Annotated in this window: 54 protein-coding genes, 3 tRNA genes and 1 pseudogene; 33 read left to right on the top strand and 25 right to left on the bottom strand. The window is 67.0% G+C overall.

Annotated elements, in window-relative coordinates; genetic code table 11:
- Positions 1–293: 293 nt before the first annotated feature.
- A complete protein-coding gene (locus tag NA4_RS11785; protein WP_067468600.1) occupies positions 294–614 on the top strand; it encodes a hypothetical protein in 321 nt (106 codons plus the stop codon).
- A 63-nt stretch (positions 615–677) separates the two neighbouring features.
- On the opposite strand, the gene NA4_RS11780 is transcribed toward NA4_RS11785, so the two are convergent.
- Positions 678–956 carry an excalibur calcium-binding domain-containing protein gene (locus tag NA4_RS11780; protein WP_245671290.1) on the bottom strand — a complete coding sequence of 93 codons (279 nt, stop codon included), beginning with the start codon at positions 954–956 and terminating at the stop codon, positions 678–680.
- Positions 957–1151: 195 nt separating this feature from the next.
- On the opposite strand from NA4_RS11780, the gene NA4_RS11775 reads away from it, so the two are divergent.
- A complete protein-coding gene (locus tag NA4_RS11775; protein ID WP_067468524.1) occupies positions 1152–1829 on the top strand; it encodes a DUF4389 domain-containing protein in 678 nt (225 codons plus the stop codon).
- 37 nt (positions 1830–1866) lie between these two features.
- Here the strand turns inward: NA4_RS11775 and NA4_RS11770 are convergent, their stop codons facing one another.
- The 3 genes from NA4_RS11770 to NA4_RS11760 are packed head-to-tail and all read right to left on the bottom strand — an operon-like array spanning position 1867 to position 4536.
- Entirely contained in the window at positions 1867–2856 is a 990-nt protein-coding gene (locus NA4_RS11770; RefSeq protein ID WP_067468522.1) for an ABC transporter ATP-binding protein, read from the bottom strand.
- 2 nt (positions 2857–2858) lie between these two features.
- Complete coding sequence (locus NA4_RS11765; protein WP_067468519.1) at positions 2859–3686, bottom strand: ABC-2 family transporter protein; 828 nt, start codon at positions 3684–3686, stop codon at positions 2859–2861.
- Positions 3679–4536, bottom strand: coding sequence for an ABC transporter permease (locus tag NA4_RS11760; protein WP_245671289.1), 858 nt, complete (start codon positions 4534–4536; stop codon positions 3679–3681). Before NA4_RS11760 ends, NA4_RS11765 begins: the two co-directional genes overlap by 8 nt.
- Positions 4537–4878: 342 nt before the next feature.
- On the opposite strand from NA4_RS11760, the gene NA4_RS11755 reads away from it, so the two are divergent.
- The gene (locus tag NA4_RS11755; protein WP_067468516.1) at positions 4879–5244 is read left to right on the top strand and encodes a hypothetical protein; all 366 of its coding nucleotides are present in this window, start codon (positions 4879–4881) and stop codon (positions 5242–5244) included.
- Positions 5245–5288: 44 nt separating this feature from the next.
- Here NA4_RS11755 and NA4_RS11750 read toward each other — a convergent pair whose 3' ends face one another.
- The 3 genes from NA4_RS11750 to NA4_RS11740 form a co-directional block, all read right to left on the bottom strand.
- A complete protein-coding gene (locus NA4_RS11750; RefSeq protein WP_281180003.1) occupies positions 5289–6512 on the bottom strand; it encodes an MFS transporter in 1224 nt (407 codons plus the stop codon).
- 112 nt (positions 6513–6624) lie between these two features.
- Complete coding sequence (locus NA4_RS11745; protein ID WP_067468509.1) at positions 6625–7443, bottom strand: class II glutamine amidotransferase; 819 nt, start codon at positions 7441–7443, stop codon at positions 6625–6627.
- 313 nt (positions 7444–7756) lie between these two features.
- Positions 7757–7830, bottom strand: a tRNA-Arg gene (locus NA4_RS11740).
- Between the two features lie 201 nt (positions 7831–8031).
- Here NA4_RS11740 and NA4_RS11735 point away from each other — a divergent pair.
- The 8 genes from NA4_RS11735 to NA4_RS11705 all read left to right on the top strand — a co-directional run bounded on the left by NA4_RS11735 (position 8032) and on the right by NA4_RS11705 (position 20368).
- Positions 8032–10065, top strand: a complete 2034-nt coding sequence (locus tag NA4_RS11735; RefSeq protein ID WP_067468506.1) for a bifunctional copper resistance protein CopD/cytochrome c oxidase assembly protein — start codon at positions 8032–8034, stop codon at positions 10063–10065.
- Positions 10062–11030: a serine/threonine dehydratase gene (locus tag NA4_RS11730; protein WP_084496994.1), complete on the top strand. Its 969-nt coding sequence runs from the start codon at positions 10062–10064 to the stop codon at positions 11028–11030. The genes NA4_RS11735 and NA4_RS11730 overlap by 4 nt, the downstream gene beginning before the upstream one ends.
- A 160-nt stretch (positions 11031–11190) precedes the next feature.
- The gene (locus tag NA4_RS11725) at positions 11191–11688 is read left to right on the top strand and encodes a single-stranded DNA-binding protein (RefSeq protein WP_084496993.1); all 498 of its coding nucleotides are present in this window, start codon (positions 11191–11193) and stop codon (positions 11686–11688) included.
- An 80-nt stretch (positions 11689–11768) separates the two neighbouring features.
- Positions 11769–13445, top strand: coding sequence for an energy-dependent translational throttle protein EttA (gene ettA, locus NA4_RS11720; RefSeq protein WP_067468503.1), 1677 nt, complete (start codon positions 11769–11771; stop codon positions 13443–13445).
- Positions 13446–13939: 494 nt separating this feature from the next.
- Positions 13940–14062 (top strand): hypothetical protein, encoded by a 123-nt coding sequence (locus tag NA4_RS43225; RefSeq protein ID WP_281032437.1) that lies wholly within the window; start codon positions 13940–13942, stop codon positions 14060–14062.
- A gap of 189 nt (positions 14063–14251) precedes the next feature.
- Positions 14252–19192 carry an NAD-glutamate dehydrogenase gene (locus NA4_RS11715; RefSeq protein ID WP_067468500.1) on the top strand — a complete coding sequence of 1647 codons (4941 nt, stop codon included), beginning with the start codon at positions 14252–14254 and terminating at the stop codon, positions 19190–19192.
- A gap of 8 nt (positions 19193–19200) precedes the next feature.
- Entirely contained in the window at positions 19201–19653 is a 453-nt protein-coding gene (locus tag NA4_RS11710) for an acyl-CoA thioesterase (RefSeq protein ID WP_084496992.1), read from the top strand.
- A 49-nt stretch (positions 19654–19702) separates the two neighbouring features.
- Entirely contained in the window at positions 19703–20368 is a 666-nt protein-coding gene (locus NA4_RS11705; protein WP_067468497.1) for a DUF8185 domain-containing protein, read from the top strand.
- Positions 20369–20958: 590 nt separating this feature from the next.
- Here NA4_RS11705 and NA4_RS11700 read toward each other — a convergent pair.
- Positions 20959–21270: an AzlD domain-containing protein gene (locus tag NA4_RS11700; RefSeq protein ID WP_067468494.1), complete on the bottom strand. Its 312-nt coding sequence runs from the start codon at positions 21268–21270 to the stop codon at positions 20959–20961.
- Positions 21267–21962 (bottom strand): AzlC family ABC transporter permease, encoded by a 696-nt coding sequence (locus NA4_RS11695; protein WP_067468491.1) that lies wholly within the window; start codon positions 21960–21962, stop codon positions 21267–21269. Before NA4_RS11695 ends, NA4_RS11700 begins: the two co-directional genes overlap by 4 nt.
- A 53-nt stretch (positions 21963–22015) precedes the next feature.
- Here NA4_RS11695 and NA4_RS11690 point away from each other — a divergent pair, with 53 nt between their 5' ends.
- A complete protein-coding gene (locus tag NA4_RS11690; protein WP_067468489.1) occupies positions 22016–22579 on the top strand; it encodes a helix-turn-helix domain-containing protein in 564 nt (187 codons plus the stop codon).
- 4 nt (positions 22580–22583) lie between these two features.
- Here NA4_RS11690 and NA4_RS11685 read toward each other — a convergent pair whose 3' ends face one another.
- Positions 22584–23288 (bottom strand): HNH endonuclease, encoded by a 705-nt coding sequence (locus NA4_RS11685; protein ID WP_174552929.1) that lies wholly within the window; start codon positions 23286–23288, stop codon positions 22584–22586.
- 236 nt (positions 23289–23524) lie between these two features.
- Between NA4_RS11685 and NA4_RS11680 the strand changes: the two genes are divergently transcribed.
- The 4 genes from NA4_RS11680 to NA4_RS11665 all read left to right on the top strand — a co-directional run bounded on the left by NA4_RS11680 (position 23525) and on the right by NA4_RS11665 (position 26451).
- Entirely contained in the window at positions 23525–23929 is a 405-nt protein-coding gene (locus NA4_RS11680) for a globin (protein WP_067468486.1), read from the top strand.
- A gap of 82 nt (positions 23930–24011) precedes the next feature.
- The gene (locus NA4_RS11675) at positions 24012–25616 is read left to right on the top strand and encodes a glycoside hydrolase family 13 protein (protein ID WP_373862775.1); all 1605 of its coding nucleotides are present in this window, start codon (positions 24012–24014) and stop codon (positions 25614–25616) included.
- Positions 25617–25721: 105 nt separating this feature from the next.
- Positions 25722–26000: an aa3-type cytochrome oxidase subunit CtaJ gene (gene ctaJ, locus NA4_RS11670; protein ID WP_067468480.1), complete on the top strand. Its 279-nt coding sequence runs from the start codon at positions 25722–25724 to the stop codon at positions 25998–26000.
- Entirely contained in the window at positions 25987–26451 is a 465-nt protein-coding gene (locus NA4_RS11665; protein WP_067468477.1) for a DUF5130 domain-containing protein, read from the top strand. Before ctaJ ends, NA4_RS11665 begins: the two co-directional genes overlap by 14 nt.
- A 60-nt stretch (positions 26452–26511) precedes the next feature.
- On the opposite strand, the gene pepN is transcribed toward NA4_RS11665, so the two are convergent.
- Positions 26512–29094: an aminopeptidase N gene (gene pepN, locus NA4_RS11660; RefSeq protein WP_067468474.1), complete on the bottom strand. Its 2583-nt coding sequence runs from the start codon at positions 29092–29094 to the stop codon at positions 26512–26514.
- A 203-nt stretch (positions 29095–29297) separates the two neighbouring features.
- Between pepN and NA4_RS11655 the strand changes: the two genes are divergently transcribed.
- Positions 29298–30134, top strand: a complete 837-nt coding sequence (locus NA4_RS11655) for a phosphoribosylaminoimidazolesuccinocarboxamide synthase (RefSeq protein WP_067468471.1) — start codon at positions 29298–29300, stop codon at positions 30132–30134.
- A 58-nt stretch (positions 30135–30192) separates the two neighbouring features.
- Here NA4_RS11655 and NA4_RS11650 read toward each other — a convergent pair whose 3' ends face one another.
- The 5 genes and pseudogenes from NA4_RS11650 to NA4_RS11635 all read right to left on the bottom strand — a co-directional run bounded on the left by NA4_RS11650 (position 30193) and on the right by NA4_RS11635 (position 32456).
- Positions 30193–30711: a DUF6879 family protein gene (locus NA4_RS11650; protein ID WP_067468468.1), complete on the bottom strand. Its 519-nt coding sequence runs from the start codon at positions 30709–30711 to the stop codon at positions 30193–30195.
- 62 nt (positions 30712–30773) lie between these two features.
- On the bottom strand, positions 30774–31403 hold the full coding sequence (locus NA4_RS11645) for a DUF5753 domain-containing protein (RefSeq protein ID WP_245671293.1): 630 nt from the start codon (positions 31401–31403) through the stop codon (positions 30774–30776).
- Between the two features lie 18 nt (positions 31404–31421).
- Positions 31422–31607, bottom strand: a pseudogene (locus NA4_RS42525) (helix-turn-helix domain-containing protein); the annotation flags it as partial.
- A complete protein-coding gene (locus NA4_RS11640) occupies positions 31604–32116 on the bottom strand; it encodes a DUF6879 family protein (RefSeq protein WP_067468583.1) in 513 nt (170 codons plus the stop codon). The pseudogene NA4_RS42525 and the gene NA4_RS11640, both read right to left, overlap by 4 nt.
- The gene (locus tag NA4_RS11635) at positions 32097–32456 is read right to left on the bottom strand and encodes a hypothetical protein (RefSeq protein ID WP_245671287.1); all 360 of its coding nucleotides are present in this window, start codon (positions 32454–32456) and stop codon (positions 32097–32099) included. The genes NA4_RS11640 and NA4_RS11635 overlap by 20 nt, the downstream gene beginning before the upstream one ends.
- A gap of 192 nt (positions 32457–32648) precedes the next feature.
- Between NA4_RS11635 and NA4_RS11630 the strand changes: the two genes are divergently transcribed.
- Complete coding sequence (locus NA4_RS11630; RefSeq protein ID WP_067468462.1) at positions 32649–32867, top strand: hypothetical protein; 219 nt, start codon at positions 32649–32651, stop codon at positions 32865–32867.
- Positions 32864–33034 (top strand): hypothetical protein, encoded by a 171-nt coding sequence (locus tag NA4_RS40260; protein ID WP_157128952.1) that lies wholly within the window; start codon positions 32864–32866, stop codon positions 33032–33034. Before NA4_RS11630 ends, NA4_RS40260 begins: the two co-directional genes overlap by 4 nt.
- Positions 33035–34009: 975 nt before the next feature.
- On the opposite strand, the gene NA4_RS11625 is transcribed toward NA4_RS40260, so the two are convergent.
- The 4 genes from NA4_RS11625 to NA4_RS11610 form a co-directional block, all read right to left on the bottom strand.
- The gene (locus NA4_RS11625) at positions 34010–34492 is read right to left on the bottom strand and encodes an NUDIX hydrolase (protein ID WP_067468580.1); all 483 of its coding nucleotides are present in this window, start codon (positions 34490–34492) and stop codon (positions 34010–34012) included.
- 427 nt (positions 34493–34919) lie between these two features.
- Positions 34920–36143 (bottom strand): RNA polymerase sigma factor, encoded by a 1224-nt coding sequence (locus NA4_RS11620; RefSeq protein ID WP_245671285.1) that lies wholly within the window; start codon positions 36141–36143, stop codon positions 34920–34922.
- A gap of 14 nt (positions 36144–36157) precedes the next feature.
- Complete coding sequence (locus NA4_RS11615) at positions 36158–36559, bottom strand: YciI family protein (protein ID WP_084497001.1); 402 nt, start codon at positions 36557–36559, stop codon at positions 36158–36160.
- 105 nt (positions 36560–36664) lie between these two features.
- Positions 36665–37900 (bottom strand): NAD(P)/FAD-dependent oxidoreductase, encoded by a 1236-nt coding sequence (locus NA4_RS11610; protein WP_067468456.1) that lies wholly within the window; start codon positions 37898–37900, stop codon positions 36665–36667.
- A gap of 176 nt (positions 37901–38076) precedes the next feature.
- Here NA4_RS11610 and NA4_RS11605 point away from each other — a divergent pair, with 176 nt between their 5' ends.
- On the top strand, positions 38077–38721 hold the full coding sequence (locus NA4_RS11605; protein WP_067468571.1) for a mycothiol-dependent nitroreductase Rv2466c family protein: 645 nt from the start codon (positions 38077–38079) through the stop codon (positions 38719–38721).
- 119 nt (positions 38722–38840) lie between these two features.
- Here the strand turns inward: NA4_RS11605 and NA4_RS11600 are convergent, their stop codons facing one another.
- A complete protein-coding gene (locus NA4_RS11600; RefSeq protein WP_067468453.1) occupies positions 38841–39947 on the bottom strand; it encodes a M48 family metallopeptidase in 1107 nt (368 codons plus the stop codon).
- A gap of 166 nt (positions 39948–40113) precedes the next feature.
- On the opposite strand from NA4_RS11600, the gene NA4_RS11595 reads away from it, so the two are divergent.
- Together NA4_RS11595 and NA4_RS11590 are read left to right on the top strand one after the other, a co-directional pair.
- Positions 40114–40587, top strand: coding sequence for a ribose-5-phosphate isomerase (locus NA4_RS11595; RefSeq protein ID WP_067468450.1), 474 nt, complete (start codon positions 40114–40116; stop codon positions 40585–40587).
- 17 nt (positions 40588–40604) lie between these two features.
- Complete coding sequence (locus tag NA4_RS11590) at positions 40605–41408, top strand: Fpg/Nei family DNA glycosylase (RefSeq protein ID WP_067468447.1); 804 nt, start codon at positions 40605–40607, stop codon at positions 41406–41408.
- Positions 41409–41438: 30 nt separating this feature from the next.
- Here NA4_RS11590 and NA4_RS11585 read toward each other — a convergent pair whose 3' ends face one another.
- Positions 41439–42389, bottom strand: a complete 951-nt coding sequence (locus NA4_RS11585) for a GGDEF domain-containing protein (protein ID WP_067468444.1) — start codon at positions 42387–42389, stop codon at positions 41439–41441.
- Between the two features lie 1109 nt (positions 42390–43498).
- Between NA4_RS11585 and NA4_RS11580 the strand changes: the two genes are divergently transcribed.
- Together NA4_RS11580 and NA4_RS11575 are read left to right on the top strand one after the other, a co-directional pair.
- Positions 43499–43572 (top strand) — tRNA-Gly (locus NA4_RS11580).
- Positions 43573–43618: 46 nt separating this feature from the next.
- Positions 43619–43695: transfer RNA gene (locus NA4_RS11575), tRNA-Pro, on the top strand.
- Between the two features lie 48 nt (positions 43696–43743).
- On the opposite strand, the gene NA4_RS11570 is transcribed toward NA4_RS11575, so the two are convergent.
- Both NA4_RS11570 and NA4_RS11565 read right to left on the bottom strand, forming a co-directional pair.
- Positions 43744–44757 carry an asparagine synthase C-terminal domain-containing protein gene (locus NA4_RS11570; protein ID WP_067468441.1) on the bottom strand — a complete coding sequence of 338 codons (1014 nt, stop codon included), beginning with the start codon at positions 44755–44757 and terminating at the stop codon, positions 43744–43746.
- A 25-nt stretch (positions 44758–44782) separates the two neighbouring features.
- A complete protein-coding gene (locus NA4_RS11565) occupies positions 44783–45514 on the bottom strand; it encodes a MerR family transcriptional regulator (RefSeq protein ID WP_067468438.1) in 732 nt (243 codons plus the stop codon).
- 268 nt (positions 45515–45782) lie between these two features.
- Between NA4_RS11565 and NA4_RS11555 the strand changes: the two genes are divergently transcribed.
- The 9 genes from NA4_RS11555 (at position 45783) to NA4_RS11515 (ending at position 56562) form a co-directional block, all read left to right on the top strand.
- Positions 45783–46235 carry a hypothetical protein gene (locus NA4_RS11555; RefSeq protein WP_157128951.1) on the top strand — a complete coding sequence of 151 codons (453 nt, stop codon included), beginning with the start codon at positions 45783–45785 and terminating at the stop codon, positions 46233–46235.
- Between the two features lie 49 nt (positions 46236–46284).
- Positions 46285–47178, top strand: a complete 894-nt coding sequence (locus NA4_RS11550) for an ROK family protein (protein WP_067468429.1) — start codon at positions 46285–46287, stop codon at positions 47176–47178.
- Between the two features lie 374 nt (positions 47179–47552).
- The gene (locus NA4_RS11545) at positions 47553–48677 is read left to right on the top strand and encodes a GAF domain-containing protein (protein WP_169811018.1); all 1125 of its coding nucleotides are present in this window, start codon (positions 47553–47555) and stop codon (positions 48675–48677) included.
- Between the two features lie 69 nt (positions 48678–48746).
- Entirely contained in the window at positions 48747–49751 is a 1005-nt protein-coding gene (locus tag NA4_RS11540) for a conjugal transfer protein (RefSeq protein WP_245671283.1), read from the top strand.
- A gap of 16 nt (positions 49752–49767) precedes the next feature.
- The gene (locus tag NA4_RS11535; RefSeq protein ID WP_040775570.1) at positions 49768–50028 is read left to right on the top strand and encodes a hypothetical protein; all 261 of its coding nucleotides are present in this window, start codon (positions 49768–49770) and stop codon (positions 50026–50028) included.
- Positions 50025–50558, top strand: coding sequence for a hypothetical protein (locus NA4_RS11530; RefSeq protein WP_067468422.1), 534 nt, complete (start codon positions 50025–50027; stop codon positions 50556–50558). The genes NA4_RS11535 and NA4_RS11530 overlap by 4 nt, the downstream gene beginning before the upstream one ends.
- Entirely contained in the window at positions 50558–53086 is a 2529-nt protein-coding gene (locus NA4_RS11525) for an ATP-binding protein (protein WP_067468419.1), read from the top strand. The genes NA4_RS11530 and NA4_RS11525 overlap by 1 nt, the downstream gene beginning before the upstream one ends.
- 47 nt (positions 53087–53133) lie before the next feature.
- Positions 53134–55593 (top strand): hypothetical protein, encoded by a 2460-nt coding sequence (locus NA4_RS11520; protein ID WP_067468416.1) that lies wholly within the window; start codon positions 53134–53136, stop codon positions 55591–55593.
- Positions 55594–55653: 60 nt separating this feature from the next.
- Positions 55654–56562: an NlpC/P60 family protein gene (locus NA4_RS11515; protein WP_157128950.1), complete on the top strand. Its 909-nt coding sequence runs from the start codon at positions 55654–55656 to the stop codon at positions 56560–56562.
- Here NA4_RS11515 and NA4_RS42120 read toward each other — a convergent pair.
- On the bottom strand, positions 56543–56898 hold a 356-nt coding region (locus NA4_RS42120), incomplete at its 5' end, for a hypothetical protein (protein WP_218022286.1). The two genes, NA4_RS11515 and NA4_RS42120, sit on opposite strands and share 20 nt — an antisense overlap.

The raw sequence follows: 56898 nt of genomic DNA, 5'->3' as shown, positions 1-56898 counted from the left end.
TGGCCATCCCATGTCCACCAGCACGGCAGAGAAACCGGGAAATCCGCGACGATGCGAGAGAAGACGGTCACGAGAAATCGGGACACTTTCAGGAAAGCGCGGCAGCCGAAGCCACGCAATAGGGTGATGGACGAATCCGAAAGCTGCCGGGAAATCGTTATGTTCCGTTACGGATCGGTCACCTGTCGGCTGCGAGCGGTAGCGCCTCCGCGCGAATAGTCGAGCGCATTAGTGGCAACCCGATCCGGCACCGCGGCTGCGCGTCCGGGTTCGATCGGCTAGCCTCGGTGTTCGTGCCCGCCTACGTGTCATCGCCCGAGTTGACATTCGGGTTCATGTTCGCGCTGGAAGACCCCGAGCGAATCGCGGAGGTCGTGCGCACGCTGATCGTCCGCAAAACCGTCTCGGTCTTCCGTCTCGCCCGGCTGTCCGACGACGACGGCCCGCCGGAGCGCTACGTGGTCAACTGGGCGGTCATCCCGCAGATTTCCATCACGACCGCCGCTCCGGATCAGGATGAGCTCCGCGCCACCCGCACCATGCTGGTCAACGCATTTCTCAGCGAGGACGGCGAGGTCAGCCTGTACTCCGCGCAATCGAACGGACCGGTCTGACGGAGCGCCCCTGAGGTCGCGCCCCGCGGCCGACCCGATCGGATCGGCCACCCCGCGCGATGGTCAGCGGGGTACGGCGGTGGGCCGCACCGCGCATGCCGCGCCGTCCAGCTGGTCCAGCCGGGTCGAGTAGCCGGGGTCGTTGCGCCGCACCGGCGCCTTTCCCGCGATCCATGCCTCGGCGCAATCTCGGAACGGCTGCTGCGGCGCGGTCGAGGTGGCCGCAGGCTGTGACGAGCTCGAATGCCGCCGCTTCTTGCTCTTGCATCCGCTCACGCTCAACACCAGCACGGCGATCATCAGCACACCGACGATCACCACGACGGGACGAGATGTGCGCATAGTCGAATTGCCCCCAGGGTCAATGAGATCGGCCAAACGTCCGCCAGGGCCGACCCGGCGCCACGCCGTGCTGCACCGATTCGTTGGCATGTCGGTATCGGATGGTGCCGTTTCTGAATGACCGGATGCGCCACAATCAGGACATACCGCACTGTTTGTGGCGTGAATCACAAACAACCGGAAGGAGTGTCGATCATGGAACCTGAGAAATCCGTCGCGGCGGCCGGTCCGATTCGCGTTCGAGGAGATCTGGACCCGGGGTTGTCGCGGTGGATGTGGCTGGTCAAGTGGCTATTGGCCATCCCGCACTACATCGTCCTGTTCTTCCTGCACGTCGCGTACCTGGTGCTCACGATCGTCGCCTTCTTCGCGATCCTGATCACCGGCAAGTACCCGCGGGCGCTGTTCGACTTCAATGTCGGCGTCATGCGCTGGGGCTGGCGGGTCACCTTCTACGCGTTGTCCGTGCTGGGCACCGACAAGTACCCGCCGTTCAGTTTGCAGCCGAGCGCGGAGTATCCGGCCGATCTGGAAATCGACTATCCGGACACCCTGCACCGTGGCTTGGTGCTGGTGAAGTGGTGGCTGCTGGCCATTCCGCACTACCTGATCGTCGGCGCGATGGTGAGTGGCGGTGTCTCGATCGGGATGAGCGACGGCGACGATTGGAGCGGTCCCTCGCTCCCCCTGATGAGCATTCTGCTGCTCGTCGCGCTGATCGTGCTGCTGTTCACGGCGCGCTACCCGCACGGCGTCTACGACTTCGTGATGGGCATCAACCGCTGGATCATCCGAGTTCAGGCCTACGCGGGTCTGATGCGCGACGAGTATCCGCCGTTCCGGCTCGATCAGGGGGCACGCGAAGCCGACTGAACCCGGATGTCGGTCATCCATAGTGAATCCGCCCGCCTCAGCGGGCGGATTCGTATATCCGGCGGACCACGTCCTCGATCTCGGGCTCTTCGATCGATAGATCCCGCACTTCGGCCCGGTCGGACACGGCGGCAAGCAACTGTGCGGCGGTGATCCGCTCCGGATCGAAGGCCAACCGCTGCCGCATGCCGTTGCCCTCACTGCTGAGCAGTTGGGCCGAGGGCAGGTCGTCGAAGTCCGGCGCCGGTTCGGCCAAGTCGACCACCAGGACGCGGCGGGCGCCGACCGTGGCCGCCAAACCGGTCAGTGAACCGTCGTAAACCAGCCGCCCGTGGTCGACGACGAGCACACGGCCACAAAGCCGTTCGATGTCGCCCATGTCGTGTGTGGTGAGCAGCAGGGTCGTGCCGCGCTCGGCACGCTCGGCGCGGAGGAACTCGCGCAGCCGCTGTTTGGACAGCACGTCGAGACCGATCGTCGGCTCGTCGAGGATCACCAGTTCCGGCGAATGCAACAGTGCTGCCGCCACTTCCGCGCGCATACGCTGGCCGAGCGACAGTTGCCGCACCGGTGTGTCGAGGGTCTCCGCCATCTCCAGCTGCTCGATCAGCTCGTGTGCGCGCTTGCGCGCGGCATCCTGTTCCAGCCGGTGGATCGCGGCGAGAATCGAAAACGATTCGCGCAGTGGCAGATCCCACCACAGCTGGGAGCGTTGCCCGAACACCACGCCGATCCGCCCGGCCAGTTCGCGCCGCTGCCGCACCGGGTCCAGCCCGCAGGTGCGCACATTGCCCGAGGTGGGCACCAGGATGCCGGTGAGCATCTTGATGGTGGTGGACTTGCCCGCGCCATTGGCGCCGATGTAGCCGACGGCCGCGCCGCGCTCGATCCGGACGGTCATCCCGTCGACCGCGGTGAGTGTTTCGCGGCGCCTGCGCCAGCGTCGGCCGTCCTTGCGGTACAGGGTGAATTCTCTGGTCAGATCGTTCATGTCGATGATCGCTTCCGCGTGCCCCGACTGCGCCATGGTTATCCGCCGCCTCCCTGGTAGTGCCGTGTGCCCGAGCGCCACAAACCCAGCGCCAGCAGCCACACCCACAGCGCCGCGACCGGAGTCAGCCAAGCTAACCAGGATGGCAGCAGGGGCGGACCGGGCAGCCGCAGGAGCGCGAGGGTTGGTAGATAGGCCGTGAAGGCGACCGGTATGGCGAATCCGAACAACAGCTTCATCGGCGTGGGGAACACCGACGCCGGTTGCGTCGCGGCGAACGAGCCGCCGTAGGTGAAACTGTTGGTGAGCTCGGAACCATCGATCAGATAGAACTGCAGCCCGGCGGCGCAGACGAACATCCCGCCGAACATGGCGATACCGCCGAGCAGCGTGAGAGTCAGCAGTGTGGCGGTGCCTGCTCCCCACTCGATGTCATTGCGCGCCAACCCGACTCCGAGCGCGACGATCGACACCGAGGCGCGGGCGAATCTGCGCAGCGAGATGTCGCTGGTGATCAATTGCAGCAGCAGCGGTTGCGGGCGGAGGTGGTATGCGTCGAGCTGTCCCAGCCTGATCAGGACGGGCAGCGTGTCGAGATGGCCGAACAACACTTGGGACAACGTGAAACTCGTGTGGCTCAGTCCGAACAGCAGTAGCGCGGCGTCCAGGTCGAGCCCGCCGAGTACCCGCGCGCTACGGAAGATCAGCCACACTTCGGCGAGCTCGATCAGCCCGAACAGGAATGCGCTGAAAAGATCACTGGCGAACGACAATCGGTAGCTTCGCTGGGCGCGGATCCTGGAGCGCAGCACCGCCACATAGGGCGTCGACCACGTGCCGGAGCGGGGCGGGGCGACCTCAACCACCCTGTACCTCCAGCCTGCGGCGTCCGGCGACCAGCAGCACTCGGCCGGCGATCCCGATCGCCAGCACCCAGAACACTTGGACGGCGACGACCGAGCAGGCCGCCGCTCCGGTGATCCGCCCCGAGAGCACGTCGACCGGCACCTGCAGGATCGACGGAAAGGGAGTGGCCGCCGCGATCGTGGCCAGCCACGACGGGAACATGTGCACCGGGACGAAGAGTCCGGCGAGGAACGTCCCGGAGGCGTAGTACAGCGCGCGGATGCCGCGGGTGTCCACGACCCAGAATCCGATCAGCACGACGACGAACCGGCACAGGAACGAAACGACCACGGCCAGCAGCACACTCACCGTGCCGAGCAGGTAGGGGTCGGGCGTGGTCGGCATCGCCAGGCCGAAGGTGAGCGTGCCGACCAGGACGCTCGGCAGCCCGCGCGGCAGGAAGGTGCAGGCCGCCCGTCCGAGATCATCAGCGAGATAACCGCATTGGATGTCGACCGGGCGAAGGAAGTCGATCGCGATGTCGCCGGTCTTCACCCGATTTTCCAGCTCGCCCAGCGGGACTGCCATGAACTGCACCGCACCGAGCAATCCCTGGGAAATCCAGACGTACGCGCCGATGCTGCCCTGGTCGTAGCCGGCGAAATCACCCGCGGCGTCCACCGCCGCGACCAGCACGGCCGCACGCACGAAGCCGAATACGCAGTTGGTGAACAACCCGGCGAACATGGCCAGTTTGTACTGCCACTGCCTGCGGAATCCGGCGCCCACCAGAGCTGCGTAGAGGGCGACGGCGCTGCGAATTCGTTCTCCGACGGCACGCTGTCCGTCCCCCTCCGGTATGCCGCGCACAAAGAGTTGACCTTACCGCCCGGTGCGCAGGCGGGGAAGGCTCGGCCACTGTTTCGGAGAACACGATCCCTGCGTCCAGATCATCACGAGACCGTGCATGACGCGGGGCAGCAGTCTTCCATACCATCCTGGACGGTGTGTAGGTCCTCAGCGTAAAGCGTTGTGCGCCAAGGCAAATCGCGAGCTATCCGCCATCGTTGGGAAGGGGTCCCGCGTTGACTGCCGGACGCGAAAGTTCAAGACTGGCAACGGTTCGAACCGATCAGAATGCATTCAGTACGCAAGTCCGAGAACCGCGCCGTGTCGGATCGACTTCGGCGCGCCATCGAATCGAGGAACCTTATGACTGCGATGATCAATCTGTCGGATGTGGACGTCGAACTGACTCCGCCCGCGGACTTCGACACCACCCATATCAAGGGAAACCTGCGTGCGGGACATTGGTTCTGGCCCGGTTCGACAGCGCTGACCGAAGAGCAGATCGACGAACGGGTCGTCCGCTACCAGGCCTCGCTGCGCCGGTGGCGGGCCAGCGGTATGCACGAGGACTACCTGCCCGATGACCTCGAGGTCGACTCGGCCTGGCATGCGCACCAGTGTGACCCGGTCGGGTACGCCGAGTTCTGCCAGAGCTACTTCGGCTTCCTGCTCGCGCACAACAATCCGGTGTGCGTGGCCAAATTGCTGAAGCTGGAGTCCACGGAGTAGAGCCACGAGTCGCGAGGGTCGGCGGAGCGCCGGCCCTCGCGCCGTCAGATCAGTTCCTCCGAACGCAGGGGAGCCAGCAGAGCGATCGAGCCGACGATCAGGACGACTCCCGCGGTCACGAACACGGTGCCGACCGACGCCGCCTCGGCCAGCACACCGCCGAACACCGCGCCGATCGGCATCATGCCCCACGAGCAGAGGCGGGAAACACTCATCACGCGGCCTTGCAATTCGGGCGGAGCCAGGCGCTGTCGCAGCGACAGCATAGGAATGTTCCAGCTCATGACGAAGATGCCATTGCAGAAAAGGGCGATGCCCGCGACCGCGACACTGCTGGAGACACCCAAGACGACGTAGGCGAGCCCGGACAGCACCAAGGTCGCACCTGCCACCGTGAGCAGAGGCAGACGTGCGGTGAGCCGTGGCGCGATCCAGGTCCCGGCGATCGAGCCGATCGAGCCGATGGTGAGCAGCAGGCCGTATCCGGTCTCGACCAGCCCGAGCGTCTGGTAGCTCAGCAGCACCAGCATGGACCCGGTGGCGGCGAAGACGATGGCGTAGAGGGCGCTGACCGCCAGGGTGCGGGCCAGCGCCGGGTGCGCGAGCACGAACGCGGTTCCCGTCCGGATGTCCCGCCACATCGAGCGGCCTGCGATGTTCTCGGCACGGCGAGCAGCCGGCGCCGCGGCCAGTCCGAGCACCAGCACGGCGGCCGCGGCGTAGAGCGATCCGCCCGCGCCGAGCGCGGGCAGCGCACCTGCGCCGACCAGGAGTGCCGCCAGTGGCGGCGCCGCCATACCGGTGATGACCTGCTGGGCGTAGATCCTGCTGTTGGCGCGCTCGAGGTGCTCGCTCGGAACAATCTGGGGCAGGATCGCGGGGGCCGCCGTGTCGGCCAGGGTTTCGGCCATACCGAGCGTGAACCCCAAGGCGTACAGAATCGGCAGCGCATCGGTCAGCGTGCACACGGCCATCCCGGCCACCAGCGCCAGCGCTCGAACACCGTTGCTGCACAGCAGTATCAGCCGTCTGTCGTATCGGTCGACCAGCACCCCCGCCGGCAGTGCGAACAATAGCCACGGAGCCATGGTTGCCACGGTGAGCCCGGCGAGCGCCATCGGTTGCGGATGCTCGGCGACCACCAACAGCGGCAAGAGGATGCGGGTGATCCCGTCGGCCAGGCCCGACAATCCCGCGGAGGACCACAGCCACCGGAACCGGGTCCGTGCGGCGCCGCGGTCGGCCCGGTCGCGATCCGCGTCCTCGATATCGGTTGTTACCGAACCATTTTCGATGCTACCCAGGCATGGGAACGCCCAGCGGCGGCGAACTCAGCGAGTCGGATGGATCGAGGGCGAGCGGAATGCGGGCCGCCGCGCGTCACGGAGCGATCGGCTGGAAGGGGACGATTTCGTCGTGTCCTGGGTAGATCACACCGGCCGACGATTCCGGGACTTCGTTCCACGCCCCGGGTAGGTCGCGCAGCGGCTCGGAGACCACGAACCGAGCTTCCTCACCCAGCTGATACAGAATCTCGACCTCGGGATGCAGCGCGCGGAGGGTGGCGACATCGGTGGAGTAGAACAGCGTTCGCGTCTGCCGTTCGCTGGAGTAACGGAAGAACCACATCGACTTGCCGTCGGTGGTCGCGACAGTCATCTGGACCGGCGCGGCGATGCCGTGAGCGCGGCCGACATCCTCGACCATACCGACCGCACGGGCGACCGCGCCGAGCGGGTCGTCGGGCAGTCCGAACGTCAGCGCGAGGAAGAACAGCAGCTCCGAGTCGGTAGAACCCTGGATGTCGGGGAAGAGTGATGACCCCACCGCGTTGATCAGGTCCCGTTTGGTCTCGTGGAAACCGTTCAGCGCCCCGTTGTGCATCCACAACCAGTGTCCGTGCCGGAACGGGTGGCAGTTGCTGCGTTGTACCGACGTACCGGTCGACGCGCGGACGTGTGCGAAGAGCATCGGTGTCTGGACCTGTGCCGCGACTTCCCGCAGGTTCTCGTCGTTCCATGCCGGTTCGATGCTCTTGAACACCGCCGGTCGCCCGCCCAGGCCGTACCAGCCGATCCCGAAGCCGTCGCCGTTGGTGGTGGTCGCGCCGAGCCGGGAGTGCAAGCTCTGGTCGATCAGCGAATGCTTCGGCCGGAACAGCAGCGCCTCGGCCAGGATCGGCTCCCCTGAATAAGCCATCCACCTGCACATATATCGATTCAAGCAGACTGAACGCTGGAGCGGGGCCGGTTGCTCGATGGGGTTCGAAATTCACTGCGGCGTGTACTCCGCCGTCCACGGCGATCGGCTGTACGCACCGGACAGCACGGTCGCGTGTGCGGCGTGCCGTCCCGCAACCGGCTCGCGAAGATGTCGGCAGGGCGGGGCTGGATCCGCGCACCACTCACACGGGGAGCGGGTCACCCGGCAAAGATTTCTTGGTGTTTGAGTTTCGCGGCTAGCGGGTAATAGCACTGGGGACCGGCATCGTCGCTGGTCACCAGTGCTGCTGCGCCCCCGGCAGGAATCGAACCTGCGACCTAGGGATTAGAAGGCCCTTGCTCTATCCAACTGAGCTACGGAGGCAGTGGGTTCCACCATGGCCGACATTGGCCGTGCTGTCCAGCGGGGCAATTATAGCGACCGTCCAGGTCGCTCGTTTCTTAGCAGCAGCAACGTTTCAGCCACCCCGAGACCGTAGTCGACGCACTGTGGTGATCCGCGGCCCAGAATATCCGCCCAAACCCGACCGGGCCACGGAATACTCGCCGAACTACGCTCAATCGCATGTCGTCCGCGTCTGCCCCGTCCACCGCTGCTGATGCCGAGGCTTCCCGGCCCAGGGCGGCGTTCGCGGCGGTCACGGCGTTGTCCGGCGCCATCGCGGCCGTGGTCGCGGCGCTGGTGGTGGGGCTGTCCGCGGCGCAGGCACTGAGCTTGCTCGGCATTCCGGACCCGGGCGCGTCGACCACCTACGGGCTGCCCGCGGTGCGTGCGCTGGCCGATCTGTCCGCGGCGCTGACGGTCGGCTCATTGCTGTTCGCGGCGTTCCTGGTGCCGCCACAGCCGAACGGCCTGCTGGACGTCGGCGGGTACCGCGCGGTGCGAAGGGCATCCAACTTCGCGCTGGTCTGGGCGTGTTGCGCGGCGCTGCTCGTGCCGCTCACCGTCTCCGACACCACGGGCCAGCCGGTGACCGCCATCCTCCGGCCGGAGAGTCTGTGGCGGGCGATCGCGCAGATCGAATTGGCCGGTGCCTGGCGCACCACTGTGATCTTCGCGCTGATCGTCGCGGTCGGGTGCAGGTTGGCGTTGCGCTGGGGCTGGACGCCCGCGTTGTTCGGCGCCTCGATCCTCACGATGATGCCATTGGCGTTGACCGGACATTCGTCCTCGGGTGGATCGCACGATGTCGCCACCAACAGCCTGATCCTGCACCTGGTTTCGTCCGCGGTCTGGGTCGGCGGACTGTTCGCGGTGCTGGCGCACGCCCTGCGCGGCGGTGCGTACACCGATGTGGCGGCGCGGCGTTTCTCGCTGACCGCGACCGTCGCCTTCGCCGTGATCGCGGTCAGCGGCGTGCTCAACTCGTGGGTGCGGGTACCACTGGACGAACTGTTCACCAGTACCTACGGCAGGCTGGTGCTGGCCAAAGCCGCCGCGCTGGTGCTGCTGGGGGTGTTCGGCTATCTCCAGCGCCGCGCCGCGCTGCCCGCGTTGGCGGCGGATGCCGCTGATCGCGCCGCGCTGGTGCGGTACGCGGGTGTCGAGGTGTTGATCTTCGCCGCGACCGTCGGCCTCGCCGTAGGGCTCGGGCGCACGCCGCCGCCACCGCCCGACTCGGTTCCCACACCGGCCGAAGTGGAACTCGGCTACAACTTGGCCGGGCCCCCGACCCTTGCCCGGCTGCTGTTCGACTGGCGGTTCGACCTGATCTTCGGAACGCTGTCGATCGTGCTTGCGGTGCTGTATCTGCTCGGTGTGCGGCGGCTGCGTGCGCGCGGGGACGCGTGGCCGGCCGGGCGCACGCTCGCGTGGCTGTCCGGCTGTGTGGTGCTGCTGATCGCGACATCCTCCGGAGTCGGCCGGTATTCGCCCGCGATGTTCAGTGTGCACATGGGTGCGCACATGGCGCTGTCGATGCTGGCACCGATCCTGTTCGCACTGGGTGGAGTGGTGACGCTGGCACTGCGGGCGCTGAAGCCGGCGGGCCGCGGCGGCGTGCCGGGTCCGCGGGAATGGCTCTTGGCAGCGGTGCACAACCCGGTGTCGCGTTTCCTGACCCATCCGGTCGTGGCCTCGGCGATCTTCGTCGCCGGTTTCTACGCGCTGTACCTGGGCGGCATCTTCGACGCCTACGCCGACTCGCATGCGGCGCACCTGCTGATGAATGTGCACTTCTTGTTCAGCGGTTACCTGTTCTACTGGGTGGTGATCGGCATCGATCCCAAACCTCGGCAGGTACAGCCGCTGACCAAGCTCGCCATGGTGTTCGGCTCGCTGCCGTTCCACGCGTTCTTCGGGGTCGCGCTGATGAGCATGGCCACGGTGCTGGGTGGCTGGTTCTACCGCAGCCTCGGCCTCGGCTGGAACGCCGATCTGCTCGGCGACCAGCGCACCGGCGGCAGCCTGGCCTGGGCAAGCGGCGAGGTTCCCCTGGTGGTGGTGATGCTGGCGTTGCTGATCCAATGGTCTCGCAGCGACCAACGGCTCGCGCAGCGCACCGATCGAGCCGCCGAACGCGACAACGGCGCCGCCCTCGCCGCACACAACGCCATGTTCGCCGAACTGGCCAAGCGAGATGGAGAAGTGCGCAAGTGAGTGAACGCGCCACCGCGGTCTCCGCACACAGACCGATCGGGCGGGTGCAACGGTCGGACGTGCGAAGCGCGCGCAGGCGGATGGCCGGGCAGATCCGCAAGACCCCGGTCTTCCACACGTCCGTCGCGAGCCCGTCGGGTCCGGTGCCGGTGACGCTGAAGCTCGAGCACCTCCAGCACGCCGGGACGTTCAAGGTACGCGGCAGCCTGAACGCGCTGCTGGAGTCGGGGCAGGGCATCGATCAGGTCGTCATCGCCTCCGGCGGCAACGCGGGCATCGCGGCCGCGCTGGCCGCCGCCCGACTGGGCAAGTCCTGCACCGTGGTGGTGCCGGAGACCGCGCCGCACACCAAGGTCGCGGCGATGTGGTCGCACGGCGCCGAAGTGCTCTGGTATGGAACCAGCTATGCCGAGGCCCGGCGGCACGCGACCGAACTCGCCGCCGATCGTGGCGCGCTGTTGCTGCACGCCTACGACCTGCCCGCCGTGGTCGCCGGGATCGGCGTGATCGGGCTCGAGCTCGAGGATCAGGTGCGTGGACGACCACCGGTGCTGGCCGCGGTGGGCGGCGGCGGATTGGTCGCCGGGATCGCGGCCGCGCTCGGGCGCCGTCAGCAGGTGATCGGGATCGAGCCCGAGGGGGCAGCCATCCTCGGTGCGGCGCTCGAGGCGGACCATCCCGTGGATGTGGCCGGATCCCGGGTCACCGTGGATTCGCTCGGCCCGACCCGGATCGGTGACATCGCTCTCGATGTCGCCCGCCGCAACGGTGTGCGGTCGCTGCTGGTCAGCGAGGACGCGATCGGCGCGGCGCGGGAATACCTGTGGCGTGAGTTCCGCATCCTGGTCGAGTTGACCGGAGCCGCGGCGCTGGCCGCCATTCACAGCGGCGCGTACGTCCCTGCGCCGGATGAGCGGCCGATCGTCGTCCTGTGCGGTGCGAACACCGACGTTGCTGTGTTCTGACCTAGCGCCTATGAAAGATCCGATTTTCACAAGTCGGACAGTTGTGCACATTCGCGGATCGGGTCTCCCGCCGCGCGTGGATTCCGAGCACGCTGGAGGTGCCCTCCTGGAGGGGGAGGAAATCCGGACCAGCCCGGATCCGAATGCGAAGGGGCCAACTATGTACGAGGCGAACGCGACCGTCATCGGAACGATCGCTACTCATCCGATCAAGCGGGACCTGACCAATGGCGAACAGGTGGTCACGTTCCGGCTGGCGAGTAACTCCCGCAGGCTCGATCACACCTCGGGGCAGTGGGTGGACAACGGCACGCTGTATCTCACCGTCAGCTGCTGGCGCAGGTTGGTGGCGGGGGTCGAGGCGTCGCTGCGCCGCGGCGACCCGATCATCGCCTACGGTCAGCTGCGCTCGCACGAATACCGCAGCAAGGACGGCGTCGAGCGCCGGGATCTGGAGATGCGCGCCACCGCGGTCGGGCCGGACCTGTCCCGCTGTGCCGCGCAGGTGACGCGATGGTCCGATCCGGCGCCGCGGAATACTTCGGCGGGTTCGAGCGCTGACAATCGGGAGCCGGTCGGCGACGCGCCGGGGGAGGACGTCGCGGCCGTAGGCTCCACACCTCCCCGCGGCAGCGTGCCCGAGCCCGTCGGTACTTGACCGCATGACCGGTTTTCGTCCGGCGGCAGTGGTGGCTCTGCTTCGTCCTCTCGTATCCCGCACCGATAGGCTGCACACTTATGGCTGAGTTCATTTACCAGATGAAGAAGGTTCGCAAGGCGCACGGCGACAAAGTCGTGCTCGACGATGTCACCTTGAACTTCCTTCCCGGCGCCAAGATCGGCGTCGTCGGCCCGAACGGCGCGGGTAAATCCAGCGTGCTGAAGATCATGGCCGGACTGGACCAGCCGAACAACGGTGACGCCTTCCTCGCTTCCGGTGCCACGGTCGGCATCCTCCAGCAGGAGCCCCCGCTGAACGAGGAGAAGACCGTCCGCGGCAACGTCGAGGAGGGTCTCGGCGAGATCAAGGTCAAGCTGGACCGCTTCAACGAGATCGCCGAGCTGATGGCCACCGACTACTCCGACGAGCTCATGGACGAGATGGGCAAGCTCCAGGAGGAGCTGGACCACGCCGACGCGTGGGACATCGACTCGCAGCTCGAGCAGGCGATGGACGCGCTGCGCTGCCCGCCGCCGGACGAGCCGGTCACCACTCTCTCCGGTGGCGAGCGCCGCCGGGTCGCGCTGTGCAAGCTGCTGCTGAGCAAGCCCGACCTGCTGCTGCTCGACGAGCCGACCAACCACTTGGACGCGGAGAGCGTGAACTGGCTCGAGCAGCACCTCGCGCAGTACCAGGGCGCCGTGCTTGCGGTCACCCACGACCGGTACTTCCTGGACAACGTCGCGCAGTGGATTCTCGAGCTCGACCGCGGCCGTGCCTACCCCTATGAGGGCAATTACTCCACCTACTTGGAGAAGAAGGCCGAGCGCCTCGAGGTGCAGGGCAAGAAGGACCAGAAGCTGCAGAAGCGGCTCAAGGAAGAACTCGCCTGGGTGCGTTCCGGCGCCAAGGCCAGGCAGGCGAAGAACAAGGCCCGCCTCGGTCGGTACGAGGAGATGGCGGCCGAGGCCGAGAAGATGCGGAAGCTGGACTTCGAAGAGATCCAGATTCCGCACGGCCCGCGTCTGGGCAATGTGGTGGTGGAGGTCGAGCACCTGGACAAGGGCTTCGGCGACCGCCAGCTGATCAAGGATCTGTCGTTCACGCTGCCCCGCAACGGCATCGTCGGTGTCATCGGGCCGAACGGTGTCGGTAAGACCACGCTGTTCAAGACCATCGTCGGGCTCGAGCAGCCCGACAGCGGCGAAGTGAAGGTCGGCGAGACGGTCGAGCTGAGCTACGTCGACCAGAACCGTGCGGGCATCGACCCGAAGAAGACGGTGTGGCAGGTGGTCTCCGACGGCCTGGACTACATCGAGGTCGGCCAGCAGGAGATGCCGTCGCGCGCCTACGTGAGCGCCTTCGGTTTCAAGGGACCGGACCAGCAGAAGCCCGCGGGGGTGCTCTCCGGTGGTGAGCGCAACCGCCTCAACCTGGCGCTGACCCTCAAGCAGGGCGGCAACCTGATTCTGCTCGACGAGCCGACCAACGATCTCGACGTGGAGACCCTCGGCTCGCTGGAGCACGCCCTGGATCAGTTCCCCGGCTGCGCCGTGGTCATCTCGCACGACCGCTGGTTCCTCGACCGCACCTGCACCCACATCCTCGCGTGGGAGGGCGACGCGGACAACGACGCCAAGTGGTTCTGGTTCGAAGGCAACTTCGAGGCGTACGAGGCGAACAAGGTGGAGCGTCTCGGCCCGGAAGCGGCCCGCCCGCACCGGGTTACGCACCGGAAGCTGACCCGCGGCTGAGTCGGCTACGGCGGGGTGGGTGCCGCCGACTCGCACCCACCCCGGTCGGGCCGCGCGTCTCTGCTGACGGCTCACGCGTTGCGCGGGTAGTGGTGCAACTCGGTCGCGCGGGTCGCTCGGCCGCGCGCTTTGCACCCTGATTTCGCGCATCGGCTCGAGGTGAACGCGCCCGAGCTAGCGGACGGCTGCACCTACGCCGCCACGAGGCGGACGGTTCGGTGAAGTCGCATGGCGGTCACACCAAGGCTGCGGCCGGTATCGGCGGACGAAGCTGTGCGGCACAGGAGTTCTGCATCAGACATTGGCGCGGCGCAATGATTTCGGCGGAGGTGCGTGGAGTCGGCGGATCTCCACTGTGGCAGGCGTGTGCCGAGTCCCGAGTCCACGGCGGAGCCGGTGGACGGGTGCCCCCGTGAAGCGGCGCCCTGAACCTTGGGCGACAACCCGGACCAGGAGTGACACCTACCCGCGCGTAGCTCGCTAGGGTGGGAGTTGTGAATGCGCAGGCGCAGTTCGAGCAATCGGTGGCCGGGACCACCGACGCGGTGGCCGAGCTGACCCGAGGTACCGGTACGGCGCCACTGCCGCCGCGGATACGACCTGTAGCGCTCACCTGACGTTCGCGGGTCCGATCTTGTACTGCGCCGAGGTCGACTGTTGGGCCTCGGCACCTGAGCGGCGAACTCCGCGGTCGTGGTGAATACCCGGATATCGGAAGGGAACTCACCCACGTGTCTTCGGCGCACAGTTACTCTCGGACCGGCGTCACTTTGTTACGGAACCGATATCCGAGGAGTTGGCGAAAAATGACCGTCTCGTCCGAATTGTCCAGCGCGGCGTGGGCCGCGGGTTTGCCGCAGTCGCTGCGCGGCGACCTCGCGACGCTCGAGGAAGCGTATTTCCGCCACGTCGACGCGGGCGATGTGGACTGTGCGATCACCGGCATCACGCAGATCTTCCGTCGGCACATGGAGCTGGCGGTGACTCGCCTCCCCGGTCGCGCGTTGGTACGTGTGTACCACCCTGATGACGGGTCCGGGGTCGGCGCCGCGGTGCAGATCGTCACCGACGACATGCCGCTGCTGGTCGAGTCGATCAGCTCGTCGTTGAGCCGGATGGGTGTCAGCGTCAGCGAGATCATCCACCCGATCTTCGAGGTCGAGCGGGACCCCGACGGGCGGCTGACGCACGCCGCACCGCATGAGGTCGACGGCACCGGCGCGGCCGGTCTCCGCGAATCCTGGATGCATGTGCAACTGCATCCGTCGACCAGCCCGGCGCTGTTGGCCAGGGTCGAGGCCGCCGTCCCGGACGTGGTCGACGACGTGCGCCAGGTGATCGGCGACACCGAAGCCATCCGGGACGTGCAGGGCAAGCTGGCCGACGACCTGGAACTGGCCGCGCAGTCCGGGTCGGCGCCGTTCACCGCGACCGATTTGGTCGACACGGCCAATCTGCTGCGCTGGCTGGGGCAGGGAAACTTCACTGTCCTCGGCTATGCCCGCTACCGCCTGAGTGCCGGCCAGGGGCAGGAGACGTCCACCATGCTGCCCGGCACCTGCCTCGGCGTGCTGCGGCCGGATGTCGGCACCGACTTCCACGTTCCGGTCAACGGCGGCGACCGTCCGCTGCTCACGCTGACCCAGGGGTTGGTGCCCGCCACCGTGCACCGCTCGGTGTATCCGTATTTCGTCGGTGTCGCCGACTTCGACGCGACCGGGACGATCATCGGCGAGCATCTGTTCATCGGCGTCTTCACCGTCACCGCGGTGCACGAGAACGTCTTGGATATCCCGGTGATCGAACGCCGGGTGCGGTCGGCGATCGAGGCGAGCGGATTCGATCTGGATTCGTTCTCCGGTCAGGCGATGCTCGAGGTCATCCAGTCCTTCCCGCGCACCGAGCTGTTCTCCTCCGATGCCGAGACGCTGCGGCGCACCTCGACCGCTGTGCTGAGCGTGGGCCTGCGCCGCCAGGTGCGCCTGTTCCTGCGCGCGGACGCCTACGGCCGCTATGTCGCCTGCCTGGTCTACCTGCCGCGCGACCGCTACACCACCCGGGTCCGGCTGGAGATGCAGGACATCCTGGTCCGCGAATTGGGCGGCGTGTCCATCGACTACTCCGCGCGAGTGGGCGAAAGCGATTTGGCGCGTGTGTATTTCACGGTGCGAATGGCAGAGGCCGAGTCCGGCGCTCCGCCTCAGGCGCCACCGGCCGCCGACACCTCCGAAGTCAACCGGTTGCGTCTGCAGAGCCTGCTCGCCGAGGCGAGCCGCACCTGGGACGACCATCTGAACGACGAGGTGAGCGCGTCGGCGGTGCTCGATCCCGCCGTGGTGCAGCGGTACGCGCAAGCCTTCCCCGAGGGCTACAAGCAGGATTTCTCTGCCACTCGCGCACTCGCCGACATCGTGCGCCTGGAGCGGCTGCGGGACGGCGGCATCGACCAATACCTCTACCGCAAGCCGGATTCTGAGCCGGGTTCGTGGCGCTTCACCCTCTACATCGGTGGGCGGGGCATTTCCCTGAGCCAGGTGCTCCCCGTGTTGCAGAGTCTCGGCGTCGAGGTGGTGGACGAGCGGCCGTACCAGGTCGAGCTGGAGACCGCGGCCGATGGCGGCGCGGGCGGTGAGCGGTGGATCTACGACTTCGGTCTGCTGGCCCGCCCCGAATTGCTGCGCAGTTCGCTGGACCGGGATCTGGATGCGGAGCTGCTCGAGTCCTCCAAGCGCGCCGATGTGCTGGAGGAGGAGGTGCGGGGTCTGCGCGAACGGTTCGTGGAAGCGTTCGAGGCGATGTGGTACGGGCGCGCGGAGGCGGACGGCCTCAACGAGCTGGTACTGCGCGCCCGGCTGCCGTGGCGGGCCGTCTCGATCCTGCGGACCTACGCGAAGTACTTGCAGCAGGCCGACTTTCCGTACAGCCAGGCGAACATCTGCCGGGTGCTGCTCACCTATCCGGATATCGCGCGGTTGTTCGTCGACCTGTTCGCGGCGCGGTTCGATCCCGATACCGTCTCCGCCGAGCTTGCCGCCGAGCTGGAGGTCCAGGTGCGCGGCCGGATCGATGATGTCGTCAGCCTGGACGCGGACCGCATCCTGCGTGCGATGCTGGGCTTGGTCAAAGCGACGCTGCGGACCAACTACTACGTGACCGACCGGGAAAGCAGGTCGCGCGATTACGTCTCGGTGAAGGTCGAACCGCACGCGATCGCCGAATTGCCCAGGCCGCGTCCGCAGTTCGAGATCTTCGTGTATTCACCCCGCGTCGAGGGCGTGCACCTGCGCTTCGGCTCGGTGGCGCGTGGTGGTTTGCGATGGTCGGATCGGTTGGAGGACTTCCGCACCGAGATCCTGGGTTTGGTGAAGGCGCAGGCGGTGAAGAATGCCGTGATCGTGCCGGTTGGCGCCAAGGGTGGGTTCGTGGTCAAGCAGCCACCCGCGGCGACTGGTGATCCGGTGGCGGATCGGCAGGCGTTGGGCGCGGAAGGTGTTGCCTGCTACCGCACGTTCATCTCCGGCCTGCTCGATATCACCGACAATGTGGACCGTGTCAGCGGTGAGGTGTTGCCGCCCGCGCGGGTGGTGCGCCGGGACGGTGACGACACCTACCTCGTTGTTGCGGCCGATAAGGGCACCGCGACGTTCTCCGATATCGCCAATGATGTGGCCCAGAGTTATGGCTTCTGGCTGGGTGATGCGTTCGCTTCGGGTGGCTCGGCGGGTTATGACCACAAGGCGATGGGTATCACGGCCAAGGGTGCGTGGGAGAGTGTCAAGCGGCACTTCCGTGAGATGGAGATCGACACCCAGTCGCAGGATTTCACGGTCGTGGGTGTCGGTGATATGAGTGGTGATGTGTTCGGCAACGGGATGCTGTTGTCGGAGCACATCCGTTTGGTGGCCGCGTTCGACCACCGGCACATCTTCCTCGACCCGAATCCGGATGCGGCCATCTCCTACGCCGAACGACAGCGGTTGTTCACGCTGCCGCGCTCGTCGTGGGCCGATTACGACGCCGCACTGATCAGTACCGGCGGCGGCGTGTGGGACCGGACGGTGAAGGCGGTGCCGATCAGCCCGGAGGCCAGGGCGGCGCTCGGACTGGCCGACGACGTCGAATCGCTGTCGCCGCCGGAACTGGTTCGCGCGATCCTGCTCGCGCCGGTCGACCTGCTGTGGAACGGTGGCATCGGCACCTACATCAAGGCGAGCACGGAGACCAACGCCGAGGTGGGTGACAAGTCCAACGACGCGGTCCGGGTCAATGGAAATCAATTGCGTGTCAAAGTGATCGGCGAAGGCGGCAATCTCGGTGCGACCGCGCTGGGCCGTATCGAGTTCTGCCGCAACGGCGGCAAGATGAACACCGACGCGCTGGACAACTCGGCGGGTGTGGATTGCTCCGACCACGAGGTGAACATCAAGATCCTGCTGGACGCCGTCGTCTCCAGCGGACAGCTGCCGGACACCGAGCGCAACCCGCTGCTGGCCTCGATGACCGACGAAGTCGCGCAGCTGGTTCTGCGGGACAACGTGGCGCAGAACTTCCTGATGGGCATTTCGCGCACCGAGGCCGCGCAGATGCTCAGTGTCCAGATGCGGCTCATCGAGGATCTCGAGCAACGCCGCGGCTTGGATCGCGAACTCGAGGCGCTGCCCTCGGATCAGGAGATGAAGCGCAGGTTGGAGGACGGCGGGGGTCTGGCGTCGCCGGAGATGGCGAACCTGATGGCGCATGTGAAGCTGTCACTCAAGGCCGATCTGCTCGATTCCGACCTGCCCGACAGCCAGTACTTCGCCGCGCGGCTGGCCGAGTACTTCCCGACGCCGCTGCGCAGCCGTTTCGGCGCGGCGATCAAGCGGCACCGGCTGCGCAGGGAGATCGTCACCACCATGATCGCCAACGAGATGGTTGACTTCGGCGGTGTCACCTACGCGCACCGGTTGAACGAGGAGATCGGCGCGACCACCACCGACGCGGTACGCGCCTTCGCCGCGGCCAGCGGGATCTTCGACCTGCACGAGATGTGGGTGCGGATCCGGGCATGCGACGCGCCCGCCTCGGTGCGCGACCTGCTCGAGCTGGAAACCAAGCGGACCCTGGATCGAGCGTCCCGGTGGCTGCTGAGCAACCGGCCGCAGCCGGTCGCGGTCGGCTCGGAAATCAGCCGGTACCGCAACGAGGTGCGCGAACTCGCACCGAAGGTGCCGGGCTGGCTGCGCGGGCATCACGTATCCACGCTCACCGACCAGTCCGCCGAGCTGATCGCGCGCGGCGCGCCGATCGATCTGGCCACCGAGGTGTTCGGCCTGCTCAACCTGTTCCCGCTGCTGGACATCGTGGACATCGCCGACATCACCGACCGGGACGGCGACGAGGTCGGCTCGCTGTACTACGCGCTGAACGATCACCTCAAGATCGATTGGCTGCTGCAGGCGGTCAGCCATCTCGAACGCGGCGACCGCTGGCACGCGCTGGCCCGGCTGGCGTTGCGCGACGACATGTACGGGTCGCTGCGTTCACTCACCCTCGACGTGCTCTCCGGCGGCGACCCGGAGGAGACGGCGGACGAGAAGATTGCATACTGGGAGTCGAAGAACCAGTCCCGCCTCGGCCGAGCCAGGGCGGCACTGTCGGAGTTGTTCGAGTCCGGGACCCACGATCTCGCCACGCTGTCGGTTGCAGCGCGGCAAGTGCGGAGCATGGTGAGCGGGGTGGGCGCTCAATCGGAGGTACCACGGTGACGAGGTCGATGCACAGAGACGGGACCGCGGCGGGCAGTCTTGTGCTGCCCAAGCGCTTTCACGCCAAAGTGGAAGTCAGATGGTCGGACATGGACGCGTTCCAGCACGTCAACCATGCCCGCATGGTGACGCTGCTGGAGGAGGCGCGGATCCCGTGGCTGTTCGAGGACGGCCGCCCGACCGCCCCGCTGCGCGAGGGCTGCGTCCTCGCCGACCTGCGGGTCCGCTACCGCGGCCAGCTGCGGCACGAGGACACGCCGCTGGATATCGCGATGTGGATCGAGCAGCTCCGCGCGGTCGATTTCACCATCGGCTACGAGGTGCGTGCCTCCGGCGCCGAGCCCGGCTCACCGGCGGCGGTGGTCGCGTCCACCCAGATCGCGGCGTTCGACATGCGGGCGCAGCGGTTGCGCAGGCTCACCGACGCCGAACGCGACTATCTGTCCGAGTGGATGGAGTGAAGCCCTCGCGGGTCGGTGATCGTCCAGTGGTGACCGCGGAGCAGTCGTGATGGCGGAACAACGAGTGCTGCACGTGTCCGATCCGGCGGAGCGGGAGAATCTCGCGACATTCCTGGCCAGAGCCGCGCGGCTGGACCCGGCGGCGGTGGTGCGTCTGCGCCGTCGCGGGGAAGGCTACGTGGCCGCGTGGGTGGCCACCGGTTTCGAGGCGCTGGCGGTGCGCACCGTGGTCGCCGAGCTCGGCGTCGACGATGTGACCGTCGGCGCCGAGCTCTTGCTGGCCGGGCTGGCCGGCGGCAGCCCGATCGACCTCGGATATTCGATGGACTCCGCCTGGCGTGGCGCACTGCCGCCCGCGGACGGCTTCACGCATGTCGACGACGTGCCCGCGCGCACTCTGGTCGAACTCGCCGAACAGGGTGCGCGGCTGGCGAAGGAACACGGCAGCAGCCACGGCCCGCCCGCCTCGCTACTCGATCAGGCCGTGCTGACCGTGTCCGGTGCGGGCATTCAGGTGCAGGTACCGATGCGGGTCGTCTTCGCGCTCACCGCAATGGATTTCATCCCACATTCGGGAGAGAAGGCCGATCCGGGCCGCATTCCGCCCGCCGAGATCGTTCGGGTCCGCGCCACCAGAACCTGGTTGCGGCTGGACGCCCGCTATGGCTCGGTCGCCCGCCGCCTCGGCGGTGGGATTCCGCTGCTGCCGCACTGAGCTCTGTCCAATTTGCAGCGCCTGCGGCGCTGCGTGTTCGCGGCCCCCTTGTGGCTCGCGTCCGAGCGACCGCCGCTGGCGACTTCGTCGCTTGCGCGTCGGCCGCTCGGACGCGAGCCGGGCCGCGAACTGGCAATGCTCGATCTCGCTGCGCTCGAAAACGGGAGTGGAGCCGGTGTGGTTGCGCGAGATGGAAGCGCGGCATCGAGGTCCGCCGTCCGCGGAGGCGTGCTGGTGGGGTGCCTGTGGCGAGTTCGTCGCGGACGTGGCGGCCAACTGGCCACGAATGGGGTTGGCTTCTCCCATCGCTCGAAAGTCGAGGTTGGGCATATGCGGGGCACTTCGCCGATGCCATCGGTGCCGCGTTGAAGCTGTCGCTGTGCATTGCTGCCGGGCGGCCGCGTTGTCGCCGCAGTGCGCGCGAGGGCCTTGTGTGCGGCCGAGTGTGTGCCGGGTGCTGAGGCGAATTCCGTAGTAGCACATGGCCGCCCGGAGACGATTGATTGAATGGGCGGCGCCGTCAGCAGGAGGGGACGGCGCCGCCCCGTATGAGTGGAGAAGAGGCTGGCGGAGAACGCTTTTCGGGATGGTCAGGAGACACCGAACAGGCGTACCAACGCTGTGGTCGAGGCGGCGGCCAGAATCACCACCAGGATGGGTTGCCGTTTCCAGGCGAGTGCTCCGCCGACGAGAACGCCTGCGGGCATGGCGAATCCGAGATCACCCGTGCCGAACGGCAGGGTGGTGACGGCGACCAGTGCGGTGAGCAGGACGACCGCGCCGATCTCCAGCAGGCGCACCGTTCGTGCGGGAATGCGGACCCGTTCGCGCAGTGCCGGACCGGCCCAGCGGAAGGCGTAGGTGCCGACGGCGAGGGCGAATATTCCGGCGGCCAGCATCATCGCGCTTCCGGTGTGACGGCTGCAGCCGGTCGTTCGCGCGCAGCGACGAGCACTCCCGAAAGAGCAAGCAGCACAGGCAGTCCGGTCGGCAGGAAGGGTGCGGTGGCCAGCGCGACCGCAGTGCCGACGCCCACCGCGCCGAGCGTGGCTCGATCGCGCAGGGCTGGCAGCACCAGCGCGAGCAGCACCGCGGGAAACACCGCGTCCAATCCGAGGGCCGAGGTATCGGGGACCACCGACCCGATCAACGCTCCGATCGCCGCACCGCCGGGCCACGCGAGCAGCACCCCGGCGCCGGTGACCCAGTAGGCCGCCCGCTTGCGCCGCGCGTCGGGCTGCGCGATCGCCAGCGCCACGGACTCGTCGTTCATCAGATGCACGCCGAGCGGCCGCCGCCAGCCGGTGCCGACCACGTCGGGAACCGACAGCCCGTAGGTCAGGTGCCTGGCATTCACCAGCAGCCCAGCGAGCACGGCCGCGATCGGGCTACCGCCGGTGGCTACGATGCCGAGGAAAAGGAACTCCGAGCTTCCGGCGAGCACCACGCAGCCGAGGAGGATGGGCAGCCAGATCGGGAAGCCCGCATCGACCGCCGTTGCCCCGTAGGAAACCCCGATCACACCGACGGCGGCGCAGACGGCCGCGATGCCCAACAGCCCATCTCGGCTCAGTGTTCGCCATATCGAACGCATGTTTTCTATAGTGAACATGGCAGGCCGGTTCGTCAATATGGTTTTCTGTTGGCATGACGCAGCAGGACGCGACGACACCCCAGGCGGTGATCGCCTCCGCGCTGCGCCGCGAGCGCACCAGGGTCGGGTTGTCGCTGAGCGAGGTCGCCCATCGGGCAGGTATCGCGAAATCCACGTTGTCGCAACTGGAATCGGGAACCGGGAACCCGAGCCTGGAGACATTGTGGGCGCTGTGCGTCGCGCTGGACATGCCGTTCTCCCGGTTGCTCGACCCGCCGCGCCCGAACGTGCACCTGATCCGGGCGGGCGAGGGCCCGGTGGTGGCCGCCGAGCAATCGGAGTATCGAGCCACGTTGCTGGCCGCCGGTCCGGCCAACTCGCGCCGTGATCTGTTCCGCATCACCGCGGAGCCCGGGCATGCGCGCAGATCGGACCCGCACATCCCGGGCGTCGTCGAGCACGTGCTGCTCGCCGAGGGACGCGCGCTGGTCGGCCCCGTCGACGCGCCGGTCGAGCTACATCCCGGCGACTACATCGCCTACCCAGGCGATCAGCCGCATGTGTTCGAGGCCCTGGCGTCGCCGACCTGGGCGACGCTGGTGATCGAATACACCTGAGGGCTCAGGCCGCGCCTTCGCCGAGATACTGCAACCACACCGGGTCGAGTTCGGCGGTGGTCGACAGCAGGCGCCAGTGCGGGCCCTTCGGGGAGACCAGCGGGGAGCGCAGGGTCCAGCCCAGTTCGCTGAGCAGCCTGTCTGCCTTGCGATGGTTGCACGGCGCGCAGCTGGCGACGCAGTTCTCCCAGGAGTGTTCCCCGCCGCGGCTGCGCGGGATGACGTGATCGATGGTCTCGGCCTTGCCGCCGCAGTAGCCGCACCGATAGCGGTCCCGGTGCATGAGGGCGGCGCGAGTCATCGGCACCCGGGCGCGGTAGGGCACATGGACGTAGCTGCGCAGGCGGATCACCGACGGAATGGCGACCGACGTCTCGGCGGAGTGCACCACCGGTCCCTCGTCGTTGTGGTGAACGGCGTCGGCCTTGTCGCAGATGAGCAGGACGATCGCGCGGCGCGCGGACAAAGCGGTGAGCGGCTCGTAGGTGGCGTTCAGAAGCAGCACCCTGGTCTTGAGCCAGTTCGTGCCCTCGGTGGGCGGTGCGGTGGGGCGGGGGCCGTGGTCGTGATGGCCACGATGTCCGCCCGGGTGATAGTCGGACAAGATGTGCAGCGGAGTAGCCCCCGACCCACGATTGTGGACGTCGGCGGGCTGGAGTTGTCGGTGCGCTCGCACCTCATGTGACCGCGCACTGTGCCGCTGCTTCATCTCGACCTCGATTTCATGATTGGCAGGATCATGTGGTATCTGCGGAGCAGAGACTGTCACCCAGTTGACCATGGAACGTCGGGCAATGCACGGTGATTTCCAACAATGTCCGGTTAACTGTGGCTGAAGAGCAGCTCACCCGCGACGTTTCCCGGCGCTGAGCGGCAGCGGGAGGGCAGCCGCGCGCCGACGCGGGCACAATGGACAGCGGCGCATCCGGTGAATCGAGAGGGTCTATGACTTCGGGCGAGCAGACAGCGACGTCGTTCTACGAGACGGTCGGCGGGGCGGAGACGTTCCGGCGGATCGTCGCGACGTTCTATCGCGAGGTCGCGGCCGATGAGGTGCTGCGTCCGCTCTATCCGGAGGAGGACCTCGGTCCGGCCGAGCGCCGGTTGCGGATGTTCCTCGAGCAGTACTGGGGCGGCCCGCGCACCTACTCCGACGAGCGCGGCCATCCGCGCCTGCGCATGCGGCACATGCCGTTCACCATCGGACCGATCGAGCGCGACGCCTGGTTGCGCTGCATGCGTATCGCGGTCGCGGAGATCGAGCCCGAAATCCTCGACGACGAGCACCGCAAGGCGCTGCTGGACTACCTGGAGATGGCCGCCAACTCGTTGGTGAACGCCCCGTTCTGACAACGCGTTCGCGCGCGCCGGGAGAGGTGTGTGTCGACCGCGTTGCGGTGGGGGCGAATTCGGCTTTGGCACTATGGCGGATGTGAGTGATGCACCAGCCGTGACTGCCCCGGTGGATCGCGCCACCCAGCCGTGGTGGCGGTCGGCCGTGTTCTACCAGGTATATCCGAGATCCTTCGCGGATTCGAGCGGCGACGGGATCGGTGATCTCGGCGGAGTCCGGGACAAACTCGGTTACCTCGAACTGCTCGGCGTCGACGCGCTGTGGGTCTGTCCGGTGATGCGTTCCCCGATGGCCGACGGCGGCTACGACGTCGCCGATCCGCGCGACATCGACCAGCTCTTCGGCGGTCTCGCCGCGATGGACGCGCTGATCGCCGAGGCGCATGCCCGCCGGATCAAGGTGACCATGGACCTGGTGCCCAACCACACCAGTGATCAGCACCCGTGGTTCCACGCGGCGCTGGCGGCGGGCCCCGGTAGCCGGGAACGCGAACGGTACATCTTCCGCGACGGCCGCGGACCCGGCGGCGCCGAGCCGCCGAACAACTGGCCGAGCATCTTCGGCGGACCCGCGTGGACCAGGGTCACCGAGCCCGACGGCACGCCGGGCCAGTGGTACCTGCACATCTTCGCCCGCGAGCAACCGGACCTGAACTGGGCCGATCCCGAGGTCGCCGCCGATTTCGAGCAGACTCTGCGGTTCTGGCTCGACCGTGGCGTGGACGGGTTCCGGCTCGACGTCGCGCACGGCATGGCCAAACCCGACGGCCTGCCCGACATGCCCGAGCTCGCCGTCTCGGCCCTGCTCGCACACGACGACAGCGACCCGCGCTTCAACAACCCCGCGGTCCACGAGATCCACCGCCGGATCCGCAAGGTGGTCGACGAGTATCCGGACGCGGTGACCATCGGCGAAGTGTGGGTGAACGACAACACCCGCTTCGGCGAGTACGTGCGCTCCGACGAACTGCACTTGGCGTTCAACTTCCGTCTCGCCGAGGCCGCGTTCGACGCCGGGGCGGTGCGCGACGCGATCGGCAATTCGCTCGCCGCCGTCGGGCCGGTCTTCGCCGTGCCCACCTGGGCGCTGTCCAACCACGACATCGAGCGCGAGGTCACCCGGTACGGCGGTGGCGCGGTCGGCGTCGCCAGGGCGCGCGCGATGATCCTGCTGGAGCTCGCGCTGCCCGGCTCGGTGTTCATCTACAACGGCGCCGAGCTGGGACTGCCCAACGTGGATGACCTGCCCGACGAGGTGCTGCAGGATCCGGTATGGGAGCGCTCCGGGCACACGCAGCGCGGCCGCGACGGCTGCCGGGTGCCGCTGCCGTGGGAGGGCGCCGCGCCGCCGTTCGGGTTCACCGCCGGCACGCCCTGGCTGCCGATTCCCTCCGAGTGGGCGGGGCTGACGGTGGAAGCGCAGCTGGAGGAGCTCGGCTCCACCCTGTCGCTGTACCGCATGGCGATCGAACTGCGGCGGCTGCGGCCGGAGTTCGCCGGGGACCGGATCGAGTGGTACGGCAGCCCGCCGGGCTGTCTGGCGTTCCGGCGGCCCGGCGGACTGGTCTGCGTGCTCAACGCCTCGAACGCGCCGATCCAGCTGCCGCCCGGGGAGGTGCTGCTGGCCAGCGCACCGTCCGACGGCGGACAGCTGCCCCCGAACGCGACGGCCTGGCTGGTGTGAGAACGGACCGAAAAGCCCAGGTCGCGGCGGGGTGGCAGGGCCGAGGACCGGCGAACGGCTCGACCGGACGAAGAACTACTACACACGATCGTCTACCTTTGACCCGTGAGCATTCTCGAGACAGTGCTGATCTTCGCCGGCATTCCGCTGGTGATCTACGGCGTCATAGCCGGGTTGTCGTTTCTCGGTAAGCCACTGCCTGGCGAGAAGCCGGTCCACTTCGCCCTCGGCCAGAAGTGGACCTCGGCGCCGGTGCTGTGGAGTGCTACCGACGAGGTGACCGTCCCGGGTCACCACATCGCAGAGACCTCGCATGGACACCATGCGGCCATCGAGGCCACCGAGGTGGAGCTGATCGGAGGACGGGCAAGTGGCAGGTTCTAAGTGGCCCGCGGTGGTCGAAGCCGATCTGCCGCACGGATACGCGCTCACCAGTAGCGGGCGCGTCTCCGGCGTGCACGAGGCGGGCGATGTGTTCAAGGAAGCGCCGTTCAACGATCACGAGCGGCTCACGATGGACAACGTGCTCACCGAGGCGACCCGCGCGACCAAGGTGCGTTTCAGCGTCTACATCGGCGATCTGGGCCACGACCCGGCCGCGGGCGCGGACGCGATCTTCCCCGGCACACCGGAGGCGGCGCGCTCGGTGCTCATCGCCGTCTCGCCCAACGACAAGGCGATCGAGGTGCGTGCGGGCCGCGACGTCGCCGACCGCGCGAATGATCGCGTCTGCCAGCTCGGCGTCACCGCGGCGCTGAGCTCGATCCGGCAGGGCCAGCTGATCGACGGCCTCGTTTCGGCGGTTCGCGTGATGGCCGCTGCCATCGGTAGGTAGCCAGATAGGTCGTAGCCCGGCGCGTCCACCCCTTCAACGGGGTGGACGCGCCGGTTTCGTTTACGGCTGGGCGTCAAACGTGCGGGCGCGCAGGGAGCGTTCGATGCCTGCCTTGCCCTCGCTGACCAGTCGGTGCAGGGCGGGTGGGTGGTCGCCCGCGAGGAACTTGTCGGCGACGGACACCGCGTCCTCGCTGATCGCCCAGTGCGGGTAGAGGCCGACCACCACGGTTTGGGCGACCTCGCTGGAGCGGCGCTCCCAGACGCTGGGGATCTCCGCGAAGTACTGCTCGACGTAGGGGGCGAGCAGCTCACCCTGTCCGGGTGGCGCGAAGCCGCCGACGATCGAGCGGGCGGTGACGTTGGGCACCGAGTCGTCGCGCATCACGGTGGCCCACGCCTGTTCCTTCACCTCGGCGATCGGCCGGGCCGTCGCCGCCGCGGCCGCTTGGCGCTTGCCCGCCGCGGTGGGGTCGCCCGCCAGCTCCTGGTCGATGACGGGGGTTTCCAGTCCGTCGGCATCGATCTCACCCGCGGCAGCGAGCGCGGACACGAGCCGCCAGCGCAGGTCGGTGTCGACCACGAGTCCGGCCAGTCCGACCTTCGCCGGGTCGCCGTCGAGCAGCTCGCGCAGCACCTCGGTGTGCCAATCCGACAGCTTCGCGCCGGTCAGCGCATTGACGAAGGCCAGCTGGTGATCCGAGCCCGATTCGGCTTCGCGAGCCAGTTCCAGGAGCCGGTTCGCGTAGTCCGGCCAGCCGGTGGCATCGGCCCAGGCCGGGTCGGCGTAGCTGCCGATCGCGAGGTTGGCCTGCATCAGAAGTCGTTGCACCACACCGATTTCGGTCTCGGCGCCGACTCCGCGCTGAATCAGCGCGACGAAATCGCGGGCGCGGAACTCGGCTTGGCGAGTCATCTCCCAGGCCGCCGACCAGGCCAATGTGCGCGGCAGCGGCTCGGCGATGTCGGCGATGCGGTTGACCAGCACGTCGAGCGAGCCGGCGTCCAGCCGGATCGAGCAGTACGTGAGATCGTCGTCGTTGACCAGCACAAACTGGCCGCGCGGCACGCCGACCAGCTCCGGGACCTCGGTGCGCTCGGTGGCGTCGAGGTCGAGCTCGACGCGCTTGGTGCGCACCAGCTTTCCGTCCTGATCGTCGTAGACGCCGATGGCCAGACGGTGCACGCGCCGCTCACCCGCGCCCGGCTGGGCGCCCTCCTGGACCACGGCGAACGAGCTGAACCTGCCCTCGGCGTCCACCTCGAAGTCGGGGCGCAGGATGTTCAGGCCGGTGGTCTTCAGCCACTGCGCGCCCCAGGTGGACAGATCCCGCCCGGACGACTTCTCCAGCGCCGCCAGCAGATCGTCGAACGTGGCGTTGCCGTAGGCGTGCTCGGCGAAGTACGCGCGCAACCCCGCCAGGAACGGGTCCAAACCCACATAAGCGACCAGCTGCTTCAGGACGCTGGCGCCTTTGGCGTAGGTGATGCCGTCGAAGTTCACCTCGACGGCCGCGAGATCCGGGATGTCCGCGGCGATGGGGTGCGTGGAGGGCAGCTGGTCCTGCCGGTATGCCCAGGACTTCTCCACGTTCGCGAAGGTGGTCCACGCGTTGGCGTATTCGGTGGCCTCGGACTGGCACAGTACCGAGGCGAAGGTGGCGAAGGACTCGTTCAGCCACAGGTCGTCCCACCACTTCATGGTGACCAGGTCGCCGAACCACATGTGCGCCATTTCGTGCAGCACGGTCTCCGCGCGACGCTCATAGGACGCGCGGGTCACCTTGGAGCGGAAGACGTAGTCCTCCAGGAATGTCACGGCGCCCGCGTTCTCCATGGCACCGGCGTTGAACTCCGGCACGAACAGCTGGTCGTACTTGCCGAACGCGTAGGGGACGCCGAAATTGCCGTGATAGAAGCCGAAGCCCTGTTTGGTCTCGGTGAACAGCCGCTCGGCGTCCATGTACTCGGCCAGCGAGGAGCGGCAGTACAGACCCAGCGGGATGCTGCCGTGCTCGTCGGTGTAGACGTCGGTCCACCGCGCGTACGGGCCCGCGATGAGCGCGACCAGGTAGGTGCTCATTCTCGGGGTGGTGTGGAAGACGTGCTTGCCCGGGTCGGCCGCGAGCGTTTCCACGACGGCGCTGTTGGACACGACCTGCCAGTCCGCGGGCGCGGTGACGGTGAGGTCGAAGGTCGCCTTCAGATCGGGCTGGTCGAAGCAGGCGAACATCCGCTTGGCGTCGGCGGTTTCGAACTGCGAGTACAGGTACACCGCGTCGTCGGTCGGATCGACGAACCGGTGCAGGCCCTCGCCGGTGTTCGAGTACTCGCAGTCGGCCTCCACCACCAGCTCGTTGCGCTCGGCCAGATCGTTCAGCGTGATACCGGTCGATTCGTCGTAGCCGGAGATGTCCAGCGCGGCGCCGTTGAGCACCGCCGAGCGGACACCGCGCGCCACGATGTCGACGAACGTGCCCGCGCCCGGCGTCGCGGTGAAGGTGACGGTGCTGCGCGATAAGAAGGTCTGCTCGCCCGGTTTGCCCGCCCCGTCGGTCAGGTCCAGCTCGATGCGATAGTTCTCGACCGACACCGTCGAGGCTCGTTCGATTGCCTGTTCGCGAGTGAGGTTGGGTGCGGACATAGGGCTCCTTCGTGGTCGAAGAACTGGCACGTGCGCCACCAACAATGCCACCTCGCAGCGGTCAGCCGCGCGGGACTTTCCCGACCGGCCCCGGTGAGCCGGATCGTCAGCGGTAGCGGACGGCGTGCCGGGCGCCTCCGGCGGGCGGCGGTATTGTGCCTGGTGCAGGGCAGGTTCACCAGCACGGATTCGGAGGCTCGAGGTTGAAGCATGTGCACGCCGGGAAGGTGCGTGACCTCTACGAGGACGGCGACACGCTGTTGCTGGTCGCCTCCGATCGGGTGTCGGTGTACGACGTGGTGCTGCCGACGCCGATCCCGGACAAGGGCGCGCTGCTGACGCAACTGTCGAATTGGTGGTTCGAGTACTTCACCGACGTGCCGAATCACGTGGTCTCAGCGACCGACGTGCCCGCCGAGTTCGCCGGACGCGGCATCCGGGTCAAGCCGCTGAAGATGGTGCAGGTCGAATGCATCGCGCGCGGCTACCTGACCGGGTCGGGTCTGGTGGAATACCGGCGGACCGGCACGGTGTCCGGGGTGGCGCTGCCGCCAGGGCTGCGCGAGGGCGACAAGCTGCCCGAGCCGATCTTCACGCCGACCACCAAGGCGTCCGAGGGACACGACGAGTCGATCACCTTCGCCGACGTGGTGAACCAGGAGGGTCGCGAAGTCGCCGAGCGGCTGCGCGAGCTGACCCTGCACATCTACACCCGCGGCGCGGCGCATGCCGCCGAACGCGGCGTCATCGTCGCCGACACCAAGGTCGAATTCGGCTGGGACGGTGACGTCCTCACCCTCGGTGACGAGGTGCTCACCTCGGATTCCTCCCGTTTCTGGCCCGCCGCCGAATGGGAGCCCGGCCGCGCGCAGCGCTCGTTCGACAAGCAGTTCGTCCGCGACTGGGCCACCTCGACCGGCTGGGACAAGGAGCCGCCCGGCCCGGAGATCCCCGCCGACATCGTCGCGGCGACGCGGCAGAAGTACGTGGAGGCCTACGAGCTGATCACCGGCCGGACCTGGGCGGGCGTGCCGCGATGAGCCTTTACCGCCAACGGATGAATAGCCTACGGCCGTCGGCGGTCGAGTGCAGCACGGATTATCGCTCGGCGTACTCCGCGTACGGGATTGCCAGCTGCCAGAGCCGTTCGCGTACCTCTTGGCAGTACGCGACGATTCCGCGGTCTGTGGTTACCGCCAGCCCGGCCGGTGCCCCGATCGGATCGGTGAGGTTGTAGACAACTCGCTCTCCGTCCAGAAGCCACCAGTCGTCCGGCGGTACCTCTCCGGCAAGATTCCTTGCTACGTACCGAATGTCCTCACCTGCTTCGACGTTGTAGCGGGTGACCGACAACAACCACCGCTGATAGTCCGAGAGTGGTTCGGTAACCACCCGGACACGGCTCACGGACACACCCCTGCCGGTTGTCTCCCGCATGAGGTCTTGCCACGGCGTCCGCGTGTACGGCGCTGGTTCGCCAGCGAGGAACGCACGTATCCGGGACTCCTCATTGGATACGTGGTAGACATCGCGGACTTCCAGATGGAACGCATCTCGCTTCAGCTCATGGAACAGTTTCGGCCACAGGTCCGGCTCATCTTTAGTCCGCAGCAGCATTGCCGTAAACGTCCTTTCTTGCTTCGGCACTTCCGGGAGGGGATTCAGTAGACCGGGAGCGCCTACCGCCGCCGGTCGAGTGCGGCACGGATTATCTCTCGTGCCGCTTCCCCGGTTACCGATTGCCTCGCGAGTGTATCGAATGCCTGATGGTAGATTCTGATTTCTCTCGGTTGCGTAATCGTCAGCTCTGCGGTTATCGCTTCGACCAAAACGATTTTGTTGTCGAACATAGAGAAGTTCGTCGGAGCGAACAATATTTCCGCCGTGGCAGGCACAATTCCGAGTGTGACACGTGGTAATCCCGTGACAGCAAGCAATCGGTCCAACTGACCAACCATGACTGCATCGCTGTCCACAGTGGTGTATAGCGCTTGCTCACCTACGAGGAAGTGAAACCGGCGGTTCCCTCGGTAGAGAAGCTGTTGCCGCTCCAGACGCTTCGCTACGCCTGCTTCCACGTCGTCGGGTGTCTGGTAAAACTGGGAGACGTTCCGGAGCACCCCGGCTGCGTATTCAGCCGTCTGCAAGAACCCAGGAACGAAAAACGGGTTGTAGATCCGAACTATCTGCGATGACTCGGTCAGGTTGACCAGCGCGTGTTGGCGTCGCTTGGTGCCGGCGCCGAGTACCTTCCGCCATTCGAGGTACGCAACCTTGATGTTCTCCAGGCTGGCTATGAGGTCTGGCACCTGGTCTACGCACCCACAGTGCTCACACCACGCACGTATATCGTCACGCGACGGCTTGATGCGTCCGTACTCGATTTTTGAGACCTTGGTTTGGTGCCACCCGTTCCGGCGTGCCAGCTCCGCACCGGATAACCCCGAATTGAGACGAAGCTCCCGGAGCCGACCCCCGAGAGCTTCGCGCTGTTGGTGAATTGAGCTGGTCACTGAGTGACATACTCCGCGTACGGTGTTGCCAGCTTCCACAGCCGGTCTCGGACACCCCGGCAGTATTCGGATATACCCGGATCGGTGGTTACCGCTGCACCTGCCGGTTTACCGTCCGCATCCGAGAGGTTGTACGCCACCCATTCGTCATCGAACAGCCACCAATCGTCCGATGGCAGGGTTCCGGCTAGATGCCGGGGTAAATACCTGATGTCTTCCCCTGATTCGATGTTCCTACCGGTCACGGACAACAACCACCGGGTGTAGTCCGAGTGTGGCACCGTGACGACACGGACTCGACTCACCGATACACCCCGGTCGGTGGTCTCCATCATGAGCGCGTGCCACGGTACGGGTGGTTCGTCCGGCGGAGGTTCGCCGGCGAGGAACGCGCGTAGACGCTTGTTCTCGGCAGGCTCGGCGTAGGAGTCCCGGACCTCTAGGTGGAACGCAGAGTGGCGCAACTTCCGGAACCAGTCCGGCCACGGGTCACCGTCGACTAGCAGCATTGCCGTAAAACATCCTTTCTAGCTTCGGAACCTCGATAGCCGTTTCGTCGTCGGCCAGGTCGAGCTGGCTCAGCGTCTCGTCGTCCGTGACCGGTTGGCCCGTCAAGAGGAACGTCCCGCGTCCCGTATCCGTGAGCACAGCACCTATGAACGTATCCGGTTCCAAAAAGCCGAGCAGCAGATGAGGTAGCTCGACGGTATCGGCCCGGTCGGTCGCCCACGCTTGGACGACGTACCCGCCCTGGTCGTTTGCCAGCAAGGTAGGACACCCGTTCGACTCGGACCCACCTTTGCCCAGGAACTTTAACCACATGTCGAGCCCTCCAATCAGGTCATGCACGTGCATGGTTGTTGACTGAGCCAGTCTGACCCAAAAAAGCCGCTTACGACATGCTGAATTCGAACTTTTGCATACCTGTGCATGATCCTGGACCCGGGGTTACCTGGCTCCTTAGCGTTCTGAGCTGGCCCCCGTGACATGTGACGCCCAACCGGTCACGGGGTGCCTACCAAGTGCTTACGAGGGGTCGCGATGGACAGACACACGGCGGTATTCGTGTTCGACGGCGGGCTGTTGGAGGTCGCCGACTGCGAAGACACCTACAACGACGGCATTGTGTATCTGGAGTTGCGTACTCTGCCGCAACGAGTTCCGGCTGCTGGCGAGATAGGTCCGCCGGGTAGCCCGCTCGAGCCTGCTGACGCCGAACTGTGCGGGCGTGTGCTGCGACTGCTGCGAGACCTGCCGTGATCACGCTCGGATGGTTCATTGCGATCGGGGTTCCGCTGGCGGTGTTCGCCGCGGCGGTGTTCTGGCCCGAACGGACACCGAAGGACCGGACCGTCAGAGGAATCCGCGAACGGATCGAGCACGAGTACATGGGCCGGATGAAGCCCGATGGGTCACGAGAGTACTGATCGGCTCCCGGCTGGTCAGGCTATTTGAGATGGAGAAAACGTTGCAGTCCAATATTTCTCGGCTCGGTGCCCTCGTCGCAGCGCTGGGAGCGATGCTGGTTTCCGGCGCAGGCAGCACCATCGCGAACGCCAGTCCGAGCGGGCCGCTGGTGACCGATGCGCGAAGACAGCTGTGTGACAACGGATTCGTCTTCTCAAAGCCGACGATCCTACCGCCGGAGGTTCATGCAGACGCATGGGCTAACTGCGACCTGCCCCGCGACGGCGAACCTGGTCTCACGCATGACTACTACCTGAGCTTGCAGCGGCTCGGTAACTCGGGCCAGTGGGAATCCGTTGGTCAGCACGTACGAACGAGGCTGGTGCCGTGGTCGCGTCAGACCCACACCGCCACTGCTCAATGTATGCCAGGGAAGTGGCGTATGTACGCCCAGGTAGTGGGTACGATCCAGGGCAGGCCGTATGGCCCTGTCGAGACCCCTTCCGATACGCGAGATGTTTCGGCCGACGACTGCAGAGTAGGCGGATGACATGAGACTGCCGAACGGACGGCGGTACGCCGACTACGACGGGCCGGTTACAGTACGCGATCACCTGACCGGCCTATGGCGGGCAGCGACCCGACCGCGACCCCGGCGTTGGTTGAACCCACGGCACACAGGTGCGGGCCACATGCTGCTTCGCGAGATGGGTTGGTGGACAGTGCGGCCCATGATCGGGTGGCGGTCACGGCGGTGGGTCAGCAAGCCGACGTACGCAACCCGCGCGATTCCCGGCAACGATCTCGAGGCAGCACGGAAATGGATGGTCGTGTCACTCGGAATCTGACGGAACCAAGCTCGTACGGTTGACCAGGCCGTGTTGCGACGACCCCTTGAAACGCCCAGTGGCGGGGCGAGTTTGCGTTCACCAGCATGGATTCGGAGGCTCGACGTTGACGAATGAGCACGCCGGGAAGGCTGGCGTAGCGGCCGGTCAGCCCGCCAAGTGTTCGGTCAGCCGGTCCAGATAGGGCCGCTGGCCCGCGACCAGCTTGTCCCGCGCGGTGGCCGGGTCGAACCACTCGGCGCGATCGATCTCCGGGAAGTCCACGAACCGGCCCGAGCGGGGCGGCCACTCCAGCTGGAAGGTTCCCGGCACGACGTCGGCGGGGTCCATGTCGCCCTCGACAGCCCAGGCGGTGAGGATCTTCTTTCCCTTGCCGCTGCCGTAGCGGACTTCGCCCAGCGGTACCCACGCGCCATCGGGAACCGGGAGACCGAGCTCTTCGGTGAACTCGCGACCCGCCGCGACGCGCGCGTCCTCCGTCTCCGGCTCGTACTCGCCCTTGGGAATCGACCACGCGCCCAGGTCTTTTCGCGCCCAGAACGGCCCGCCCATGTGCCCGAGCAAAACCTCGACCGTCCCGGCCGCACTTCGGCGGAACAACAGAACACCCGCACTGTGTTTTTCTGCCACACCGGTAGTCTGCCTTCGCGGCGGTGGGCTGTGTGCCCCGGCTCGCTCGTGTCCGCGGTCCAGGCAGCACACCGAGGAGAAACACAGCGGCGGAAGATCGACCTCCGAATCCATGGTCGCCAGCTCGACCATGCAGGCACAGACCTGCCTTCGAGCGATACCGCGCATGGCCACGTACACGCCGTGCAGGCGTTGCACTGCGAACAGCGCCGCGAAACGTCCATCGCGGCTAGGAGTGCTGCGGTTGTCGCCCACGTAACCGGATCGGCGCAACCTCGCTTTCGAGTGCAGCGAGGCCGAGCATTGTCTGTTCGCGGCCGGGCTCGCGTCCGAGCGGCGTCGCGCAAGTGACGAAGTCGCAAGCGGCGGTCGCTCGGATGAGAGCCGCAGAGGGGCCGCGAACACGCAGCGCCGCAGGTGCCGCAAATCAGACAGAGCGCAGCCGTGCGGCGCGGATGGTCAAGTAGTCGCGTTCGGGGATGCTGGTTGTGCGGGCGGCAGCCCTGGTGTAACAGGTGCGGGCGGCCTCGGCATTACCTGCCATCTCGTGGAGATGGCCGCGCACCGCGTCGAGGCGGTGTGTGCCGGTGAGTTGGTCGTCGAGTGTCGCGGCGAGCGCGAGACCGGCTTCAGGCCCCGACGCCATTGCCAGCGCCACCGCCCGGTTGAGGGTCACCATCGGGTTGTCGGTGAACTGCTCGAGCCGGTTGTACAGCGCCGAGATCGTGGGCCAGTCGGTGTCCTCGGCGCGTGCAGCCTGGGCGTGCAGAACGGCGATCGCGGCTTGGATTTGGTATGGCCCGCGCAGGCCGTCGGCGAGCGTGCCGGTGATCAGCGTGGTTCCCTCGGTGATCAGCGCCCGGTTCCACCGAGCGCGGTTCTGCTCGGCCAGCGGGATGAGTTCGCCGTGCGCGCCGATCCGGGCGGCGCGGCGGGCATCGGTGAGCAGCATCAGCGCGAGCAGCCCGGTGACCTCCGCGTCCTCGGGCAGCAGCCGGTGCACCGCCCTGGTGAGCCGGATCGCCTCGTCGGCCAGATCCGTGCGTTGCAGAGCCGGCCCCGAGCTGCTGGTGTGTCCCTCGTTGAAGATCAGGTACAGCACGTGCAGGACCGCGCCGAGGCGCTCGCGCCACTGCTCGTCATCGAGCCGCGCGAAAGGCCGCTCCACGGTGGCCAGGTTCTTCTTCGCCCGCGTGATCCGCTGAGCCATAGTCGCTTCCGGCAGCAGGAAGGCGCGCGCGATCTGTTCGGTGCCCAGCCCGCCGACCGCGCGCAACGTGAGCGCGATCGCGGCGGCCGGGGACAGGGCCGGGTGGCAGCACAGGAAGAGCATGGTGAGCGTGTCGTCGTGGTCGACCGGGACAGCGTCGGTCAGCTCACGGTCGAACGCGGTGGTTTCCCTGCGCCGCCGGGCCACCTCCGCGCGCACCGCGTCGGCCATCCGCCGCTGCGCCACCTGGGTCAGCCAGGCCCGCGGATTGTCCGGCAGCGCCCGCGGCCATTGTGTCGCGGCGGCGAGCAGGGCTTCTTGCAGCGCGTCCTCGGCGGTGTCGAAATCGCCGAACCGGCGGACGAGCGTTCCGAGGACCTGCGGCGCCAGTGTGCGCAGCAGGTCCTCGGTGCTCGCCGGGAGCGGTGTGTCGTCGGGCACCGCACTCCGGTCGCTCACTGCTCGGTGGCGGGGGCGCCCATCACCGCGCGAACTTCGATGTACTCGCCAATCGGTTTCCCGCCGGGGCCGGGTGCGGCGGAGGCCTGCGCGGCGATCTCGTAGGCCCGTTCAGGGCTGTCCACATCGACGAGCCAGTACCCGGCCAGGAACTCCTTGGTCTCCGGGAACGGTCCGTCGGTGATCACCGGCGCCGAGCGCCCGTCCGAACTGACCACCCGCGCCTCGCTCGGTCCCGCCAACCCCTGTGCGTCCACCAGCTCGCCCGACTCGGCGAGCTGCTCACCCAACGCGCGCTGGAAGTCTATGTGCGCCTGGATCTCTTCCGGTGACCATTCGTTGATCGGTGTGTCGCAGAAGCTTGTGGGTCCGTAGGTCTTCAACAGCATGTACTTCACGGTTCGTTTCCTCTTCTGGCGCTCGGTCGCGTGGAACGCCTGGTGCGTCCGCGATGAGGTCGGCGCCGGCCGCACGGATTCGACCCATCCGAGGAGTGATTCACGTCACAGTTCCGTCGCGGTGTCGGACAGCCGATCCGGATCGACCGGCTCACCCGCCAGGATCAGTTCTTTGATCCGGTCGGTCACATCCCAGACGTTCACGTTCATCCCGGCTAGCACGCGGTTGTCCGAATCCAGCCAGAACGCCACGAACTCGCGGGCCGCCAGATCGCCGCGAACGACGACCCTGGCGTACTCGCCCGGTACCGCGTACCCGGTGTACTCCATGCCGAGGTCGTACTGATCGGTGAAGAAGTAGGGCAGCCGGTCGTATGTGACCTCTTTGCCGAGCATGATCGCGGCGGCGACCGCGGGCTGGTTGAGCGCGTTCGCCCAGTGCTCCACTCGGATCCGCCGGTCCAGGACAGGATGCCGGTGTGCGGCGATGTCGCCGACCGCGACGATATCCGGATCGCTGGTGACCAAGCGCTCGTCGACGAGCACGCCGTCGTCCACCGCGAGCCCCGCGTCGGCGGCCAGCTCCACGTTCGGGCGCGCGCCGACCGCGACCAGCACCGCGTCGGCCTCGATCGTGCTGCCGTCGGCGAGCCGGACACCGTTGGCGATCGCGGTGGCGATGGCGTCCTCGGTGGTGATCGCCTCGACCTGCGCGCCGAAACGGAAATCGACGCCGTTGGCCCGGTGCAGATCGGCGAATACCTGGCCCATCTCGGGCCCGAGCGCGCCCAGCAACGGGAGGTCTGCGAGCTCGACAATGGTCACCTCGACGCCCGCGGCGCGGGCCGCCGCCGCGACCTCGAGACCGATCCAGCCCGCCCCGATGATGACGATCCGGCGGGTGGCCCCGCTGAACAGTTCGATGAGTGTGTCGGAGTCCTCGATGGTGCGCAGTGTGTACACGTTGGGCGCGTCGGCGCCCGGAATCGGCAGGGTGCGCGGCGTCGAGCCGGTGGCGAGCGCGAGCTTGTCGTAGGGCAGCGTGGAGCCGTCGGGCAGCGTGACCGTCTTCGCCGCGGCGTCGAGCCCGGTGACCGTGGTACCCAGACGCACATCGATGTGGTGGTCGCGGTACCACTGGGCGGGCTGCACGATGAACTCGGTGAATGCCTTCTTGCCCGCGAGATGCTCCTTCGACAGCGGCGGCCGGTCGTAGGGCAGGTGTTCCTCGGCGCCGATCAGCGTCACGGTTCCGTCGAAGTCCTTGTCCCGCAACGCTTCCGCGACTTTGGCCGCGGCCAGGCCGCCGCCGACGATGACGAAATGCCGGTCAGAACTCATCGCGGACTCCTTCTGGCGAAGTGAACCAGGCTCCTGCCGACCAACCCTACTGGCAGCCGCGTGGGCGGCTCGGGAAAACGGCGCGCCGGACGGGAACGAATCGCCCGCCGGTGTGGTTGCTCGGTAAGGCGGCCCGCTGCGCCGCCCGTGAGCATGCGATCGAGAGGGAGCCGCCCGTGACCGACAAAGCCACCAAGGACGTCGCCGATTTCTGGTTCGACCCGCTGTGCCCCTGGTGCTGGATCACCTCCCGCTGGATCCTCGAGGTCGAGCAGGTCAGGGACATCGAAGTGCGGTTCCACGTGATGAGCCTCTCGGTGCTGAACGAGGGCCGCGACGACCTGCCCCCGCAGTACGAGGAGTTGATCGCCACGGGCTGGGGACCGGTCCGCGTCGCGATCGCGGCGGCGCAGGAGCACGGTGACAAGGTGTTGTCGCCGCTGTACACCGCGATGGGCACCCGTATCCACAACCGCCGCGCCGAGTACGAACAGGAGAGCCGCAAGGAGAAGCTCGCCGCGGTGATCGCCGACTCGCTCGCCGAGGTCGGCCTGCCCGCCGAGCTGGCCGCGGCCGCCGAGAGCACCGAGTACGACGAGGCGTTGCGTAAGAGCCACCACGCGGGCATGGACAAGGTGGGGCCGGACGTCGGGACCCCGACCATCCACATCAACGGGACCGCGTTCTTCGGCCCGGTCCTTTCCCGCATTCCGCGCGGTGAGGAAGCGGGCAAGGTGTGGGACGGCGCCGTGGCGCTGGCCTCCTACCCGCACTTCTTCGAGTTGAAGCGGACTCGGACCGAAGATCCGTCGTTCGACTGAGCCTGAGCACCGGTCGGCGAGTGCCGCCTTCGGCACTCGCCCCGGTCACAGCACGGAGTTCGGCGGTCCCGGCGGTCCCGCACGCGGTGCGAAGCCGGACTCGGCACCGGCGTCCGCGCTCACAGCGCGGATTTCGGCGGATTCGCCGGTACCTCACCATACGAACTCGGGTAGCCGCCCGCCGGCACGGCGGCGCCCGCGGGCGGGTTCGGGCGCAGGAAGAGCTTGCCGTGCCTGCTGCGGTCGCGCAGCGCCCACATTCGCCAGGTGAGCACGGGGTGACTGGACAGGGCGTTCACCATCCAGACGAAGAACCCCTTCTCGAACGCCGCCCGGTCGGCCATCTCGTCGAAGCCGACCAGCCGGTTCATGTACTTGCCCGCGGCCAGCGTGCCCATCGCGGCGGACGCGCCGGTGTGCCGGTTGCAGTAACCGTGGTTGTCGGCGGTGTACTCCTGCGAACGGATCAGGCTGCTGCCGATGATCGGCAGGAACGGAACGAGGAACATGCCCAGCTGCCGCCAGTAGGACGTGTGCCCGGCCGCGATGTGGCCCACCTCGTGGCCGATGATGAACGCCAGCGCGTCGGGTTCGCGTGCGGCGCCGCCGATCTCGAACAGGTCGCTGTAGACCACCACGAAGCGCCGGAAGCCGTGCCCGCTGGCGAACGCGTTGATCCGGCCGTTACCCAGCACCACGTACGCGTCCGGCACCTTCGCCATGCCGAAGCGGGCGGCCGCATCCACCACCATCTGGTAGCCCTCGGGGAACTGCGTCGACGACATCTTCACGCCGTTCACCCGCTGCGTCGCGTAGGTGATGCCGCGACCGAACCACAGCAGCAGCGGCGCGGCCACCAACGCCAGGACGTATTGGTCGACGTTGCCGGTCACCAGGAGCAGCACGGCGACCAAATAGGCGAAGACGGTCAGCACGATCACGAGCACGAGCATCGGAATCTCCCAGCTGTGCCGCGCGGGCATGCCGAACGGCGACAGACCACGCGGCTGCCGCTGCGGTGGCACCGCGGGCGGCAGCGGCGCACCGGGGTAGGGGCCGTAGGCCGGGTACGAGCCGGTGGGCGCCGGCGGGTACGCCCCCGATGGGTACGGCTGTCCATAGGGTGCGGCGGGTGGGTTCGGAACCTGCGCCCATCCGGCCTGCGGGGCATACGGGTCGGCCTGCGGGCCCGCCTGGTCGTGCGGCTGGCGTTCGTGCGGCTGCATGGAATGAACTCTATTCAGTGACCGGGAACAGGTAGGGTCTGGTGCCACGCGACCGTGGCCGCGAACACAGCAGGCGTATCAGTCGATTCGCCGGGGCGGACGGCGATGTCAATTGGGGTGTGCCCTGTTGCCTGCCGCGCCGCGAGGGCCTGACACAATGCCTGCCATGCGCGTATACCTGGGTGCCGACCATGCCGGTTTCGAACTGAAGAATCACGTCAAGGCCCATCTCGAGCTGGCTGGCCACGAGGTCGTCGACTGCGGCGCGCTCGTCTACGACGCTCTCGACGACTACCCCGCATTCTGCATCGAGGCGGCCCGCCGCACCGTCGCCGACCCGGGCAGCCTCGGACTGGTGTTCGGCGGCAGCGGCAACGGCGAGCAGATCGCGGCGAACAAGGTGCCCGGCGCCCGCTGCGCGCTGGCCTGGAGCGTCGAGACCGCGAAGCTGGCCCGTCAGCACAACAACGCACAGCTGATCGGCATCGGCGGCCGGATGCACTCCACCGAGGAGGCGCTGGCCATCGTGGACGCGTTCCTCAGCACCCCGTGGTCGGACGAGGAGCGCCACCAGCGGCGCATCGACATCCTGGCCGAGTACGAGAAGTCCGGCGTGGCACCGGCCGTTCCCGAGTACTGATCTGGATGTAACCGGCTGTGCCGGAAGGACATACGCTGCACCGCCTCGCGCGGCTGCATCATCGCCGTCTCGCGGGCGGTGTGGTGCGCGTATCCAGCCCGCAGGGCAAGTTCGCGGCGGGCGCGGCCCGGGTGGACGGCCAGGTGCTGGTCAAGGCCGAGGCGTGGGGCAAACACTTGCTACACCACTACGACTCCGGCCTGGTCGTGCACGTGCATCTCGGCCTCTACGGCGCCTTCACCGAATCCGAGCTGCCGATGGGGGAACCGGTCGGGCAAGTCCGGATGCGCATGATCGGGGGACCGTCCGGCTTCGGCACCGATCTGCGCGGGCCCACCGCGTGCGAGATTCTGCTCGCGCCCGAGGTCGCCGCGCTCACCAATCACCTCGGCCCGGATCCGCTGCGCCGCGGCGCCGACCCGGACCGCGCCTGGAGCCGTATCCATCGCTCGCGCAGGCCGATCGGTGCACTGCTGATGGATCAGCAGGTGGTGGCCGGGGTCGGCAACGTCTATCGTGCGGAACTGCTGTTCCGCCACCAGATTTCGCCGCATCGCCCGGGAGCGGCGCTATCGGTCGACGAATGGACGGCCATGTGGGCCGATCTCGTCGCACTGATGCGGGTCGGTGTGCGCGTCGGGAAGATGGTCGTGGTCCGGCCTGAACACGACCACGGCGCGCCGTCGTATGCGCCCGATCGGCCCCGTACCTACGTCTACCGCCGCCAGGGCGCGCCGTGTCGCCTGTGCGGCACGGTGGTCGCGCATCAGGTCATGCAGGGCCGCAACCTCTTCTGGTGCCCCACCTGCCAACCGGACTGACCCGAACCGATCGCAGGCCGCCGGTACCGGTCATCCCGCGACGGCGGTGTCGATACCCGGCTCGTCGGCGAAGGCGAACCGCCGCCCGCCCGCACTCTTGGCGGAATACATCGCGCGGTCGGCACGGCGAAGCAGATCGGTGAAATCGATCGGGCTGCCCGGCGGGTTGTAGGCGGTTCCGACGCTGGCCGACACCGGAACCGGACCCGCGGAGGACCAGACCGGGTCACGGAGCGCGGACACGATCCGGTGTGCGAGGTCGCCGAGGGTGCTGCGGTGCGCGTTGATCGCGAGGACGAACTCGTCGCCGCCGTACCGGCAGATCACGGTGTCCGGCGGACAGGCTTCGCGGAGCCTACCGGCCAGTTCGACCAGCACCTCGTCGCCGATCGCGTGCCCGTATCCGTCGTTGATCTGCTTGAACCGGTCCAGGTCGATCAGCAGCAGCCCGACGCCGTTGGTCGGGTCGGTGGCCATCAGCCGCACCTTGTCCTGCAGCAATGTGCGGTTGGCCAGATCGGTGAGCGCGTCGTGAGTGGCCTCGTGGCGCAGCCGGTGCTGCAGCGCGGCGATCTCCTGCACCCGCAGCGACACCTTGGCCGACAGGTTCTGCTCCTGCTGCGCGAGCGCCCGCTCCTGCAGCGCCTGCGCGTAACTGTCGATGGCCTGGCTGGCGATGAACGGCCAGCGCGTGGCCACCAAGGAACCGGGCGTGCCGGAGGGGAAGCCGAGCAGCCATCGCGTGGCTTGCGCCAACATCCGGATCCGCTCGAACGGCGCCTCGGCGAGCCTGGCTCCGAGCATCCGCGCTTCGAGCCAGGGGAACGGCTCGGTCCGCGCGAGCGTGAGCAGCCGCTCGATGATCTCGATCAGCACCGGCTCCAGCTGCTGGGGTGTGGCGCCCGACCCGGGTTCGGCGCAGACCGCACGAGCCCATGCTCGGGCCATGGTGGCTACCGGGGGTTCGATGTCGGGGGACATCGGACTCACCCGGTATGGGTGACGTCGGTGCCCAGCTGCCCTGTACTGACACAGGCGCCGGCGTCACGCTGATCGTGCCCACTGCTACGCGGTTGTGTCCACCTGGTTCGGCGCACGCTCACCGCCCCCTTTCCAGATACCCCCGTCCGGCAAAAAGGATCCTAGCAAGCCACTCGGCATCGAAAAGCACCGTTTTACAACGTGTTCTCGACACCTCGCGAATAGCGATCGGGAGTGTGATCGTACCCTTCGCGTTGGTGTTACACCCGAATTCGGTTCGCTGCGAAATCGCGCCGTGACGCGCCGGTGACACGCTGTGGGACGTGGGCTGCACGTGTCGAGCGGGCCATGAGTGCGGCCCGAACCCACCCCGCGCCACCGGTTCTCCGAGAATTCGTTCTCGCACGCGACGTCCTTGTCTTCCCTGTCGAGCTTCGAATGACTGTTGCGGACGTGCTCGGGTCGGCCCTCGCGTCCTCGCCGCCTGCTCTGCACGTTCCGCGTCGCAGACTGCTCCGCGCCCGCCGAGGCAGTGATCCGGATGCCGGACAGCGGCACGCGCGGTCACGAGGAACGGCGGTGCCGGCGGCGCGGCGGCCGGTCCGGACGTCCCGCTCACGTCCGGCCGGAAGCCGCAGGCGGTTGCCACGCGGTTAGCCGACCGTGCGCGGAAGCGGGTCGTTCTCGCGGCACACTGCCCCGCCGACCTGCCGGCGCCGCGCTCGACGCCCGGCAACACGCCGAACGAGTCGACTGTGACGGCGAGTCGTGCGGTCCTCATCGGAAATCCCCTGAGCGATGTTCCTGGCCTGATCGGCGGCGGGTCGGCGATGGTCCCGGGCGGAGTCATCGCGCGTCAGTCGAGTTTCGCCCACCGGCATCCGACACGCCAGAGTTTCAATGAAAAATCACCTCTAAAACTTCGCTCCCGCACGCCGCTCCGGTCCGGCGGACGAGTCGTGCGATACTCGGTGCGGCAACCCTGGAGCGCTCCGGTCCACACCGTCGAGATCAGGCGGACCAGGGGGCTGATTGGCGTTTCGGAAGCCGGATTCGGTACAGTCGGATCGCACACGACATCGTGGCGATCCCATCGGTGTCGTATGCCTGCGGGTGTAGTTCAATGGTAGAACCTCAGCCTTCCAAGCTGATGGTGCGGGTTCGATTCCCGTCACCCGCTCCACGGAGCATCATCCTCGCCGGCGGCGGCCCCGCCGCCGCGAGGACCACGGGGTGTAGCGCAGCTTGGTAGCGCATCCGCTTTGGGAGCGGAGGGTCGCAGGTTCAAATCCTGTCACCCCGACCATCGTTCGAGGCGATCATCGCTCGCGGCCAGGGGTTGGCGAAGCCGCGTTCATTTCTGATTCAGCAGCGTCAGGTAGAGCCGGATGGCGACTGCTTCGGCGTCTTCGGTCATGGGATCGGTATACGTACGTGCCCCAGGGAGATTCGCCGCGTGCGAACGTGCGGCCGTGGCGAGCGCGGTGAACAGACCGGAGGAGCGTTGGATCGGGGCTTTCGCCCGCCAGGCGAGGTCTGCTGCGCCGCTGGGCAACTCTTCGGCACAGGCCATGCGTAAGGCGAGTTTGTCGATTCGCCGGCCATTGTGTTCGCCGAACAATGCGGGCGGCGCGAGCGTTTCGGCCAGCCGCCACCAGCGCACGGTTTGAAAGACGTGAACGAGTTTGTCTGCGTAAGTATTCAACAGTGCCGGATGGAAATGCGGGACCAGCCGCCGGTTGCGAAAGTTCGCCGCCGACTCGGCACGGATCAGGCGGTCGAGTTCCGCGCGGGCCGCCGGGGAGTGCAGCGGGTGGCGCAGCGCGCGGCCACCGCCGAAGATCGCGTCGGCGCCGGAGCCGGTGAGGATGGCGCCGACGCGCTCGAGCCGGTCGAGGCTGCGTCGCGCGGCGAGCAGCGGGATGCCCGCCGCCACCTCCCACAGCTCTGAGGTGCCGAGCCTGCGCATGGCGTCGCGGGCGAGGTCGACCACTTCGGCCCCGGTCAGCCGGATGACGTCATGGGGGAGGCCGAGCGCCGCCGCGGCTGCCACCGCTCCCGTCGCGTCGGTGTCACCCGTAGTGACGATCGTGATCGCATGTGGCCGGACGCCGAGGCGCACCGCGACCGCGGCGAGATAGATCGAGTCGACCCCGCCGCTGAGCAGGACCGTTGGGACGCCGTCGAAGCGTTCGATCACCGCGCGCACGCGTGATCGGGTCTCCTCCGCGATGAGTGCGGCCGCGACTCGGGGATCGGTGATGGTCCGTGCCGCGGGATCGGGTGTCGCGACGGCGTCTCCGAGCAGATCGGTGACGAACTGGATCGGCTCGGAAGTCTGTGCCCCCGAGGTTGTTTCGTCGTTCACCGGGCAGGCATGAACGGCTGCGCCGTCACCGATCGGACGGTGCCTGCGTGCCCGAGGCCACCGAGGGCGGTGGCAGTTCGGAGTGCTTGGCGAACGCCTGGTCGATCAGTTCGGAGGTCGCGCGGGTGACGATCAGCCGCGCGATCGCCAGGTCGGTCTCGAGCTTGGTGCGATCCCGCGGCGTCCGCGCGGATTCCTCGTACGTCTGCCCCGCCAGGCGGTAGAACAGCTCGGTGGCGAAGCGGTCGGCGATGCGATCGCAGTCGGCGCGCAGACGTTCGACCAACTGGAACGTGTCCCGCATCGGCAGTCCGGTGTCGGTGAGCCGGGTGGCCAGATCGCAGCACCGCGGGTTCGTGACCCGGTACGCCTCGAGCGGATCGTCGCTGGCGGCCAGCGCCTGCTTCGCATACTCCGGCAATTCGGCGTAGTCGTCGTTGGGTTCGGTGGTTGCTTCCGGTTCCGCCGCGGCGGCGGCTGCGGCGGCCGCGTCCTTCACGCCGAGCACGTCCGCGAGTCCGTCGCCCCGGTCCCAGGCCTCGAGCAGCTCTCTGATCCCGTTCAGCTTCATGCCCCGCCCGAGCAGGCGGCTGATGGTCTGCAACCGGTTGAGATGGTCCGACCCGTAGTACCCGATCCGCCCGCGCACCTCCGGCGAGGGCAGGAGACCTCGCTCGTGGTACACGCGGACGCTGCGCACGGTGGTGTCGGCTGCCCGTGCCAGTTCGTCGATCGTGAATTCAGAGTCTGCAGCCATGTTTAAAAGGAAACCATAGTCGGGCCCCGGTGGAAAATGGGCCGTTTCATAACGTGCCGTTAAAAACGGTAGCTGGGTGTTGCTCGAAGGTCAACGAGCCGTTACATAGCGGCACAAGATCTTGTGTGCTGGGCAACAGTGGGTTACCGTGGCGTAGACCAGCTTATCGCGGCTGGGTTCCGGGGACTGTTGAGCAGCCCTGATGACCGTCCGATCCATGGGCCAAACACCTGCCACAGGTGTGCCCTCGGCATCTCCGGAGATGGCTATGAGCATTACGCGAACCCTTCCGATGGACACGGGATCCCTTGCGTCAGCGAAGATCTCGTCGATTCCGGCAAAGTCGAACCAGCGGCCCCCGTGCGCCGACGTCCCGGACAACTGGGACATGGACACCGGGAATCCGGATGCCTGGCGGTCAGCCGTGCGGACCTGCCAGAGCTGCCCCCTCTTCCTGCAATGCCGCCAGTTGGCGCAGACGCTCACAGCGCGCGGTGACGGTCCCCGCGCGATGATCTGGGCGGGCGTCGCCTACGACAACTCCGGCAGCGTCATCGAGAACTTGGATCGGCACCGCGCCGCGCCGATCGACCACAAGCGCCCCATGCGCATCATCCGCAACGGGCCGCGCCCGCTCCGCACCGTATCCACCCTTCCCGCGCCCCGTCGGCACATCGTGCTCGGACAACCCCTGAAACCGACTGGCACCGACGGCCTGTGACTATGCTGCGTGGACCTTTTGGCGTCGAGTCCTTGGTGGTGCGTAAGTCATGACAGTGCTGGCGTTGGAGATCGGTTCATCGAGGTTCGCGGCAAGCCGAATCGCTGACGACGTCGGCACCGACGACGTGGTGCAGATTCCGGTCCCTGCCTCCGGCGCGTGGGAGCGGTGCCGGGAGATTTTGCTCGAGGCCGCTGGCGGTGCAGAGGTCACCGCTCTCGGCATCGCCTCCGCCGGTCCGATCGATATGACGGCGGGGGTGGTTGCACCCGCGGACGTTCCCGAGTGGCGGACCGGTTTTGGCATCGTCGAGGCGGCGCGGAAGGCGTTTCCCTCGGCGACGGTTCAGCTCGCCGTGGACGGCGTGTGTCTAGCGGTGGCCGAACAGGCCTTCGGTGCCATGGGTGCGGTGATGGATGCGTTGGCGATCACCGCCTCCGCTCACATCACCGGTGGTGTCACGGTGGGCGGATTCGCCATGGTGGGACGGACCGGCAATGCCGGAAGTGTGGGTCATGTCCTCGTCCCCGGGTTCGATGATCGCTGCGTATGCGGCGGCCGGGGCTGTTTGGAAGCGGTGGCCGGCGGCACGTCGGCGCTGCGCTGGGCTCGGGAGCAAGGATGGACGGGTACCTCGGTGCCGCAGCTGGTGGAAGCCGCCCGTGCGGGTGAAGGCGTCCCCGCCGCCGCGTTGGGCAGAGCAGGCACAGCGCTCGGCCGGGCGATCGCATCGGTGGCCGCACTACTCGACATCGACCTCGTCGTGCTCGGCGGGTCGCTGGCCGAAGCGGGTCCGGTGCTGTGGAAACCTCTGAACGAGGCGGTCGCCACCCATGCCAGGCTGAGCTTCCTGCCAGGATTGCGCGTCGTTCCTTCGCAGCTCGGCGATGTCGCGTTGCTTGCAGGTGCCGGTGTACTCGCGCTCAGCGCACAGGGTGCTTGATCACCTCCTCACAGTCGCGTAATGCCTTGTGTGAGAAAGGTTTCTGAACACGCCGGAAGGTTGCCGGTGGAAACCTGTGGGTCGACCGCGCTCCTGCGCGGTCGGTTTGCGCGCGATGCGCCGCCGGGCCGTGTGCCGTCTCCCGACCTGGTCGCGCGAACGAATCGTGAACAAAATGAACACGCCGAGGCGTGTCGGATGAACATGCTGGAGACTTCGTAGGAACAAAGACTCGAGCCCAACGAGTTGATTGCGCCGCTGAATAACGGTACATTGTCTGGTGTCACATGATGTGTCTCATCCGGATTGAGGCGGATCCGGAGGAACGGCTGGTACGGGCAAGTGCGAAGCGAAGTGGCGCAGTGATTCCATGGGTGACGATCGAGACGTTGGCGCCGGACGGAATGTCCGTCGCGTCGGTAGGGGATGCACCGCGAGAGTTCGCGAACTGGCAGCGGGTGTTGCAACGAACGCTGTCCAAAACGCCCGCCCTCTACGACAAGCTCACGACCGCGGGACTGACCGAGGCCATTCATACGGCGCATGACCAGGCCCAGGACGTCGACCTGGCCATCCAGACGCGCACCGGCAGGCACCAACTGCTCATCCGGCCGGTCTTCGGCCCGGCGGCTGACGTGCATGCGGTGCGCCTGTGGCTCGGCCCTGCCGCCGAGCGGGTGCCTGCGCTGCGCCCCGCGGTGGGCGCCATCTGGGACCTGAGCAGTCAGACCATCCAGCAGCCCAGCGGTATCACGCGGTTGTCCGGCAGCACGGCCGAGCAGTACGTGCCCAGGATGTCCATCGCGGAACTGTTCCACCGCGTGTCGAGCTTCGATCGGCACGCGGAGGTCCTCGATCTCCTCTATGACCCCAAACCTGGCGACCGGATGCAGTTCGACACCACTGTGGTGCACGGGTTCGGCCGTCCGGCGCAGTGGCGGATCACCATTCGTGCCCGCGACGACGAACGCACTCGCGGCGCCTGGTTGCTGATCGAGGACGTCACCTCGGAGAACGCGCCGTCGGCGTGGCCGACCCTGGAGCGGATCGGATTGCGCGAGGCGCATCGTCGCGCCGGTACTCATCTGGCCGTGATCCAGCTCGAGCGCACCAGCATTTCGCACTGGCTCACCGATCCCGCGCCGTGGGTGCGCTGGGACTATCTCTTCCGGCCGGTCGACGTGTTCCACCCCGATGACCGGCCTCGGCTGGTCGAACTCGGTGAACGGCTGCGGTCGGGCGACAGTGCGGGCGTAACCCTTCGGGTACTCAACTACGGCGGGGGATACACGCCGACATCCCTGCTGCTCTATCCATACCCCGGGTACTCGAGCAGGCAGCTCGCGATTGCGCAACTGGTCCGGGCCGCCGATGACGTTCCGCTGCTGGAAACCCAGCGCCAAGTCGTGGAGTCGCGGCAGCGCAGCGCGCCGATCGGCTATGACGAACAATTGCGGCATTGGCTGGCGGGCCGGATGAAAAGCAGCCCGGCCTGCTGAGACTTTTGGTTCCCACTACTGGGAACTACCGGCCGGTTGGGACGGCCTGCGCTCTCTACCATTTCGGGAGTGAGGACAGTGGTTCGTGGGCAGGCAGATTCGGGTGAGGCTCTGCTTCGCCGGATGGCCGCCCGCCGCCGTCGCGACAATGTGGTGGTCGCGGTGCTCGCCGTGCTCGCCGTGCTCGGGGGTGGCCACGCGATTCTCAGCGTCTTCGATTCCGGCCCGCCCCCGCCGTCGGACGATTCGACCACAGCAATTGTCGGGCGTGCGCAATTGGCCGGTTCTTTCGCAGAGCAGTTCGTCGTCACCTACCTCACCGCCGTTGCGGGGCAGCAGGATCGGATCGGCGAATTCGTCGGCTCGAATCAGCAGATCGCGCTGCCTTCGTCCGCACGGCAGGTCTCCGACCCGTCGGTCGTCTATGTCTCGCGCGCGGTATCGACGGGTGGGCTCGATGTCTGGTCGGTGACGGTATCGGTGCGAGTCGGAAAGAGTGGCGCGGCCACGGCTCCGGAGACGCGGCAGTTCTACCGGGTCGCGGTGTCGGTGTCCGACGGACGATTACGTGCGCTGTCGGTGCCCGCGGTAGTCCAACCCCCCGCCAAGGGCGTCGATCTGAAACTGGCGTATGGCTCGCCCTGTGCAGCGGATACGCCGCTGGCGCAGGTGGCGGCGGGATTCCTTGGCGCCCTGCTGGCAGGAACCGGTGACGTGGCGCGCTACACCACACCGGATGCCGGCTTGGCCGCGCTGAAACCCGCCCCCTTCACCGCGGTCGAGCTCGTTTCGCTCAGCGCGGATGACGCGGGCTGCGGATCCTCCGCCGCGAAAGCCCAAGTGCTGGCCACCGTGAACCCCAAAGCCGATACCGGCGCAACCGCCACGCTGGCCTACCCGCTGACGATGATCCGCAATGCCGGCCAGTGGCAGGTGGCGTCCATCGATCCGATTCCCGCCCTGTCGAGTCCGCTGGCGGTGGTCGTCGGTCAGGATTCCCGCGGCGGCGCGCCGCCCACTTCGACCTCGTCACCCTCGACGTCGGTACAGATTCCGCCGGCGACACAGAATTGATCAGAGAGGCAGCCCGATGGGTAATCTGAGCAACATCCTCTATGGCATCCTGATCTTTGTCCGATGGGGCGGGCTGATCATCATCGCCATTATCACCATCGGTGTGGTGATTTCCGAAGGGGCGAAATCCAGACTGTCTCCGGCAAGGATCATCGTCGTCTTCTTCTCCGGGATCATGGCCGGGGTGGTGATCTGGATTCTGCCTACGACGATCAACTACGCGCGGACCGATGCGAACCTCATCGTTCCTGATCACCCGGTCGGCGGTTATCGGTGACGCAGGTAATCAAGGTGTTCACGCCGATCAAACGTGTGCCCACGATGATCGGCAAGGCACAGAACGGGCAGAAACTCCCGTTCGGCCCCTACACCCTGCCTCAGGTCGGCACCGGCGCGGTGTTGCTGCTGATCACGTCGGTGTCCGCGATGACTCTTCCGGTCAACCCGGCGGTCACCTTCATCGCCGGTCTCGCGCTGACCATTGTCGCCGTCTTCGCGGTCGGACTCGTGCCGTACACCGGCGTGCGGATGACCTCGCGCGCTCTGTGGCTGGGCAGGCTCATCGTCCACCGCAAGCCGGTGTCCGCCTCGGGGATGCCGATCAACAATGACTCGGTGCGCCACACCATGTTCATCGAGGAGACCGTGGTGCTCTTGCTGCCCGACCGCCCGGGAACGGCCGCGGCTGTCGAACCGAAGCCCGGCCTCCGGCTGCTCGAGGCGGTCGCCGCGGGCGGCAACGGCGCCGACCTGCAGCAGCGATTGAACGGCAATGGCAACGGCCCGGCATCCGGAGGACGCCCCTGATGGCACTCGGACGAGATCTCCAGCCCACCGCGGCGATTCGCGGAAATCTCCAGTTCACCCATTCGGGTCTGGTCACCGCGACCTACTTCATCAATCCGCTCGGCTACGGATTGCGCAAGGCCGGCGACAAGCACGACGTGAAGGCGGCGCATCACGCGCTGGTCACCAACTTGCCGAATGGCTCGCTGCTGCTGGGCATCCAGGCGCGGCTGAATACGATCGACGTGCTCACCAAGATGGTGGAGGGCGTCGACCTGGACGAGTGCGAGGATTACGCGGACGAGGTGGTCGCCTCCTACGAGCGCGTCAACGCGATCATGCCGCAGACCCGCATCTTCCTGCTGTCGATCCCGGTCGGCGCCAGCAACTCCAGCATTTCCGCGTTGTCGCGCCTGTGGCGCGGCAGCACAACCACGATTGATGCGACGGCGATCTCCCGGGCCGACCTCGACGCCTACGACGAGAAGGCGAACGAGATCCTGTCCAGGATCGGCGGTGACTTCGATCCCGTTCCGGTGCCCGCCGCCCTGTTCCAATGGCTGTGGGAGCACTATCTCTCGCGCGGCGCGGCGGGGGACCCGGTGGCACCGACCCGGGCGGGCGCGCTCGATGACGCGACGGCGGCGGTGTTCGGCTCCGCGGCGCTCGACGAGGGCGCCCAGGCCGACAGCAATCGGCGTCTCCGGCCGTCGTTCGTCCCCGTGATCAAGGTGGTGCAGCCGGATTACGAGTACCGTCCCTCCTACCAGGCGATGCTGACGCCGCATTCGTTCCCTTACGCGGGGATGACATTTCCCGGCGGCAGCGAGTTTCTGAACGTGCTCGAGGGCCTCGGCGACGTGACCGTCGACTGGGCCATGCGGATCTCCACCAAACCCGCCGACCAGGTCCTCAAGAACAACGAGCTCAGCCTGCGACGGCTCGGTGAGCAGATGGATCAGCGGGACCAGGAGATCTCGTTCGCGCAGAACACGCTGACCTCGAAGGCGCAGATGCTCGGCGAGTACAACCACCACTTCGAGGTCAACGGCGGTGAATCGGAGGTCTCGTTCACCACCGTCGTCGCCATCGGCGGACCGTCGCGGGACGCCACCATGGACGCGGTCAACACGCTCAAGCGCCGCTACAAGCGGTTCCAGGTGGAGATGACCGCGCCGGTCGGCGCGCAAGTCGACCTGTGGTCGATGTTCATTCCCGGCAGCCCGCCGCGGCGAGCCTTCGACGATTACGCCCATATCCTCCCCTCGGACATGTGGGCCGGTTTCGTGCCGTTCACTACCAGCCAGATCGGCGACGACAGCGGGCCGGTGATCGGGGTCAACCTGCTGTCGGGCCATTTCGAGCCGATCCACTTCGGCATCATGGAGGCCGCGCTGCACGACCTGTCCGCCTCGTTCGCGGTGACCGGCGAACTCGGTTCGGGCAAGTCGTATTTCCTCAAGCTGATGGCGGTGCTCGTGCACGACATGGGCGGGCAGTTCCTCGCCATCGACCGCAGTCAGGTCGGCGAATGGGAGCATTTCGCGCAGTCGATCGATGACGCGGTCATCATCGATCTGGCCGATCCGACGGTGTCGCTGGACCCGCTGCGATTGTTCGACCCGCGGATCGCGGGCGAACGCGCACTGGACTCGATCCTGCCGCTGCTCGACCTGTCACCGACCTCCGGTGCGGGCGCCGCGGTGAGCAATCTGCTGTCGCCGAGAGGAATGGCCGAGCACGGGATCAAGAGCCTGCTGGATCTGTTCCATGTCGTGCGGCGGTTGCGAGATCACCCAGGCCAGGGTGAAGAGTACGCCGATCTCGCGGCGCGGCTCGGCACCGTGGTCGAGCGGGTGCCGGTGCTGTTCGACCCCAAGCTGCGCCCGTTGCGCCTCGATGCCGCCGCGACCGTTGTGCGCAGCCACAACTTGCAGTTGCCGACGGCCGAGGAACTCACCACCCCGCATCTGTACAACCGATTGCCGCTGACCAAACGGCTCGGCACCGCGCTGTACGAGCTGGTCGGCGTCGCGGCGCGCGAGGCGTTTCTCAACGACAACGGCCGGTTCGGCCTCCTGGTCGGCGATGAGGCGCACCACTTCACGCAAACGCAGGTCGGTGCCGCGGTCACCTCGGACTTCAGTCGTGACGGCCGCAAGCACCTGGCCGCGATCGGTCTGGCCTCGCATGATCCGGCGACCGACTTCCAGGGCGCGGCGCACAACCTCATCCCCAACCGGTTCATCTTCCGCCAGCGCGACGAAACCTTGGCGCGCAACAGCTTGGAGTGGCTCGGCGTCGATCTGGAGGAGGCGCCCTTCCTGCTGCAGATCCTTCGCGAAGAGACCTCGCCTCCAGTCGGTCCCGGGCGTCAGGTGCCCGAGGAGCGTCGCGGTGAGATGTTCATGCGTGACGCGCTCAACCGCATCGGTCGGGGTAAGGTGCTCGGCCCGGCGCGTCCGGACCGCGCCGCGGCGATCACCAGCACCCCGACCAGCGTCGCAGGCCTCCGCTCCGCCCTTTCGGAACGACCGGTACGACCATGAATGCTCGTCTCCAGCCGACCTTTCGATCAGACCAGCCTTCCTTCGGGATGCCGTGGGAACCGCAGTTCTGGGATACGGAGCGTTACCGACCGCAGGTAGTGTTCCGGCGATGTCGTGCCTGGATCGCCGCGAGTCGCCGTCGGCGCTGGACCGCGTGGATTCTCATCGCCCTTTTCGTCGTATTCGTATTCCCGGGCCTCATCTCCGCAGTATCCATGGCGCAGAGCAGTACCGTCACGCCGGCGGCGGCGCCCAACAGCGCGCTCGGCTGGATGGATATCAAGGACTCGTCAGGCGTCAATGTTTCGAGTTACATGTTCGTCAGCAATCGCGGCAGCGTGTGGAGCCTGGACCTCGGAAGGCTTGTACTGTGGAGCCTGATCATTCTTTTCTTCGCGATATGGCATCCCATTACGACGACCTTCGTCTGGTTGCCCAATGAGACACTGGATTTCGGGTGGCTGAACATGTTCGCCGCGCCGTTGCGTGGGGTGGCCGAAAACTTCACCGGGCAGATCGCGACGCCGATGGTGTTGGTGACTTTCGTGGCGATCGGTTCAGTCCCCGTGGCGTTCTTCTTCGTGCGCGGTTATTCGGCGAAGGCCGCCACGCAGGTCGTGACGATGGTGGGAGTGGCGATCCTCGGGCCGGTGTTCTTGGCCGACCCGCTGGCCGAGGTCTTGTCCTCGCACGGGTTGCTGGTGCAGGGGCGTGACCTCGGTATCTCGGTCGCGGCCGGCTTGAATGGCAACAGCAACCCGGATCCGAACCAGCTGGTAGCCACGATGCAGGCGCAGATGGCGGACAATTTCGTGCGGCGTCCGTTGCAGGTGTGGAACTTCGGGCATGTCGTGGACGACCGGCCGTCCTGCAAAGCGGCGTGGTCGGCCGGTGTCATGGCCGGTGATGAAGACCGCGTCAAGAATGGCATGAAGTCGTGCGGCGACAGCGTCGCCTACGCCGCGGCTGATAATCCGAGCGTAGGCCAAATCGGAGCCGGACTGCTGCTGTTGCTGTGCGCGGTCATCCTGCTGCTGTTCGCCGTGTACATGGCCATTAAAATCATCTGGGCTGCGCTCGACACGATCTACTACGGGTTTATGACGATCTTCGGGTTCGCCGCTGGTGGGTTCGTATACGGGCCGACGCAGACGTTCACCGTCCGGTGCGTGGTCCACGGCTTCATCTCCGCGTTTCGGATGGCCGTCTTTGTAATCTTTTTGGGCCTCTACGAGCTGTTCATGGGCAGTCTGTTCCAACAGGCCCGGGGCCAGGTCATGGCGGTGTTCGTCATCGGGGCGATCGTCGAGATCGTCGCCATCGTGCAGCTACGGCGCCTCAGCAAGAGTCTGGACAGCGGCAATGATTGGATAGCCAACCGGTTCGCGCTGGCGATACAGAACGGCGGTTCGAGTGGGGGGTCGGGTGGTGGCGGTGGCAACGCTCTGGGAATGGGCAACTCGGGTGCGAACAACTCGATGTCCACGCTCGGAATGCTCGCCGCGGCCAGCACTATCAACAACTCGCCGATCACCGGCTTGCTCGCCGGCCGCAACAACCCGCTCAGTCGTTGGTCCAGGCTTGACCACCTCGACAAGAAGGTCAAGGCGAGGGGCCTGTCGTCCAGGGACCTGCGAGAAGCCGCGCACGCTAATGCGCACGATCGCGTTTGGTCGGCAAATGTGGCGCGGGCCGGTATGAGACGTTCCAGGGTGTATGGCGGGGGCAGGATGAGAAGGGCCGCCTTCGCCGCGGAGAATGTCACGCACGCGACAGGCCTGACGGGCGGTTTGTTCACCGCCCTCATGATGGGCGGTATGAGCGAGGAAGAAGCGCGGTTGGCCACCGACGTACGAGTGGACATCATTCGGCACGCGGATAAGGAGCCACTCGCCTCGACGCACCTCGGTCACGTCGTCGCTGCCCATAAGCATTTCGAGCGGGACGCCATCAGAAATCCGGGGGGAGGGATGGCGATGGCCAGGTTCCACGGGTTGGAAGCCTCTGTCGATCGGTATCGAGGTGATTATTCCGGCGGTGTCCAGCTCGGCGACACAGTACCGCGCGGGAGGAGGCTGACCGAAGTCGGGAATTCGTATATCCGAACGCCCCATGAGGACTTCATCACGAGCCTGCGGGAGGCTGCCAACTCAGCTGATGGCGGAACTTTGAGACTCACCGGCGGGGTGACGGAAAACGTGACACAAATCGAAGCCGACCGGATGAGGCAGTGGCTCTCGAACGAGCATGCGCTCCGAGTCCAGGCCGCCACCACTTGGGTGGCACAGAATCCCGCCGACTTGGAGCGGGTCCGGGTGCTACGTTCCGAGATCGACAAAGCCGCCATGACGAACCAATGGGAAGCAGGGCGGAATATCACGGGTGCTGTCTCGCTTGCGCAACCGGATCCCGTCAGGACCCCACTCCCGGTGCACGCCGGGAATGTAGATCCAAACGAGCACATCCCGGAGAATCTGCTGAATGACCTCAGATTCCGGCGCCCCTGACCGGCACCGCTGTTCCAAGCGCTGAGCAATGGGTGGGATTTCACAGAAGGGCATTATTCGATGATCGGTCGTCTCCTGATCCTCGCGATGATCCCGGTCTGGGCTTGGGTGGTGTTGGGGGTCACGACGGGCCTCTTCGGAGTGGTCGTCGCTGTGGTACTCGTGGTCGGCGGCGCGACCTCGTCGATCGCGTCGGACCTGCACTACCAGTGCGACAGTGCGGTGGGGCCCGATCCCTCCCAGACCGTGACTCCGAGTCGGGCCTCGGCAGCGTCGCTGCCGACTGCGCGGAGCACCCCGGCGGCCGGTGTGTCCACCGCTCCGACCACGAATCCGTTCGCGGAATTCACCATCGCACCGGACGACACCAGCGCGTCCGACTGGCAGCGTGCCTGCGCCACGGCGCTGAAACACGCGCCGTACCAGAGTCCACCCTTGCTCGCGGGCAGTTCGGGAATCGGCGCCGCGTGCGCGCGTGAACTCGCGGTCGCACAGCTGGCCGCAGCGTCGTCGGCGAGCGAAGCCCAGAACGGCGCCGGTGGACGCGCGGACGCAGCGGGCTTCACCAGGTCGGTCATCTACCGGGCCTCGGTCGCAGAGTCGACCGGACGGTGCGAACTCACTGCGGGTCCGGCGACGCAGCCGCCCTCCGCGGACATCGCAGGGCGACCGAGCGGTTCTGCTCTGCGGCCATGTGGACAGTCCGACGACTCCGGTGTCGCGGTTGTGGTGCTGCCGAATACCGTTGCGGCGCAGGGCGTATGCGGTCAGCGAGTGGATCCGTCCGCGTTATCGGCGGGTGATCTGGTCTTCTGGAACTACCGGAACAACGCGCCGACCCGAGTCGGAATCGCCATCAGCGCCACCCAGCTCGTCACTGCCGACCCGGGGAGCGGCGGGTTCGTGGAGCTGGCGATCCCCAGCAGCAACGACGTGCGTGTGAAGCGAGTCATCGGCAGCGGGATGTGACGACTACACGATGCCACCTACCGGAGTAGAGCCACAGATCGAGCCGGGCGAAGACGTCGAGGCGCCGCCGGTTCCGGTGACGCCGTGGTCGGATCGCTCGGGGAATCCGCGCAGCCGGCCCGGGACGGTGCCGCCCTGGCAACCGGGTGCTCCGTCGCCTGGACCTGGTCAGTCGAATGGCGCACCTGGTGCGGGGCAGCCGGACCAGCCAGGTTCCGCTGGGCAGCAGGGTGTTCCGGGTCAGGCGGGTGTGCCGGGTCAGGGCCAGCCTGGTCAGGGCCAGCCGGGTCAGTCGGTGCCGGGTGAGTCGGTGCCGGGTGAGTCGCAACAGGCTGC

The organism is Nocardia amamiensis NBRC 102102, assembly GCF_001612745.1.
GTDB classification, from domain to species: Bacteria; Actinomycetota; Actinomycetes; order Mycobacteriales; family Mycobacteriaceae; genus Nocardia; species Nocardia amamiensis.
The sequence above is the reverse complement of the archived record's forward strand: the minus strand, read 5'-3'. Positions and strand labels throughout refer to the sequence as shown.

Coding starts and splice junctions, on each gene's coding strand:
- NA4_RS11700 (WP_067468494.1), bottom strand. CDS start 21,270: ATGATGCTGGCCGCCGGAATATTCGCCCTCGCCGTCGGCACCTACGCC.
- NA4_RS11745 (WP_067468509.1), bottom strand. CDS start 7,443: ATGGCTTATTCAGGGGAGCCGATCCTGGCCGAGGCGCTGCTGTTCCGG.
- NA4_RS11725 (WP_084496993.1), top strand. CDS start 11,191: ATGTACGAGGCGAACGCGACCGTCATCGGAACGATCGCTACTCATCCG.
- NA4_RS11650 (WP_067468468.1), bottom strand. CDS start 30,711: ATGCTGCTGCGGACTAAAGATGAGCCGGACCTGTGGCCGAAACTGTTC.
- NA4_RS11525 (WP_067468419.1), top strand. CDS start 50,558: ATGGCACTCGGACGAGATCTCCAGCCCACCGCGGCGATTCGCGGAAAT.
- NA4_RS11755 (WP_067468516.1), top strand. CDS start 4,879: ATGACTGCGATGATCAATCTGTCGGATGTGGACGTCGAACTGACTCCG.
- NA4_RS11710 (WP_084496992.1), top strand. CDS start 19,201: ATGCACAGAGACGGGACCGCGGCGGGCAGTCTTGTGCTGCCCAAGCGC.
- NA4_RS11685 (WP_174552929.1), bottom strand. CDS start 23,288: ATGAAGCAGCGGCACAGTGCGCGGTCACATGAGGTGCGAGCGCACCGA.
- NA4_RS11630 (WP_067468462.1), top strand. CDS start 32,649: ATGGACAGACACACGGCGGTATTCGTGTTCGACGGCGGGCTGTTGGAG.
- NA4_RS11690 (WP_067468489.1), top strand. CDS start 22,016: ATGACGCAGCAGGACGCGACGACACCCCAGGCGGTGATCGCCTCCGCG.
- NA4_RS11695 (WP_067468491.1), bottom strand. CDS start 21,962: ATGCGTTCGATATGGCGAACACTGAGCCGAGATGGGCTGTTGGGCATC.
- NA4_RS11515 (WP_157128950.1), top strand. CDS start 55,654: ATGATCGGTCGTCTCCTGATCCTCGCGATGATCCCGGTCTGGGCTTGG.
- NA4_RS11555 (WP_157128951.1), top strand. CDS start 45,783: ATGAGCATTACGCGAACCCTTCCGATGGACACGGGATCCCTTGCGTCA.
- NA4_RS11520 (WP_067468416.1), top strand. CDS start 53,134: ATGCCGTGGGAACCGCAGTTCTGGGATACGGAGCGTTACCGACCGCAG.
- NA4_RS11610 (WP_067468456.1), bottom strand. CDS start 37,900: ATGAGTTCTGACCGGCATTTCGTCATCGTCGGCGGCGGCCTGGCCGCG.
- pepN (WP_067468474.1), bottom strand. CDS start 29,094: ATGTCCGCACCCAACCTCACTCGCGAACAGGCAATCGAACGAGCCTCG.
- NA4_RS11680 (WP_067468486.1), top strand. CDS start 23,525: ATGACTTCGGGCGAGCAGACAGCGACGTCGTTCTACGAGACGGTCGGC.
- NA4_RS11705 (WP_067468497.1), top strand. CDS start 19,703: ATGGCGGAACAACGAGTGCTGCACGTGTCCGATCCGGCGGAGCGGGAG.
- NA4_RS11775 (WP_067468524.1), top strand. CDS start 1,152: ATGGAACCTGAGAAATCCGTCGCGGCGGCCGGTCCGATTCGCGTTCGA.
- ettA (WP_067468503.1), top strand. CDS start 11,769: ATGGCTGAGTTCATTTACCAGATGAAGAAGGTTCGCAAGGCGCACGGC.
- NA4_RS11770 (WP_067468522.1), bottom strand. CDS start 2,856: ATGGCGCAGTCGGGGCACGCGGAAGCGATCATCGACATGAACGATCTG.
- NA4_RS11735 (WP_067468506.1), top strand. CDS start 8,032: ATGTCGTCCGCGTCTGCCCCGTCCACCGCTGCTGATGCCGAGGCTTCC.
- NA4_RS11780 (WP_245671290.1), bottom strand. CDS start 956: ATGCGCACATCTCGTCCCGTCGTGGTGATCGTCGGTGTGCTGATGATC.
- NA4_RS11600 (WP_067468453.1), bottom strand. CDS start 39,947: ATGCAGCCGCACGAACGCCAGCCGCACGACCAGGCGGGCCCGCAGGCC.
- NA4_RS11550 (WP_067468429.1), top strand. CDS start 46,285: ATGACAGTGCTGGCGTTGGAGATCGGTTCATCGAGGTTCGCGGCAAGC.
- NA4_RS11640 (WP_067468583.1), bottom strand. CDS start 32,116: ATGCTGCTAGTCGACGGTGACCCGTGGCCGGACTGGTTCCGGAAGTTG.
- NA4_RS11595 (WP_067468450.1), top strand. CDS start 40,114: ATGCGCGTATACCTGGGTGCCGACCATGCCGGTTTCGAACTGAAGAAT.
- NA4_RS11535 (WP_040775570.1), top strand. CDS start 49,768: ATGGGTAATCTGAGCAACATCCTCTATGGCATCCTGATCTTTGTCCGA.
- NA4_RS11585 (WP_067468444.1), bottom strand. CDS start 42,389: ATGTCCCCCGACATCGAACCCCCGGTAGCCACCATGGCCCGAGCATGG.
- NA4_RS11565 (WP_067468438.1), bottom strand. CDS start 45,514: ATGGCTGCAGACTCTGAATTCACGATCGACGAACTGGCACGGGCAGCC.
- NA4_RS11715 (WP_067468500.1), top strand. CDS start 14,252: ATGACCGTCTCGTCCGAATTGTCCAGCGCGGCGTGGGCCGCGGGTTTG.